At 64.4% G+C, this 48,093-nt stretch carries 37 protein-coding genes and 4 pseudogenes; 27 read left to right on the forward strand and 14 right to left on the reverse strand.

Annotation, left to right across the window (positions count from 1 at the left end; all coding sequences use genetic code 11):
• Positions 1-290 (reverse strand): annotated as a pseudogene (locus ACFVJ3_RS40665) (HNH endonuclease); the annotation flags it as partial.
• Positions 291-827: 537 nt separating this feature from the next.
• On the opposite strand from ACFVJ3_RS40665, the gene ACFVJ3_RS40670 reads away from it, so the two are divergent.
• Complete coding sequence (locus tag ACFVJ3_RS40670; RefSeq protein ID WP_378457449.1) at positions 828-977, forward strand: hypothetical protein; 150 nt, start codon at positions 828-830, stop codon at positions 975-977.
• 687 nt (positions 978-1,664) lie between these two features.
• Here ACFVJ3_RS40670 and ACFVJ3_RS40675 read toward each other — a convergent pair.
• The gene (locus tag ACFVJ3_RS40675) at positions 1,665-2,120 is read right to left on the reverse strand and encodes a TIGR03618 family F420-dependent PPOX class oxidoreductase (RefSeq protein WP_378457450.1); all 456 of its coding nucleotides are present in this window, start codon (positions 2,118-2,120) and stop codon (positions 1,665-1,667) included.
• Between the two features lie 446 nt (positions 2,121-2,566).
• Complete coding sequence (locus ACFVJ3_RS40680; protein ID WP_378457451.1) at positions 2,567-2,692, reverse strand: hypothetical protein; 126 nt, start codon at positions 2,690-2,692, stop codon at positions 2,567-2,569.
• A gap of 662 nt (positions 2,693-3,354) precedes the next feature.
• Here ACFVJ3_RS40680 and ACFVJ3_RS40685 point away from each other — a divergent pair.
• Positions 3,355-3,999, forward strand: coding sequence for a ScbR family autoregulator-binding transcription factor (locus ACFVJ3_RS40685; protein WP_378457452.1), 645 nt, complete (start codon positions 3,355-3,357; stop codon positions 3,997-3,999).
• Positions 4,000-4,429: 430 nt separating this feature from the next.
• Here ACFVJ3_RS40685 and ACFVJ3_RS40690 read toward each other — a convergent pair.
• Positions 4,430-5,500, reverse strand: a pseudogene (locus ACFVJ3_RS40690) (YhcG family protein).
• A gap of 1,468 nt (positions 5,501-6,968) precedes the next feature.
• On the opposite strand from ACFVJ3_RS40690, the gene mihF reads away from it, so the two are divergent.
• Entirely contained in the window at positions 6,969-7,286 is a 318-nt protein-coding gene (mihF, locus tag ACFVJ3_RS40695; protein WP_378457453.1) for an integration host factor, actinobacterial type, read from the forward strand.
• 80 nt (positions 7,287-7,366) lie between these two features.
• Here the strand turns inward: mihF and ACFVJ3_RS40700 are convergent, their stop codons facing one another.
• Entirely contained in the window at positions 7,367-7,708 is a 342-nt protein-coding gene (locus ACFVJ3_RS40700) for an Lsr2 family protein (protein WP_378457454.1), read from the reverse strand.
• Positions 7,709-8,393: 685 nt separating this feature from the next.
• On the opposite strand from ACFVJ3_RS40700, the gene ACFVJ3_RS40705 reads away from it, so the two are divergent.
• Positions 8,394-8,900: a helicase associated domain-containing protein gene (locus ACFVJ3_RS40705; RefSeq protein ID WP_378457455.1), complete on the forward strand. Its 507-nt coding sequence runs from the start codon at positions 8,394-8,396 to the stop codon at positions 8,898-8,900.
• Between the two features lie 282 nt (positions 8,901-9,182).
• On the opposite strand, the gene ACFVJ3_RS40710 is transcribed toward ACFVJ3_RS40705, so the two are convergent.
• Positions 9,183-10,292: a hypothetical protein gene (locus ACFVJ3_RS40710; RefSeq protein ID WP_378457456.1), complete on the reverse strand. Its 1,110-nt coding sequence runs from the start codon at positions 10,290-10,292 to the stop codon at positions 9,183-9,185.
• A gap of 226 nt (positions 10,293-10,518) precedes the next feature.
• Positions 10,519-11,577 carry an integrase gene (locus ACFVJ3_RS40715; protein WP_378457457.1) on the reverse strand — a complete coding sequence of 353 codons (1,059 nt, stop codon included), beginning with the start codon at positions 11,575-11,577 and terminating at the stop codon, positions 10,519-10,521.
• Positions 11,578-13,330: 1,753 nt separating this feature from the next.
• On the opposite strand from ACFVJ3_RS40715, the gene ACFVJ3_RS40720 reads away from it, so the two are divergent.
• On the forward strand, positions 13,331-14,251 hold the full coding sequence (locus ACFVJ3_RS40720) for a ParA family protein (RefSeq protein WP_378457458.1): 921 nt from the start codon (positions 13,331-13,333) through the stop codon (positions 14,249-14,251).
• A 411-nt stretch (positions 14,252-14,662) separates the two neighbouring features.
• On the forward strand, positions 14,663-14,992 hold the full coding sequence (locus tag ACFVJ3_RS40725; RefSeq protein ID WP_378457459.1) for a hypothetical protein: 330 nt from the start codon (positions 14,663-14,665) through the stop codon (positions 14,990-14,992).
• Between the two features lie 848 nt (positions 14,993-15,840).
• Here ACFVJ3_RS40725 and ACFVJ3_RS40730 read toward each other — a convergent pair.
• Both ACFVJ3_RS40730 and ACFVJ3_RS40735 read right to left on the reverse strand, forming a co-directional pair.
• On the reverse strand, positions 15,841-16,698 hold the full coding sequence (locus tag ACFVJ3_RS40730; protein WP_268793044.1) for a ParA family protein: 858 nt from the start codon (positions 16,696-16,698) through the stop codon (positions 15,841-15,843).
• A 118-nt stretch (positions 16,699-16,816) separates the two neighbouring features.
• Positions 16,817-18,436, reverse strand: a complete 1,620-nt coding sequence (locus ACFVJ3_RS40735; RefSeq protein WP_378457460.1) for a ParB/RepB/Spo0J family partition protein — start codon at positions 18,434-18,436, stop codon at positions 16,817-16,819.
• 3,076 nt (positions 18,437-21,512) lie between these two features.
• On the opposite strand from ACFVJ3_RS40735, the gene ACFVJ3_RS40740 reads away from it, so the two are divergent.
• A complete protein-coding gene (locus tag ACFVJ3_RS40740; RefSeq protein WP_378457461.1) occupies positions 21,513-21,740 on the forward strand; it encodes a hypothetical protein in 228 nt (75 codons plus the stop codon).
• Between the two features lie 1,536 nt (positions 21,741-23,276).
• Here ACFVJ3_RS40740 and ACFVJ3_RS40745 read toward each other — a convergent pair.
• Positions 23,277-23,504, reverse strand: coding sequence for a hypothetical protein (locus tag ACFVJ3_RS40745; RefSeq protein ID WP_072951631.1), 228 nt, complete (start codon positions 23,502-23,504; stop codon positions 23,277-23,279).
• 4,168 nt (positions 23,505-27,672) lie between these two features.
• Here ACFVJ3_RS40745 and ACFVJ3_RS40750 point away from each other — a divergent pair.
• Positions 27,673-28,080: a DUF6283 family protein gene (locus ACFVJ3_RS40750; protein ID WP_378457462.1), complete on the forward strand. Its 408-nt coding sequence runs from the start codon at positions 27,673-27,675 to the stop codon at positions 28,078-28,080.
• A 285-nt stretch (positions 28,081-28,365) separates the two neighbouring features.
• On the opposite strand, the gene ACFVJ3_RS40755 is transcribed toward ACFVJ3_RS40750, so the two are convergent.
• The gene (locus ACFVJ3_RS40755; RefSeq protein WP_378457463.1) at positions 28,366-28,782 is read right to left on the reverse strand and encodes a hypothetical protein; all 417 of its coding nucleotides are present in this window, start codon (positions 28,780-28,782) and stop codon (positions 28,366-28,368) included.
• A gap of 225 nt (positions 28,783-29,007) precedes the next feature.
• Here ACFVJ3_RS40755 and ACFVJ3_RS40760 point away from each other — a divergent pair, with 225 nt between their 5' ends.
• The 4 genes from ACFVJ3_RS40760 (at position 29,008) to ACFVJ3_RS40775 (ending at position 31,982) form a co-directional block, all read left to right on the forward strand.
• Positions 29,008-30,069, forward strand: a complete 1,062-nt coding sequence (locus ACFVJ3_RS40760) for a tyrosine-type recombinase/integrase (protein WP_378457464.1) — start codon at positions 29,008-29,010, stop codon at positions 30,067-30,069.
• Complete coding sequence (locus ACFVJ3_RS40765) at positions 30,059-30,373, forward strand: helix-turn-helix domain-containing protein (RefSeq protein ID WP_378457465.1); 315 nt, start codon at positions 30,059-30,061, stop codon at positions 30,371-30,373. The genes ACFVJ3_RS40760 and ACFVJ3_RS40765 overlap by 11 nt, the downstream gene beginning before the upstream one ends.
• A gap of 385 nt (positions 30,374-30,758) precedes the next feature.
• Positions 30,759-31,250 (forward strand): hypothetical protein, encoded by a 492-nt coding sequence (locus ACFVJ3_RS40770; RefSeq protein WP_378457466.1) that lies wholly within the window; start codon positions 30,759-30,761, stop codon positions 31,248-31,250.
• Positions 31,251-31,982, forward strand: coding sequence for a hypothetical protein (locus tag ACFVJ3_RS40775; protein WP_378457467.1), 732 nt, complete (start codon positions 31,251-31,253; stop codon positions 31,980-31,982).
• Positions 31,983-32,035: 53 nt separating this feature from the next.
• Here the strand turns inward: ACFVJ3_RS40775 and ACFVJ3_RS40780 are convergent.
• Positions 32,036-32,467: pseudogene (locus tag ACFVJ3_RS40780) on the reverse strand (phospholipase D family protein); the annotation flags it as partial.
• 400 nt (positions 32,468-32,867) lie between these two features.
• Here ACFVJ3_RS40780 and ACFVJ3_RS40785 point away from each other — a divergent pair.
• The 4 genes from ACFVJ3_RS40785 (at position 32,868) to ACFVJ3_RS40800 (ending at position 35,485) form a co-directional block, all read left to right on the forward strand.
• Entirely contained in the window at positions 32,868-33,575 is a 708-nt protein-coding gene (locus ACFVJ3_RS40785) for a hypothetical protein (protein ID WP_378457468.1), read from the forward strand.
• A gap of 311 nt (positions 33,576-33,886) precedes the next feature.
• The gene (locus ACFVJ3_RS40790; RefSeq protein WP_378457469.1) at positions 33,887-34,072 is read left to right on the forward strand and encodes a hypothetical protein; all 186 of its coding nucleotides are present in this window, start codon (positions 33,887-33,889) and stop codon (positions 34,070-34,072) included.
• Between the two features lie 190 nt (positions 34,073-34,262).
• Positions 34,263-34,856 carry a helix-turn-helix domain-containing protein gene (locus tag ACFVJ3_RS40795; RefSeq protein WP_378457470.1) on the forward strand — a complete coding sequence of 198 codons (594 nt, stop codon included), beginning with the start codon at positions 34,263-34,265 and terminating at the stop codon, positions 34,854-34,856.
• Positions 34,853-35,485, forward strand: a complete 633-nt coding sequence (locus tag ACFVJ3_RS40800; RefSeq protein ID WP_378457471.1) for an RES family NAD+ phosphorylase — start codon at positions 34,853-34,855, stop codon at positions 35,483-35,485. Before ACFVJ3_RS40795 ends, ACFVJ3_RS40800 begins: the two co-directional genes overlap by 4 nt.
• 206 nt (positions 35,486-35,691) lie before the next feature.
• Here ACFVJ3_RS40800 and ACFVJ3_RS40805 read toward each other — a convergent pair whose 3' ends face one another.
• Positions 35,692-35,862: a hypothetical protein gene (locus ACFVJ3_RS40805; protein ID WP_378457472.1), complete on the reverse strand. Its 171-nt coding sequence runs from the start codon at positions 35,860-35,862 to the stop codon at positions 35,692-35,694.
• A gap of 107 nt (positions 35,863-35,969) precedes the next feature.
• Between ACFVJ3_RS40805 and ACFVJ3_RS40810 the strand changes: the two genes are divergently transcribed.
• The 9 genes and pseudogenes from ACFVJ3_RS40810 to ACFVJ3_RS40850 all read left to right on the forward strand — a co-directional run bounded on the left by ACFVJ3_RS40810 (position 35,970) and on the right by ACFVJ3_RS40850 (position 45,839).
• A complete protein-coding gene (locus ACFVJ3_RS40810; RefSeq protein ID WP_378457473.1) occupies positions 35,970-36,314 on the forward strand; it encodes a hypothetical protein in 345 nt (114 codons plus the stop codon).
• The gene (locus ACFVJ3_RS40815; RefSeq protein ID WP_378457474.1) at positions 36,311-38,203 is read left to right on the forward strand and encodes a hypothetical protein; all 1,893 of its coding nucleotides are present in this window, start codon (positions 36,311-36,313) and stop codon (positions 38,201-38,203) included. Before ACFVJ3_RS40810 ends, ACFVJ3_RS40815 begins: the two co-directional genes overlap by 4 nt.
• Positions 38,203-39,000 (forward strand): hypothetical protein, encoded by a 798-nt coding sequence (locus ACFVJ3_RS40820; RefSeq protein WP_378457475.1) that lies wholly within the window; start codon positions 38,203-38,205, stop codon positions 38,998-39,000. Before ACFVJ3_RS40815 ends, ACFVJ3_RS40820 begins: the two co-directional genes overlap by 1 nt.
• 361 nt (positions 39,001-39,361) lie before the next feature.
• Positions 39,362-41,362: a cutinase family protein gene (locus tag ACFVJ3_RS40825; protein WP_378457476.1), complete on the forward strand. Its 2,001-nt coding sequence runs from the start codon at positions 39,362-39,364 to the stop codon at positions 41,360-41,362.
• On the forward strand, positions 41,359-41,619 hold the full coding sequence (locus ACFVJ3_RS40830) for a hypothetical protein (RefSeq protein WP_378457477.1): 261 nt from the start codon (positions 41,359-41,361) through the stop codon (positions 41,617-41,619). Before ACFVJ3_RS40825 ends, ACFVJ3_RS40830 begins: the two co-directional genes overlap by 4 nt.
• 46 nt (positions 41,620-41,665) lie before the next feature.
• Positions 41,666-42,475: an N-formylglutamate amidohydrolase gene (locus ACFVJ3_RS40835; protein WP_378457478.1), complete on the forward strand. Its 810-nt coding sequence runs from the start codon at positions 41,666-41,668 to the stop codon at positions 42,473-42,475.
• A gap of 457 nt (positions 42,476-42,932) precedes the next feature.
• Positions 42,933-43,262, forward strand: coding sequence for a hypothetical protein (locus tag ACFVJ3_RS40840; RefSeq protein WP_378457479.1), 330 nt, complete (start codon positions 42,933-42,935; stop codon positions 43,260-43,262).
• Positions 43,263-43,779: 517 nt separating this feature from the next.
• Positions 43,780-44,694: a hypothetical protein gene (locus ACFVJ3_RS40845; RefSeq protein ID WP_378457480.1), complete on the forward strand. Its 915-nt coding sequence runs from the start codon at positions 43,780-43,782 to the stop codon at positions 44,692-44,694.
• A 288-nt stretch (positions 44,695-44,982) separates the two neighbouring features.
• Positions 44,983-45,839, forward strand: a pseudogene (locus ACFVJ3_RS40850) (IS5 family transposase).
• An 80-nt stretch (positions 45,840-45,919) separates the two neighbouring features.
• Here ACFVJ3_RS40850 and ACFVJ3_RS40855 read toward each other — a convergent pair.
• A complete protein-coding gene (locus tag ACFVJ3_RS40855) occupies positions 45,920-46,489 on the reverse strand; it encodes a TetR/AcrR family transcriptional regulator (RefSeq protein ID WP_378457481.1) in 570 nt (189 codons plus the stop codon).
• Between the two features lie 539 nt (positions 46,490-47,028).
• Here ACFVJ3_RS40855 and ACFVJ3_RS40860 point away from each other — a divergent pair.
• Complete coding sequence (locus ACFVJ3_RS40860; RefSeq protein WP_378457482.1) at positions 47,029-47,742, forward strand: alpha/beta fold hydrolase; 714 nt, start codon at positions 47,029-47,031, stop codon at positions 47,740-47,742.
• 25 nt (positions 47,743-47,767) lie between these two features.
• Positions 47,768-47,914 (forward strand): hypothetical protein, encoded by a 147-nt coding sequence (locus ACFVJ3_RS40865; RefSeq protein WP_378457483.1) that lies wholly within the window; start codon positions 47,768-47,770, stop codon positions 47,912-47,914.
• The last annotated feature ends 179 nt before the right edge of the window (positions 47,915-48,093 follow it).

Below are 48,093 nucleotides of genomic sequence, written 5' to 3' on the forward strand. Positions count from 1 at the left end.
TCGTTGCGGGTGTCGCACCCGTTGTGGCCGCCCTCGACGCCGTTGTCGTCGGACCACGACGGGCCGAACTGTTCTCGTGTGTAGCCGGTCTTCGGTGCACGTCCCTTCACCGCGAGGGTGTCGAGCTTCGCCAACGCCGGCGCCGCATCGAATACCGGGGCCGGGGCGGCCGGCGCTCCCCCGAGCGACCCGGTGCCCGGATCGGCATCGGCGATCGCCGAGCACCCCGTCAGACCGAGCACGGTGACCGCACCCAATGCGAAGAGAGCGGACCTGGGGCGATGGCGCATATGCCTGTTCTCCTGTTACCTGTGTGACTGAGTGGACACAAGTATTGCGTGCGCCTCCGACAATCCTGATGGCGCGTCCGACGGAGTGTGTCTCGGGCGACGATTTTCGGCGAAGCCACGGTGAGGCCGCTACCACCATTCCCGGTTCCCGCTGGCAGTTTCCTAGGCGAGCACACCGCCGGATCTCACGCCTAAACGACTTGAGCGCGCGATCAGCCCCATCGCTAACCTCACCCCATTTGGTGTTCGAGTCATTCCAGGTCCCGTATCTACCTCGACTCGGCCACATCGGGATGGCCCGAGTGGTCGATCGCGGTGCCCGACAGGCGGCAACGATCGATGGAGCGGGACCGCGTTATCGCATCCTCTGCCGCAGCCGAGGCCACCGGGCCCACTGGGTATCTGGCTGCAGCCGGGACAACCAGGCCGAGTGGCACCTAGCGGACCTGTGGTGTACAACATAGTCGGTCGCAATGTGAACCAGATCACAGACGTGACCGCGAGGCACACATATCAACAACGACGAAAGCAGGACACATGGCGACAACCTCGACCACCTCGACCTCCCTCACCGGACGGCAGACGCCCCGGCGCAGCGGCACCATGAGCACCGCGGAGATCAAGTCGAGGATCGAGGCCATGTTCGCCGACGATCGCAGGCCCACCCGCCGCGCGGTCACGCGCTGACACGTTCGGCCGCCGACAACGCGGGTCGGGTGAGCGTCAACGTGCCACTACTCGTGCCGCCATCGACCGCGGCGATCGGCGGTACCGCCGCTCTGCAGGCGGCTCCGCGACCACCATCACAACGGTAGGCTCGGCACTGCGAGTTGAGGAACCAGCCGCGGTTATCACGGCCCACCCGATCAATCACCGCCCACTTAGGCCCTTGGCACTCATGCCATTTCGAGCCTGCCGCATTAGGTCGGCGATTGGTTCGAGAGTGACGAACACTGCGTAATCGGTCGGTTCCGATCTCCACTGCGCTCCATTGCTCCCCCTCCCACTGCTGATATGCGAGAGTCCTCGAAAACGTTGCAGGATAGGTGCATAGCACTGCACGCCGCCCTAGTCACTCGTCTACGACCAGGTCCTGCCTGGGCGGGCAGCGTCACGTTCAGGGTTGACGCGGCTGTCCTCGCCCGTTTCGCGAAATTCCTTGCCCCGGCAACCACACCATCACGTGTCGACCAGGTGGTCCTGACGACACAAGATCGTGCGCGGGCACCATCACGGACGGGATCCTGGCCTCGTCATGAGCACAGAAAGGGTTGCGGAAGGAGCCGTTTCACTCGGTCAATGGTTTGTGATCGCATCATCTGGTGCGACAGAACGGGTTCAGCCGCTCACGTTGCGTACTCCCGGCACTGCTGGTCATGCACTCGCTGGGGACGGATTGCTGTAAATCCGGTCGGGCCGGACGAGCACAGCGGCGCGGCGGTCGGCGGCCATCACACGGTCGAATTCCGTCCAGTTGTCATGGCTTCCGCCCGCCGCGACGAAGATCTTACGCAACAGCAACCGCAACCGCTCGGAGTCCAGCCATGGCTGAGGATCGTCCGGGCCAGCGAGCTCGGCACGACCCTCGACGGTGACCCACTGCCATCCGCTGCGAAATGTCGTCGTCACCTGGGGTCGGGCCCGCAGATTGGCCAGCTTGACCTTGCCGTGCGCGACGAACGCCAACACGCTCTCGCTCGTGACAGGATGTGCGAGCACGCCGGTGTTGACAACGCTTGACTGGATGGTCGCGTCGGTACGCAGCGTCGCAACGACAGCCAAGCCCTGCTCCGCGCGGGCAAGCTCGAAAGCGTTCTGAAGCGTAATCACCGGTTGGCCTCCGATTCCATACTGTCGGCGACTTGACCCCGGCCCCGGTGTGCGGGACGAGTTTCGAGTCGCTCTTCTGCCCAGTATGAGCCATCCGCTGCGACCAAGACGTGAAAGTTCGGAGAAGCCCCGAGCACGGACCCGACGAGCTTGCTGTCCACCACCGGTTGGCGAACAGCGAAACGAAAGAGCCACGGGCGCCGAGAATCCAAGTCACTGGCAGCTTCGCCAAGGTTCTGCTCGAAGACGCCTAAGGCCAGCCCAGCCCTTCGGTAACCGGTGCCACAAGGACCCGTACCGGTGGTCAATTCCTTATCCGATGACAGGGAATCTCATAGGGAATCCATGGACTCGGCCAGACACCGCACACAGGCGGCTCCTGCAGCCATTTCCGACCTGATCGCCGGTCGGCTTGCCGACGGAGCCTGGGTCTATCCGACCTGCATTCAGTCGAAGTAGGCGGTAGGACTGTCGAACTTCTGTACGCCGTCGCAGGGCCACGGCGTCGTCGGGTCATGGTCGGCAAGGCACAAGGCTCCCCACCGTCCGCCCTCGGGCTGGTGATCTGCCATGAGCGTCCTCTGCACCCTTACGTACGCTGCAACCTCGGGCAGGTGACGCCTCGTGCTCTCGTACTTGGTCAGCCGCGACTCAATCGAGCGGTTCAGCTGGGCAACCCGGTGGTCGGACTTCGGCATATCAATTCCTCTAGTCGCGTCGAGACTGAAAGCCCTCTGGATCGCCCGCCACCCCTTTCGGGCGACGGGCATCGCCCGTGCGGACTGTTCCGCTACGTCGAGGATGTTCAGTACGAACGTCGGTGCAGTGATGCAAGTTCGCCCATCCGCCGGCGCGGACAGTGGCTTCCCAGTGATGGCGTCGATTCAGAGCAGTCGGAACACCAAGAATTGGAGAACCCCGCCAGCCACTGGGGGTTTGGCTGGCGGGGTCAAATACACCCGCCCACGTCGCGTGGACAGTGGGCTTGTGCCGGGTAATCGTATGACAGCGGTCACCAATAGTCAGAAAGTGTGACGCAGTCGATGGACGTCAATTTGGTCGCCAATCTGCGGCCCAGACATCCTCCCGAGGAACTTCCCGCGGCGGCCACAGAACTCCGGCTTTTCCAGGGACTCCATGCGCAGCAAAATAGGACATTCGTCCAAGTTCTCATAACTAATACCGACCTGTAGGTTTTGATACGACATCAGTATCGGCTGCAGAAGGGGGCGCCTTGCAGAAGCGCGCGATCGCTACGCGGCAGATTGTGTTGGTCGCCGCGGCTGAGGTGTTCAACCGTATGGGTTACGTGAACGCGGGCCTACAAGAGATCATCTCCGAATCCGGGGTGACGAAGGGTTCGCTGTACTTCCACTTCAGCTCGAAAGAGCAGTTGGCGCGGGCGGTCATTGACGAAGGCTGCGCACGCCTCGATGCGGCATGCTCTCAACAATTCGACTCCCGCACACCAGCACTGGAAGCGTTGATCGGAATCTCGTATGTGATGATCGATCCGTCCAACAATGACAACCTGATGTTGGCCGCATTCCGCCTTCTCAATGAGATGGGCGACTTCCGGGGCACCGGGCACGTGGTCTTCGATCAATGGACCTCGACCTACCAGGCACTGGCGGCAAGGGCAGTCGAAGAAGGCGACTTCCGCGCTGACACAAATCCGGACGAGGCGGGTCGCCTGCTGCTGGAGATAACCTTCGGCACGCGCCTACTGGCGGTCGCAACCGACACACTGAGGGAACTGCCTGAGCGTATGACCACCGCATGGAAGGTTTTCCTGCCCGGACTAGTCGACGACGCGAAAGTCGACTACTTCTCCCAGTTCGCCGCTCGCCGACTGTCCTCGTACCTCGTATCCTCCTAGCGCGTCGCCTCTCCCGGCGCGGACCCGGAACCTTACCTCCGACTCCGTTGAACGAGTCGACGGTGCCGGACATACCCACGGGTGCCACATTGAATCGTCGCTGCGAGCGTCTACTTGTCGAGAGGCGACGGAGCGGCAACCACTGAGGGCCGCCGGTGCTCGCGGCAAATAGCGTCCACCTTCGATCGGGGCACACGAACGCCCGCCGCGTCGCATCCGGTCACTGGACATATGAGCGTTCGAAGTGTTGCAGCGCATCGAGAGCCGACCTCACGTCCGCCACGCCTGTGCATGCCCGACGCCTTTCCTCTCAACGCGCTGGCACCGACTCAGAGTCAAGGACAGGAAGTATAAAGCGACCCGACCTCAGGTCCCCCTCGGCCGGGCCCCGCGAGGTCACCAACATTCCGTCGCAGTCTGCACCGTGTTTTTAGGTGGCCTCGGCGTCACCTCGTGATGAACGACTTTCCTTCAAGTCGGTCAGGGTCTCGCCCACGGCAGACGCGAGTTCATCGTCGGTCGGAACAAGCTCGCGGACCGGCGCGGGCAGAGTGTCATACATGTAGTCGGCCACCGCCAAGGGCGCGGTGGTCCCGGCCAAGGAGTAACGCACGACGTTGTCATTGCAGCCCGCACACAGCAAAAGCCCGATGGTCGGAGCATGCTGGTCGTGGTCGCGCAGGTTGTCGTCAACCCAGGACACGTAGAAGCCAAGCTTCCCCACGTACTCGGGTTCGAACCGGCCAATCTTGAGCTCGACAACAACGAAGCGGGACTGCACCCAATTGAAGAACAGCAAGTCTATGTAGAAATCGTCGCCGTACGTCGAAGTGGTACTGCCTGCCGACGAACGCGAAGCCGTGCCCGAGCTCAAGCAGAAACCGCTCCAGCCGAACCATCAGCGCCGCCTCGAGCTCTCGCTCGGCAACCCGATCAGTGAGGTCCAGGAAATCGAACACGTACGGGTCGCGCACCAGTTGCTGCGCGAGGTCAGAGTCGCCGGCGGAAGGTGCTCGGTGAAGTTCGAAGGCGCCGCGCCGATTCGCTGGTCGAGTCGGTTGCGGATCTGATGCATCAGGACGTTGCGGGACCAGCCGTGCTCGAACGCCGCGGTCGCATACCAGTCCCGGTTGGCCTGGTCATCGAGTCGGTCGATCAGCAGCAGCACGTGGCCCCACGGAAGTTGTCCAACAGACTGCTGGACAAATGCGCTCCGCGGCCACTCCGCGGCAACCTTCCGCATGTAGTGCAGGTTGCTCCGCGAGAATCCTCTCATCTCCGGAAACTCGGATCGCAGATCCACCGCGAGCCGGTCGATGACCTTGCTGCCCCACCCCTCGGCGGCCTGGCGGTCGAGGATGGCCCGGCCGATGTCCCAGTACAACAGGAGCAGTTCAGTGTCGACCAGCCGCGACGCCCGGATTCGGGCCTGGCGGACCTGAGACTTGAGATGCTCGAGGAAGTCACGGTAATCGTCGGGTAGCAGTCCAGAATCGCTCACCGAGCCATCTTCCCGCAGATGGTGGCGAAGTCAGCACGGCGCCCGCACCCGCGGCGCGTCACCCCGGGGCGATCGAGATCCGGGGTGATCGAGATCCGGGGCGATAAGCAGCGATGTCTCGCCGCCTGCACATTCACATTCCCACCGGCAACAATCTCGGCGCTCTGGAGGTAAGCCAGTGGTGCCCAGCCACCGCCGTATCGCCACGCGACGCCGGAACGACGAACCGATGATTCCGATCCCTTCATTCAGGTCCGACAACCATCCGTCTCCGCCGAATCAAACCCCGCCGGGCGGCAGAACTAATCGATGTCTTCCGGCTAGCCCCTCTGCATCCCCAAACATCGCTTTTAGCACCCCCTGACCCCACCCTGCTCACCAGCGACAATCCCCACCGCGCCACATTCGGTCATCGCCGGCAGAGACTGACGGTCGGTCTACCGCACCGGGAGAAGTCGGCAGGACCATGATCGACCCGCAAGCCGCCTTCGTAGGGCGCCATACCTGTACCGAGGCATCCCGAACTTTGTGGCCAGTTCCGCCCGCTTCACTAAGGTAGGAGGTCCGCGCTAAGCCAGTCGGAAGATCAAGCAGCATTGTTGGCCTGTCGCGGCGAGAAGTCGAGGGTCCTCTGCACCAGCGGGATTCGACACTTCTGCTGTTCGTCCCGACAATCTCCGCGGGGGAGTCGATGGCGCACCTTCACTCGTCGCGGGAGTCCCCCTGCTCGCCGTCATCACGGTCCGAATCCGATCGGTGATCTGGAAGTTCTTCCGTATCAGGCCATTTTGCGAGTTTTACGCGATGAAGGCAGGGGATCTTCCGCACGTACCCATCCTTGGTGACGCACCGCTCACCAATCCCTACACGACAGTGCGGACAGGGAATATGAGCGACGAACTCGAACGGATCCATCACTCACCTCCACCGACTGTGATTTCGTCATACGACTATGACTGACCATGGCGAATCATGCCGCACCGACGCGTAGGCCACCACCGAACACCATTTGCGCAATCGATCCGGCGTGCACCTCGAAACTGAGCGATTTTTTTCCGACACCTACTTCGCTGGCACGCACAGGGTGCATCACGCCACCCCGGCTCACGCTCCTCGAATTATCGAGTCAGCGGCTTCATTACCATGATCCCCATCTTGGAAGCGCCACCGAAATCCGCAGCGTTCATCTCCACCGCAACAGCTTCCACCTGAAGCAAGGATACGATCGGCGATCATTGATCACCCAGATGCAAGGACGTCTTTGCTCTGAATCGACAACGCTCATCGCTAGCGAGACACCCAGACGACATATTGATCAGGCACACTGTCGGACACATCCGTAGTCGTAAGAACAGCCATCCGGAGGTCGTTCCTCAGCGATCAGGTCGCGGACATGTCCGTTCCACCTGGCACGATGGCGAGGGACAGCCAGACGATCTGGCCGAACAACGCAACAAGGAGCACCATCATGGCACTGCCTGTCTTAACACCGGAACAACGCGCCGAGGCACTGGCGAAGGCCGCCGAAGCCCGCAAAGCGCGTAGCGAACTCCTCTCAGCAGTGAAAGCTGGAGACCTCAGCGTCGAAGCGGTGCTCACCAAGGCCGAAACGGACGAAATAGTGAAGAAGACGAAGGTCTCGGCACTACTCAAGGCGCTCCCCGGCGTCGGATCAGTGAAGGCCGCGAAACTCCTCGAGGAACTGTCGATCGCCGAGACCCGTAGAATCGGCGGACTCGGAGCCAACCAGCGCCAGGCACTGATCGACGCCTCGTCCACCTCCTGACATTGGAACTGCTACAGCCTCCGGCCAACTCGAAAGGAGCTGGCCGGAGGCCGTTTTTCACCTCGCGTGACGGCGTGGACTCAGTGAGCCGCGCTGTACGCTTCCTCGACCTGAGCGGGGATACGTCCACGCGTGGACAGCTCATAGCCCTCGGTGGTCGCCCATTCCCGAATTTCCTTTGCCCGCGCACGCCCCTGCGACGGATCCACCGCAGGAGTCGACCGACGCTTCCGACCGCCGACGCGAGTTGCATGCTCGATGTAGTAGGTAAGAGTGCTGTGGAATTCCCTGGCGTTCTTGCCCTTCAGGTCGATCTCGTAGTCGACACCGTCCACAGAGAACGCGATGGTCTCCCCTTCGCCGTCCTTGATCGGAGTTCCGTCGATGTCGTCGATGCGTTCGACAACAATTTTGCGCGCCACAGTTCCACTCCTTCACGTCGATAACCCGGGGAACACTACTGCGAAGTAATGTTCGCCTGCCAATCCGCGACAGGTTTCGAACAGGACATCGCTGATTCCAGTTGGTTGAGCACGATCGGTGCCCACTCCTCGGAGGCCGGGCGCGACCATCCGGTCGTAGATCCCGGCTCACGACGAGCGCTCGTCTCACTGGAAACACTAGAAATCCAAGCCGCATCCCGTCGACTGCACGACCTCTCATGGGTGGAGGTTCGCGGGCAATCCGTTGCACCTTCAACCACGACCGCCCACCGCCAGCTGGTACCCCTGAACCCCCGCGGCCTGAACACTCAGCGCGACAATAAATCCCCGTAAGCCAGAAATCATTTTGTCGGCGGGCTCGGAGCTTTGGAAACTGCGAGGAGCACCAACGCGCGGCTATCGAGCAGGTCCCTCGGATCCCCACACAGCTCAACAGGAGCCCGAATTGGGGAGAGAGTTCCAGTTCCCGCCGATGCGAATGCAGGGAATGTCGACGGCCCTCTCGCCGAAGACGATTGCGAAAATGACACGATCGAGCAGTCCGAGGTGGACAGATACTCGGTGCCAGTCCGGCGGTCGCTTCACCGCGATCCGGGTGATTTTCATGACACGCGGTCAATGTGGTTGACATCGTTGAAGAAGAAGCTATGTACTTTACAAATATATGGATTCCACAGAAGGACTGATCTCGATGCGTACTCGCCGGTCCGCAGCCTCGGCGCTGGAGCTGTACTCAGCATTCCGGCAACAACATCCTCACACAGCGATACCCGAGAACTACGTAACTGAATGTGGCTTCCAACTCGGTCGCTGGCAGTACCGGCAGCGCGTCGCGCGAATGCTCGGCACCCTTCCGGCAGAGCGCATTCACCAACTCGATTCAATCGGCTTCGTATGGAGCGAAGACAATTCCCCACTACCCGCGGTCACCCGCACCGACAGCAAGCGACGTCAGATGCTGGCCGAGATCGCTGCTTACCGTGAGCAGCACGGCAATGCACTCGTTCCCGCGAACTATGTCAACTCTGAAGGCGAGCAGGTAGGTCAGTGGCTCTACCGGGCAGTGAAGAAGTGGAGAGCAGACGCGCTACCCGACGAAGAGCGTGGCCCACTCGCAGCACTTGGAGTTTCTCCTGGTCCCCGCCCACGCGGACCAAGAACCGCAGCGTGAAAACCGATCCCGACCAACAGACCCTCCGCCTGAGCGATGGAGAGTGGTCTCCGCGTCTTTGATGAATTGCCCATGGCGGAGGTCTTCGGAAGTCCGGGGTCGGAATCGTCGTAGCCATCCGTCGGCACAGTCGGTGGGACGTACCCACGCTCACAATACGTACGACCGTATTACATGGTGGAAGTCCTCACCCACACTCAGCCCTCTCGGCGGAGGGCACTGTTCCTCGTTCTCTCCCTGGGACAGGGTCTTGTTCATTCCCGGTGGTCGCACCGCCTGTGACTACGCCATGCCCATCTGAGCGAGCAGTTCCTCGGTGCGACTTAGGATCGCGTCGGCCTTCCGATCGATATCCTCGAACGCCTCGGCGAGGTCTCCCAATGCCCGGACATCCGCATACTTCCGAGCGATAGCCGCCTCATACTGCTCGGCAAGTGTGTCCGGGCCGAGCGATGTGCAGTCCATCCCGTTCTCGGAGCCGTCGACACAAGACGAGGACCCCTCCTCTTCCACCTCGACGTCGGCAGGTCTGTCCGTCGGATCGGAGCGGGTATGACTCGCCGAGGCAGCTCCCGTCAGATGCGCAGTAACGATCGCCGTGACCGACTTGCCGGAAATCCCTCGGCGATCGCGTCGGAGTGCGGCGAAATGTCCCCACTGATCGAAGCTCGGCAGCAGGGGCCCGTCGTGACCCTCTCGCAGACCCGGCAGCTTCCCGTAGGACTCCACCATGTCAGCGGCAATCTCGTGAGCACTGGCAAGACTTCGAGCGAGCACTCGGTTCGAGGGGTAGCGATCGAAGAACGCCTGAAGGCGTGCCCATCTCAGGTAGATCGCGACGGGGCAACACTGAGGGTTGTCCGCTAATGGGTGCAGCTCCAAAGCGTGTCCGCCACCGACGGTCACAATCTTCCCGTCATACGTGACGTCGCTCCGTTGAAGGTTCCCCACCTCAGTCGCGGATATCCCGACAATGCAGTTGAGAACCAGGATGAGCGCATCCCTTCGACCAAACAGTCCTTGTGGCCAACCGACAGTTGGCAGCGTCAACAGCACCCCGCGTGCGGAGCGAGAGAGATCGTCGCGTTTACCTGCACGTGCGGACAGAGCTTGACGGATCACTCGAGCAGACCCAGGCGCGGGGTACCCACTGGCGTTGTGCACCCAATTGATCGCTGCAACACGCCGCCGCTGGGTGGACTGAGCCGCCGGATGCTCGCCAAGGAACCTCGCGAGGGCAAATGGACCAGCGGGAAGTGCCGACGCCTCAAGCGCTGTACACCAATCAGCGAACAGAGCCCAGTCGTGTCGGTACTGTGCGCCCTGACCGTGCCGGGGAAACAGCGCGGAAACATCCTGCACGCCTTTGATTTCCGTCTGGGCGATGATCACAGTATGAGGTTATGCAATACGATGCCGCCGATCACGTACCCGCGCCATGTGTCGCCCCGGGAGTTCTCGCGCCGAGCCGGCGAACTGCCCGCTCCGCACATTCGTTCGGCATCGTCCCTTGACGGTCGCGGGACGAACGAAGAACTGCAACCGCACGCTCACCAAAGGCCCGCCCTCTGTCACCTTTGCTCCCAATAGCGTGATCGGGCCCGGCGCCCAACTGTTCTTACGCTCTCGCGACACTAGCCGTACGGCACAAAGATCGGTCACGCTGCGCGTCGTTGTCCAGGCGGTCTGCAGCGGCGCCGGCGCGCAACGACTCTCCCCCGACCCGTTCGACAAACTCGTGGGGATGGCCTGCAAGGGCTGCGCGCCGCCGAATCGCGGCGTGGATTGCGGCGCCCGAGAGCGCGACCGAGTTGATGTTGCCGTTCGCGCGGATGGCACGGAATACCGGTAATGCCGGGTCATCGACGACCGGCGCTTCAGAAAGGCAGACGTGGCCTTCGAATTCCTCGTGTTGGTGGAGCAGCCGAATCACACCGGGACGACCCAAGCCGTCGACGGCCGAAACTACCTCGAGCCAGCGCCGGTAGGCGCAGGGAGCGCACATCGTGTGATCCCGCGATGACTGGACATGCGTGATCGAGCCCTCGACCGGACCCTCATGCGGCCCTGGACGCTGGACGTGTAGATCGCCGTCGCGGCACTGGGCAACATCGGCAATGGTAAGTACTGACAGCTCGCAGCGCCGAAGTGCCCCGGCGAACCCCACTAACAATAGTGCGCTGTCGCGGCGCTCCCGCGCACGCTTGGCCCATGTCGTTGCGTCGCGACGACTCGCGCCGACAATTCCTTCGAGCTCGCCGATACGAAGTGGGTGCGCCCGTTTGGTTGGGCGGTCACCGTTCTGCTTGTATGCCCGTCGCGCGTTCGCGAGCGCATCTTTGACACACGGCGACCGACCGGGCAGGGGCAATCCAGATGCGCGGTGCCAATAGTTGATGGACGCCACCCACCGACTCAATGTCGCAATGGAGTACATCCGATCGCCCACGACGGACCGCGTCTCCGCGCTCTCACGCACATAGTCGGCGACAGCATGAGGGTCGGTGGGCATCAATGAAATTTCACGGGGCGCACCCCAACTCGCGAACCTAACCCAGTCCTGCCGGTAGTTTCGCGCGGTGCTGGCAGATTGCAGTCGGTCGAGGTCGGCGACGAGTAGATCGTCAACACCCGGCAACGAACCTGTCGCGTCGCCGCCGGACGGAGCGGTAGGCATTGCCCCCACGGACCTCGGGCTTGTAGGGCACGACGCTTCGTGATTGCTCACGTGCACATCATTCCAGGCGTATGTGTCGATTTCGTGGATCCGCTACGCTGCGTCGCGATGGCACTGCCGCGGTCACGGAGGTCGCCGTTGCCAGATGCGCGGTGATGCACGGTGCATCACCGCGGTCGTGACTGAGGGGGACACCGCTCCCCCACCGACACCCGACCGCCCCCGATTCTTACGCCGACAATGGAGACAATCGTGGGCCACTCCTCGCAAGGAGTCGATCGCAACTTTCATTGCTGCGGTGGTGCCTATACTCTGATGATGGTCCCTGACCTGCGGACTCTTTCTCACATCGAGTTCAGAGCGTCTTTTAGCGTGGGTCGAGTAACAAATTGCGGAAGTGACTCGCTGTGGTTCCTTTCCTCCGCCGTTCTCGCAGGGTGCTTGTCGCTCACCGAGGGCCAGACGGACGTAGAACCCGCTGCAGCACATCACACCGAAACGTTTTGACCAGGTGGTTTGTGCCATCAGACGCTGTGGCTGCGGTCAGCACGACCTGTGCGAAGGTTCCCGATTTGCCGGCATCGCGTGGTCACCGGCTGGGTGCGCTATTGCACCGATGCCTTGCCCTCGTCGATTATGGCGTGGCGAGTGCCCTGAGACGATCTTTTGGTTCGGTGCATCGAGGCCTGCTAGAAGTCGCTGTTCGGCTCGACTACGAAAGGTCTGTGTTCTCGAATGCTGCAGATCAACCCCTTCCCGCAGTACGTCACGTGACGTAACACGGGAAGGAGTGTGGATGTAGGCGGACATGATGCTGGTTGGTTCTGAGCGCCACCCCAAACATGAGCGGATTCCACCCCTTTTTCTAGGCGGCATGCATCGCCCGTGGTCGCACTAACAGCAGCTTACAAAAGGTCATAAATACGACCTGTCGTATGGCCTTACATATGGCCTTATGAGAGGTGATCGTGGAAGCCATTCCAGGAGTCGAACATAGATGCCAATCGCGCGCCGCTCGCGCGCGCGATTGCGCACCGAGGGACGTCGTCCCAGCCGGCACACAACCCCTCCCCCAGACCCGAGTCTGCAGCAGACGAACGCAACTTCACCCATCTGAACAGGGAGTTTGACACCTCAGCACAGTACCGAACGCGTCAGGCCACCATTGCCTGCCGTCCGGAAGACCAGATACCCCCTACGCCACCACTTGACACCGAGCGACTCACCGTGGACCCGAACACTCTCTGCAGAGCGAGCAGAGTCCACTCCCCCACCGCGCAGAGTCACCCAATAGAGGACGCGGAACGGGAACACCCTGTGACGTTCACTGCGCCTAGTTGGATATCTAATTAGGGGTCTGACCTGCCTGTATGTCTACGGCACTACATATGGCCTTAGCTACGTCCTTATCCAACACCGTAAACATCACCGGTACCCGGATCGTCTCAGTGCCCTAGGTGATGACCTGTGTAATCACCATCTCAACCACCTCGGCCATGCCCTGATAAATTACCCTCGAATAGGCCTTGTGCACGATCATCATTCCGATCTATTACAAGACGGTGTCTAAGGCCCGTTCAAACAACAGTGCATACGGCCTAGAACAAGACCTATTGCACAACCTTTCCCACGACTCCTAATCAGACCTGGTTAAAGGCCCTATCAACGGCGACACTCATGACTTGTGGCACGCCCATAGGCAAGGGCGTGTCGTTGGCCATCTAGCTGACCAGCCAGCCGTACCCTGCTAGGCATGTCACCAACGCAGCCCTCGCGCAGTGTGCTCATCGCCAATCAAAAGGGAGGTGTCGGCAAGAGCTCGATCGTCGCAGCTGTGGCAGGCATGGTCTCAGCGGCCGGACGCCGGGTACTCGTCGTAGACGCGGACCAGCAGGCAAATGTCACATCCTCGGATCTCGGAGTCGAGGGAGACCGCGGGAAGGGCCTCAGCATGGCCCTTCAGTACGCGCATCCGCTCGAACCCACCCGAGAGGTCCGACCGAACCTCGATCTCATCCCCGGGGGACCAGCACTCGCGGTCATCGGCGCGATCGCGGCCACCGCAGCCCAATCAGGTATGGATCTGCGCGGCAATCTGGTATCCACCCTCACCGAATTGCAGTCAGTCGAACACTACGACCTGATTCTGATCGACTCGGGCCCCGGAGACGCTCCGCTGCTCGATGCGCTGCTGGGTACAGCGCGGTACCTCTTGGTACCGACAAAGGACGACGACGCAAGCCTGTCGGGAGTGGAGCTCCTCGCAGCCCGCTACCTTCGAGCACGTGAGAACGGTTCCCTCATCCAACTTCTCGGCGTCGTTCTCTTTGATGCGAACCCACGCGCGACAGCGCGGAACCGTGAGGTCTTCGAGCAGGTTGAGGACCTGCTCGAAGGTAGCGGCGCTGCGCCGTTCGAGACCTTTATTCGGTCCGATCGTGCAGCCGCCGTTGATCTCCGGATCCGTCACCTGACCCCCGCAGAACTGGTCACCGCCGCGGAGGATCAGCTGAAAAATCGGATCCAGCGGCTGCGCGACAAGAAGCGCCTCGGTGAGCGATTGTGGTCCCGAGACCCATCCGGTCTTGCGAGTGACTACCAATCCCTTACCCGAGAAGTTCTCAGCCGGTTGGCGTCGGCGGAGAAGGACGAAGTTTCCGGGGGAGTGGCGTGAGTGCACGACGCCGGAAGGCCGCATTCGATCCCGGAGCTCTTGGCGATCTCGACGACTTGCTCCCCACGCTGAGCATTGTCGCCGAAACGGTCGACGAGACGCCTGCCCCGCAATCCCCGCCCTCACCGGACGACCCAGAAGGTGAGGCAGTTCAGACGGTACCGGAACCGTCACCCGTAGTGTCGCCCGATCCTCCCGACTCGGACGACTCGTCACCGGAAGTGGGGAACGCTGAACCTGAAGCCCCCCAACCGCAGTCTGAGGCTTCGAAGGCGGTTGTCGCGCCCCGCCGGAAGCCCAAACCACGCAGCGACAGCAGCCTTGCGCCGGTCCGGACCGCCCCTCCTGAGGTCTATCTTCCCCCCGCGGTGTACACAGCACTACGCCAACTCACGCTCGAGGAAAGACAACGTGACCGCGCAACGGCTCGTCCATACGGGCAAGTGGTTCTCGATGCCGTTGAAACGCATGCCGGCGAACTTCAACACCACTGGAGCACCTCAGAACCTCACGCAAGCGCTGGACTATTCAAGCGGCGTGAAGCCGGTGCGCAACCGCGCCGCCGACGACACAGCGAGATTCAGGCTCGCGTTCCTCTTGCCGGGATCATCGCCTCCGATACCGCAACACTCGATGCTCTCGTTGAAGAGTGGTCCGCGGGTAGCCGAAGCGCGCTGGTCGAACACGCGCTCCGCCTGTATCTGGATGTCAGACCAGACTGAGACCGACAACAGCGCCTGAACACGCGCGAGTCGACGACCGGAGCGGGGCGAGGGGAACCGGGGGAGGGGAGGGGAGGGGGAGTCCAGTCGTGAAGACCATGGAGAGCGGACCCTGTGCGCGGCGCCCCCTGACCCTCGCCACCTCAACGTAGTGGCGGTGGTGTCCCAAGCCCGTCGGACCAAATCGCCGGCAGGACTCCCCGGGAGAAGGGTCGGCACTGCGGACCCCTGCCCCGATATGGTGACGCGGTGGCCGAAACAAGGTTCTCCCGAGACACGATCGTGGGTCTCGTCGTGCTACTCATGTTCGGACTCGCAGCACTGGTGCCCGGTCTCTCGATGGGCTGGAATTGGGTCAGTGGCCACGGCACCACGACGGCTACGGGGATCTCTTTTCTGATCATTCTGATGTTCGGCGGCAGTGCTGCAACCGCCTACGCATGCCGTGGACTGTGGCGCCGCTTCCGTCGTCCATCACACAATTGACCGACGACTCGATCAACTCGAAACGGACAGCCCACCTGCATCGCCGCGCGATGGCGCCGACCCCTGTGACACCCTTCAGCCTGCCCTTGAGGTCTCCATTCCGCCGCCCTGCGTCACACCGCCTTACCGGGCTCCAGCGGCTCAGCGTCTGGCTCGATCGCGCGACCGTCGTTGTAGGTCTCCGCAATCACTCTCAGCTGCGCTGCGAACGCCTCCTGTGTGAACTGCATAAGCGAGTACGGCCGCCCGGTCTTGCGACGCACCAGGCGTACGGCGGCCCGGGCGAGCGCGTGCAGATCATGGGGCACATTGACTGTGCTCGTCCCACGCGAAGGCCGCATGTGCCGCCCAACATCGTTCACCACAGGTGGCCTCCAGCCCCTACGCGACCACTGCCCGTTGTCCGAACAGCCCCAGCTTCTGCATATGAGTCAGCGCAGCTCGGTAGTCGCTGGTGACCGTCTTTGCCCTGTAACCGTAAATCGGCACCGGAACATAGTTCGTGTAAGCCTCATCCACGATGCTCGCACGACGGATCGGCGGCGTAACCCTGTCCGCATACTCGCTCAGCAGATCATCCATCTGCTCACGGTAGACGTCACCGATCGGCGGCACCGCGCAGGGGACGATAGACAGCAGCGGAACGTCGACGCGGTAAGTCCGCTTGATCTTCCGCAATTCCTGCTCCAACGCCGGGATGCCTTCGTTCTCCTTGCCGGAGGGCTTCGTGCACGTGATCAAACCCCACGAACCGTAAGGCCCCTCCTCATCGACGGTTGTCGCGAGAATGCCGGCGATAACTAGAACATTCAGGGAGCCGGGGGAGTCAATCAAGGTAACGTCGACAGGATCCGCCTCCTCCAGGGCGTCACGCAGGTGAAGTACACCACCCGTCACCGCAGGCAACTCCACGATCAACTTGTCGAGTGTGTCGCGTGCGGCGGGCACGATTGTCAGGTTGGGGATCTCTTCATATACGGGCTGGTCGCCTTCGTCGTATCCCCGCAACACCCGTGCTGGGCGCTCGACTTCTTTGATAGAAGCGTTGCGCCGCAGCACGTCGGCGGCGGTCTTACCGGATGCTTCCGGATACCCGAGCCACGTGCTCGCGTTTGCCTGACTGTCCATGTCGAGAACCCGGACGCGGTATCCGTCCTGAGCGAGCAATGTGGCAGTCGAGGTGACCGTTGTGGTTTTGCCGGCACTGCCGGACAGGGTTGCTACTGCGTAGGTAGCCACGGGAACTCCTTGCGGTTGAATGTCTTGAATTGGATTGATGTCGCCTCTTTGGTTGATGCACCGTGCATCACCCGGCGGAACGAGTTACGAACCTCGGTGATGCACCGTGCATCACCGATCAACCGGCGTCACGCAACTCGCGGCGCGCAGCATCGATGCGAGCTTCCTCCCACGCGGTCGGCCGGTACCCAGCGCGCTCGGACAACAACTCCAAGTACGTGAGGTCCGAAGCCCCCCACTCCCGAGAGTCATTCGCTGCCGCAAGTTCGTAACCAGCGACCGCGCAGGCCCAGGCAATCTCACTGCGGCGCTTCTCGTCGCCGTTCTGGGCGCTCATCCTGAACTCGCCCGCGTCCAGACCTTCCAGCCGCATAAACGCCTGCGCCAGGCGCCACCCCTCCGCGCTCGTCGCCAACGCGGAAACACCGTAGGCGTATTGGTCGATGAAGTAGGTCACCAACTTTTCCCGCGGAGGAACAGAGGCCACAAGCTTCTTGCCCGCCTCGCGACGAGCCTTCTGTGCCGCCGTCCGTGCTTCCGCTTCTAATCTCGCGGCCGATTCGCTGGCATCCTCGGTCTCGTCTGTGGGCATGTCGATCGCATAGAAGACGAGCGTTCCCTGACCGGAATCGATCGCACCGACAAGGTTTGCACTCGCAAGATCGACATCGGAGACCTCGAACAGTCGATGCTCATGGAAACCATCACCGAACCGCTCGCGGGGATCCACAATCTCAAGACCCGCAGCCAACGCCTGCTCCCGCGACTTCCGCTCGGTCAACACACGTTCAGCGGCACGCGTCGGGCTCATTCCACGATCAGAAATCAGCGCGAACGCCGCGAGCTGCTCAGCACGACGGGCATCCGTGCCCTGAGTCGGGTCCGCCTTCTTCTGCCAGCTTCGAGCAGGACCGTAGGGGAGCGCCCCCGCCAACGCCGCACCCTCGGCGCCACGAATCGCATCCTCCGCAATCGCGGTCTGAATCTCGGGGGCAAGAAGTAACAACGACAGCCGCCTGGACACCGTTGCCTGGTCGACACCGAGCTTCTCTGCGATCGCACGCTGAGACAACCCCAACTCGGAATACCGAGCGAACATCTGAGCCTCAGCGAGCTCCGAAAGGTCCTGACGCCCAAGATTCTCCAGCGTCATGGCATCGAGGTCACCGTGATCATCCATCACGGCGTCATCAATTACCGCCGGAATCGTTGCCAAGCCGGCTGCGATAGCGGCCGCACGACGACGGTGCCCATAAATGACCACATACTCGGCATCGTCGCCAATAGCGTGAGCGAGGTCAGGCCGCTCCGTGAGGAATCCCTCGCGCGTTACCAACAGCGCGGGAACCTTGATGCCGTTTGCCCTGGCCCCATTAACCAGCTCATCCCACTTCGGGTCGCCAGTCTGGGGCTTAGACCTGTCCGGGTCATTGAACGGGTGAGGGGCAGTCTGGAGAACTGGAACCTGCACAACGGTCTGACCGTCGGCTGCAGCCAGTCCGACTAGCGCGGCGGTGATGCCGCCCGAGTTTGCATCACCGTTCGCCTGCGTAGTAGTTACATCACCGGAGGCAGCGGCCGCGAGTTCCTCACTCTCTTCGCCGCCGGCGAACTTTCGGAACCGACTCGCGGTCTTCCTGCCTGCCGGCTTGCGCGCGGCTGGCTTTCGCTTGGTCGCGGCCGGACCGGTCGATGGACTGGCAGCCACCATTTCGGATGTCACTCCGGCGTTCATCATCCTCCATTCTCAGTGCATGCTTTGCATGTATTTAGATGGAGCGTACTGGGAACGATCTGCCTCCTTTGATATCTCCGGCGGCGTGTCGCCAATGCGGTGATGCACCGTGCATCATCGCCGGCATAACCCACCCAAACCGGGCCAAATCCACACCCAGGAGCAAGGCAGGTGCCACACCGCGCCGGTGATGCACCGTGCATCATCGCCGGCATAACGCATCCCAAACCGCGCCGCGAGACCCTCGCGCAGCGATCGGGCCAAGCCAACACCGCTCGGGCGAAGCCAACACCGCTCGGGCGAAGCGGCGGTGCCACACCGCGGCGGTGCCACACCGCGCCGGTGATGCACCGTGCATCACCGCATTGGCGGCACAATCAGGTTGCAAGCCGCGGGGTACCTGTGACGGCAAAGTGCCTCGGCATCCGGGCGAGCGGGGTACCGCACTTTGCCGGCGATGGGGCCTCGACGGCCTCACCCGCCCCCACGGCGACAACACGGCCCCTACGGAACCCGAACAGGAGAGCCCACGCAACGCTGACCACATAACCACCCCACGGGGAGTCACGCGACAATTCGTATACCACCTCACAGGGGCTTCACCGTGAGGCACCTTGCATCATCGAAGGCGCAGCGCACACGCCGAACCGGCCAAGTCGACATCGCGAGACGGAGGTGGCGGTCGACCGCAGCGCCGCCCAGGCAAGGCGGGGTTTCACTCCTCCATCGGTGATGCACCATGCATCACCACCATCTGACCTCCGGGTGATGCACGGTGCATCACTGCGGAGGACTCGCGATCTGGCCGGCTCGTCGTCTACGCGACTGATAAGCGCGGCCGAGTCCATTCGCTGTCGATGCCTTCGGTGATGCACCGTGCATCACCGGCGTGATCGACCCATCCCAAACCGGGCCAAGTCAACACCGCCGGGGCAATACGGGGTGCCACACCCCTCGGTGATGCACGGTGCATCACCGCATTGGCGGCACATCAGGGTGCAGCCGCGGGTGGCTAGGACGGCGCAGAGTCGGCGCTCGGGCGAGGCGTTTCACTGCCGACCTCTCATGGCGGCCCGTGTGTGTTCGCCACAGCAAGGCACTCTGCACGCTCGTGCGGGGCCGGTGTCAGCGTCGAGGAGGATTGCGCTTGGGTACGCCTCGTGGGACACCTCCGCTGAGGACCGGGACCGGTTGGGGCTAGCGTCCTTCCGATGGCTAGCTAACTGGGTCCTCGCTGAGATGCGGTGAATGGCCCCGCGCGTAGGTCGGCACTCCTGCGATCGGCGTGTCATTCCCCGCCCCGCCGCATCGGTGTTGCTCCAACATTTTGACGCTTCCCCGACTCCACTGAATTGATTCTCCTTGGTGAGGCCGTTCTCGCCAGCAGCGCAACCGAACCTGGACGGCACCGGAGACAGTGGGCGTGTGGCGACTTACTCACGAAAACGAGAGATACCGTCGTAGGTCACCTCATGGGACTTCACGTTGACTAGCGAGTGCTCACGGGAGCGTCGCTCGATCGAAGCTTGGGTGATGCACGGTGCATCACCCAAGGGAGCTCGCTCTAATGGCTCAGCAGGCTAACGGACACTGTCCATCTGGCCAGGGCGGCCTTTGTAACCTTCAGTGCACCTTCTCGCCTGGCCTCGGTCAAGAATATCGGCAATCAGGTTGCGGATCCGGTGTGCCCGTCGGATTCGTTTCTGCGCCGAATGCCCGACTTGAGCCCAACCACTATGAGGCGGCGCTCCACCTTCCTATCGTCACTCAAGAGGCGGGGCAACCTCACTACCGCGCGCATACGCCTCGCGGCTCATCGAGTGGCGGAGCGCTCCTGCCCGCGGGCCAGCCTTCCTGCCCGATCAACCCGACGGGGGATTAAGCGATCGCTTCAGCCAGCATTCGGTCTACCTCTGCCTGAATGGCTCCGCCTCGTCTGGTCAAACCATAGGGGTGATGCACGGTGCATCACCCCTATGCGGGTCAGCTCAACAACTTCAGAACATGGATCCGAGGACTGACGTGAGGTCCCGCGGCTTCGCCCAGCCGCAGCGCACCCAAGCGCCGTCAACCCTAGTCCAGAAGCGCCGGGTGGCCATCGAACGTGATTGAGGCTGCTGACTTCCCTCACGATTCCGCAGGGTCCTGGTGGGCTTATGCATTCACTCACCGGTTGAAAGTTATGGAGCGGGAGTGCCAGCCATTGCGTCTCGATGCCGCGCGAAACGTCCGGGGGGGGCGTGAGTTCGGCTACGGTTCCCCATCTTTGCGGAGAGGGCGTCGTATCTCACAAATGCGCGAACGATCGCCTGAGATCCGATTGCCGGATCCCATCGCCCCACAGATCCCGCACCGATCGCGTGCGGCGCCCAGGTGTGCCAGTCCGAAATTGATGGCTCACAAACCAACCCACCAAGGCCGCACCAGTGAAATGCCTGACAAGACAGTGGGGAGCCGCGTTTGAATCTGACTCATTCTGTGTTGCTTCATCTCATTTCAGTTCGTCCTCGACGCCAATCCTCCGCTTCGCTTAAGTCCGGAACGAATCCGAGGGCACTGTGGCCAAGTCGCTCTCACCAGATTGCAAGACCGCTAGTCCGCACAAAGACTCTCGGGCACGACCGGATCCCTACTGCCGCACAAGAGATCCTTGACCACGACGTATCCCATCCAACCCAAGGGAGTCCGTAGTCAGCATGTGGCTTCCCGCGATCGCTCACTTTCATCCAAGAGCGATGCCCGCGACCTGGTGCGGGCCTTTGGGTCAGCGACGGAGGAACACGAACGCGGCGTCAACAGCGCAGGAACACGCTCAACCTGTTCCCCCGTCCGCGGAGTGGGCACCACGTGGAGCGGTGAGATGGGCGATGGGCGATGGACGCAACTAGACCGGGCAAAGAACGGACACCGACCCGGCGACTGGATACGCCGTCCCGCCAGACCCGCATCGCAGGAGTAGGCCCGGCACCTGGAATGCAGATCAGGCTCGGCCGCAGCGATCGCTATTCGCTGCGGGGCATGACTCCCTGCGCCATCGCTTAACACCACGCTTGTACCCGCGCCCTCGATCGCCACGCGAATGGCTGCTCTGCAGAAGCTATGGTTCTCTGCCTCAGTCGATCGTCAGTGTTCAGAGATGTGCATCAGCCTTTTGGCGCTCAAGCAGCTTCGACGCAAGGGCTTGCTTGCACCGCTCACGGTGCCCAGGAGTCGCCATGACACGATCGCGGCGACTGAGACGCGCGTCGCGGTCGACAATGCGCTGACGGGCTTCCTGGGCCGCTTTTTGGGCCATTTCAGATGGTGAGGGGCGGGTCCAATCGATCTGAGTCAACCGCCACCGGAGGTATCCAAGAGGCCTGTCGATGTGTTGCGGCCAAATCCAGCCCCGCTGTTGGGTGTTGCGCGTGAGCTCAGCGGCGATGTCACGCCCGCGCCAGCGATTCCCGTCAATGCCAGCACTCGCAAGGACCTCGCAGATTGCCCCTATGTGCCCAGCCGATTCGAATGCTGGTGCATGAACGAGCAGCTCAGCGGCGGTGCGCTGCAGGTCGATGGGCCGAGGTTGTCGTGTCGAGGTCTGTGAATTCTCCGATTGCTCGCCCGCGCGCGCTCGCGCGCGTTTTGGTGATAGTTCTCTAACAAGAGATAACAACTTAAATCCCCTAGAAGGGGATAGGGGGCCACGAGCGCGCAGCTGGGGATAACTTGAGTGAGTCGCCTTCTCGGAACGTCGGACTTTCTTGGAGAGCTTTTTCACCGCGCGCCCAGCGGCGATGACCAGGGATTTCGGCGACGTCAGCGCCCAAACTGACGCCGCACGACGTTGAATCCGCCCGTGATGAGATTCAGCAGCAAACGATTCGTCAGCTCTCAGGTACCTCCCTCGTACCATTTCGCGGGCGACAGAAAGCGTCTGAAGTGCCCTTCTCGCGCGTTTCACAACTGACACGCTGACTCCGCTGCGGTGGGCGATCGTATCCCGTGCGGCGCATACGCGCCGGCCCGTTGACCGCTCTGCGAACGAGGCCATAGTCACGGCCACAGCGAAGACGAACTCTGTGCTGACCTTGCATCGCCGGCAAACGTCACGCCCAGTAGGAGAGTTCAACACATTGCGGACCTGGAGCTGCCAGGCAGAACGCCCGGTCCATGCTGGTGTTGAGGCTTGTCGGCCGGGATCGACGGGTAACGACCAGGACCGGCCCCGCTGCTCACTCTCCGCGTTGAGTTGCTCGACTTGATTGACCCGTTCGACAGCGGCCGAGACGAGGGCGTCCCATTCGGTGTCGTTGGTCGTAGAAGCCTCGCCAACGGGGGTGATCTGGACAGAGTCGACGGAAAATGCGGCCGCATGAGCCGCAGAATTGGGGTGCATGACGCGCCTTTCACGCGCCCTTAACCAGGTTGTTGCCGTGAGTCGCTGGCATCACCAGCAGGACATGGCTTACCCTGACAAGAGCGCACGGTATCGACACGACTGCTCGCGGGACTGCCAATCACAGGAGCGGTCGTGTTGGAACGGCCAAATATGGGCGGTGGGTCTCATCCGGAAACGGTGGGACCCACCGACGTTTTCGCTAGTGGAATCGACACCCCCTCACGGCATGCGTATACGCCGGAAGGGGGTGTCGACATAAGGTCTGCGCTCACGGAATTGTCACGTTGGCGCTGAGATGAGACGTTGCGGACACCAATATCACGTCGTGTCGCGTGCGCACGACGAATCGCGCGTCCTATACTCATAGAAGGCAGACCTCCTCCCTTGCGTGGCGGTTTGTACGACGAGCGGAACCCCCGGAGCTGGCGAGCGAAGGGGGGTTTCGCCTTTTCTGGGCTTTGTTCAGCCCGTCATCGGCAACTCTTCCTGTCTGGCTTGCGCCGGAATCGCTGGCTCGTTCTCGAGTGCCAGCTGAATCAGCGCGATCATCCGATCGGTGATTGTCTTGACACGACCATCGTCAACCGGTGCGAGAATCCGGTCGGCGATCTCCGCGGGGAACTCAACCCCGATATGGCGAACGGCGACGTCGCGGGCTGGGCGCCCGCCCCGACTTTTCCGAGTTGTCATGCCTTAAATCCTGCTCTTTGGGTTTAACTAAACCGCGCAGCGACACGCCGAGTTAAATAAAACTCGAAAATGACGCGTCGGGCCCTCCTCCAGGCGTGAATCTGGCTCCGAATCGTATGCGATCGCTACCCTGCCTACTGAAGAAATATCTGATCAAATCTTGCGGTGCGGCCGTAGGCAATCACACCACCCAAGAAACGTCACGTGATGAATCAAAATCTGTGTGGTACAGCGATTTACGTACAACTACACCGCTTCGCGACAACAAGAGATCGGGAGCCGCGCACAACACTTTCCCGCCACGGACGTCACCGACCCTCCCCATAGACGAATCTCTGACCTCGCCATATCCGCAGATCCGACCTCTTTGCAGGACTTCTGGCCCATCCGTTATCGGCGTGCCAGCGAAGCAGGGAGAGAGCAATTTGAGCGAGACGTGGAATCGCCGGCACGAATCACAGCCCGACTGCCAAGGGTTCTTCGCAGGAGTTGAATTCTGTGACGCCATCGAAAAGAGTCACCTCTCCTCGACGACCTTCAATCAGTTGGGTGACACCGACACCCCAATTGGCCTACTGCCGACGCGCTACACAGACCCGATTGGGACGAAGTAGTGGAAATGCGCACGATGAACCCCGCAACTCACCGAGATTCTTTGCCAGCCTTTCCAACCATGTCAGCCGCGGCCATCTCATGGTCATGATGATCGGCGCGGGTTCGTTTCTCGACCATCTTGACTTTCAGGTCTATGCGATCGTGGCTTGTACCGGGACGGCCAATATTTGGACGAGCGAACAATGCGCGATCTCGTGCCCGATACTGTTGAGCCCCCCAACGCCAGAGATGCGGATTGCACTTCACGCAGAGCAAGCAATGCCGTCAGGATGGTTGGGCTCGTCGGGTCCTCGTTGGCCTGGGCCGGGCCAACGAGGATTTGCGAAATGATCACTGGCGACCCAGTCATATTCGCAAGACACGAGTTCGATACCTCACGATTCAGTCGTCCGCCGAATTGTCCAGTCAAGAGACGGGGAGCTCACGCGGACAAGAATGCGTTCACCCCCGACCGACGGCAAATTACGACACATGCAGTCTGGCGGCACAGGAAGTTGTCGTGATTGTCGGTGACCGGCCGACTATCGCTGCGGGCAGGAGCGCCGCTATCTGACGGAATGATACGCAACAGTGGCTGAGGCGGTGCGGTTAGGGGCGATACGAAGACATGATCGCGTCGTCAAAGCCGGTTGGGCAGTCCTGGATTCGTTCCCCGCGCCACTACTCGCGAAACTTCGTCAACATCCAGATCTCGAAGAGTTGCATCTTTTGGTCAGTTCAGCATTTCGGTCTGCTGGAGGCCGAAGATAGTGACGCTGACCCCTTCTCGGCGACGAATTGCGCGCCACAGCGAATGTTGTTGCACCGGTCTTGGTCCCAGTGGGGAATCGATGATGATGCACGGTGCATCACCCGGAGGTCAGGTGATGCACGGTGCATCACCGAAGCACCGACAACGAACTGGCGCGCGTCGGTCGGGCAGGCGACGAGCCAGCGTGACCGCGACTCCACTGCGGTGATGCACCGTGCATCATCGGTGGGGTGCCCTGCCCTGTCCACCTCGCCCGGTGCCGCGACCTATCGCCGACACTGCCACTTGCGGCTTGGAACCGGTTGTGTCACTTCTCGGTGATGCACCGTGCCTCACCGAGGGCATCGACAACAAACTGACGCGCGTATCGGTCAAGCAGGCGATGAGCTGGCCTGATCGCGACTCCACTGCGGTGATGCACCGTGCATCACGGGTGGGTGTGGACCTCGCGTCGATCGGGCGAGATTGACCTGGCCCGGGCCGGGGTGGTGTACGCCTTAGGTGATGCACGGTGCATCACCGAAGTTGGGTCCATCCTCAGGGCGTCGTGGTGTTGCGACTCCGATGCGAAGGATTGGTGAGTTGCCGTTGATTTCGCGAAGGGCGGTGACGACCGTTTCGACGGAGCAGGGACCATGAGGTCACTGAACACGCGTCGTCGGTTGGATACGCCTCAGCATGCGGTCTCGCCTTCCTTGTGCTGCTCGCCGAGGTCGTCGGGGTGCGCAGCCCGGGATTTCTCCGTTCCACGCGAACACCCGCACGGCCTCGTCAAGCCTGGACATCCCATTGATCGACGGTTGACTTTCGGCTCGATCAGCGCTGCGAGGGGCCGGATGCTCTTTAGCTGGATTAGTTTCAGTCAACGTCGCTCGTGCCTCGCCGCAATGGGCGGCGAAGAATGCTCACCGTCTTCCCTAGAACCGGAGGCGGCCCGTGTCATCGTTATGGTGCTCCGAGCGAGCCGGCCGGGTACGGACGTTGGCTGCATGGTTTGGAATTCGTGGGAAATGCCCGAGTCCTGTTGGAGCGGCCGTCAGTGATCCACTACCTGTGCGGACCGCCGCCGTCGGAAATGAGGCCGATGGAGCGGGGGCGGTGCCCGACCGGCCTGCGCCATCCGCGGCACTCGATGCTGGGTGCAGAACTGCTTCGGGGTGAGGTGAACCGGATCCGGGCAAGCAGCCGAGGTTTTGGAGAATGGTGTCGGGCAGGAAAGGCGGCCCGCCTTCCTCGCCAGATCGCAGGATTGACAGGGTGTCGAGCGAACGTCCAACGATCTTACGGAGGCAAGTAGCGTCGGCATGCATTCCACAAACGTATCGAGTTTCTCGGCGGTGTACGGGAACGGCTCGATGCAGAGGTCCACGCCTACTGCACGGGGACCTTCGCGACTACCTCAGAACTGTCTTCGGGTGATGCACGGTGCATCACCCGAACGTCAGGTGATGCACCGTGCATCACCCAAAGGTGCGGGGTGGATGCGCAACGTCGTGAGTAAGCCAATCTGGTGTGGTTGAGGGAGGTTCAATACGGATCCGACACTTCCCGCTTCGTTATGAACGTGCAAATGGGTGGACCACGTGTGCGACCAAAGCAAGAGACTGTCGGGGACTGAGGCAATTTCCGGGCCTTCGTGAGCAAACTGCAGTCGGGGCGACGACCCTAGCCCTTGCAGACGGAGGTCGGGCAGGTTAGGGGTCGCGCGAATGAAGATTTACGTGTCCGTCTGGTCGCCGGTTATATATGATCGACCAAGTGTGCGCTGAGGTAGTCGCGGTGAGAACGATTTAAAACACTTCTACTGCAATGAAATTCGATGACGAAGAACCCATGGTCCGCACCCGCCGATCACCGTGAGGCTGTAGCTTCGCAAGTCAGTGGAGGTTGCCAGAGTTCACGCGTCGGATGCGGATGGGCTCGTTGGCGTCACCGCGTCGCATCGTGGCCGAAGCGAGCAGCTTCGAGGTCGAACCACGCGGAACCCCGCCGGAGCTGGCGGACGGCGGGGCCGCGACACCGGCAGTCGAGGATCGGTCAAGCAGCGCGAACCGTACTGACTGAACAGGATTCAATTCACGGTGTTGCGACACCAGCGGCCTGCACATCGGGTCAGCCGGTGCAATCCAGATCGTATGATGCCGAAACCGCCGATCCCAAGAGTGTGTCGTACGCCACACACGATTTCTTGGGCGCTCACAAACGGTTCATCGCGTATCGGGAACCCAGGCGAGAATGGTGAACCAGCCGACAGCTGACCGTGTCTGTAGGCCGAGTGGCTTCTGCAGTTCAAGGCCACGTCCACGAACGTTTCTGCAGACCAATCACTTTCGTGCTCTCGCAACTCGATCGCTGTCAGCTACACGCAGAAGGAACGCGCGGTGGTCGCAGCAACGGCATCCTCACGCTCTTCGGCCCAGGCTGACCCTCGGTCGCGCCACGAAGATCAGCATGACCCACCGGGTGAATGCAAAGAACGACGATCTGCAGACCGCTCCCGGCGCTACGGCCACACACAGCCGACGCCCTTCGCAGGAGGCATACAAGAAGAGAATGGCCTGATCCGCTGACCGAGACCCGGATCTGTCTGCGAGAGAGCAGGAGATCCAGGCCCCGCTACCGACACGGTCGCCGGTGGAGCATCGCCGATCAACCCCACGATGTGGTCGACGACTGAGAGGCCGCGACAGCCGAGGCGTTAATCGACCGAGGTCCACGAGAGCGGCCGGGCCGCTGCATTTTCGGCGCCAGATCGGAGCTCGGCCCACACCGCGGCGGTTTCGGTCCGCGAGAATGGTCTCCATGATCCCCACCGAGAAGGCATCACCGGCGCCAGCCGTTGCTTCTTGCGAGCGGCCTTTGGGGTTGCCGCACCGGCGGTACCCCTGCGCGGACTGCCCGTGGCGCCGCGATGTCGCCCCAGGGATATTCGGTCGTGAGCGGTTTGACGAACTTGCCTCCGCATCGGGACGCCCCGGTCATGAGGCGGCAGTCGATGCTGCGATGTTCGCGTGCCACAAATCGGCGGAGGGCGAGGAAGAAGCGTGTGCAGGGTGGCTCGCGGTTGCCGGTATCGAGCACCTCGGAGTGCGGCTCTCTGTGATTCGTGGCCGGCTGGACCCCGCGGCGTTGGCACGGGAGACGGGTGGCCGGACCTGTTTGACTCGTACGAAGAATACGACGAAGTGGCCACGACGCAAGGCCGGATAGACCCGCACGGTTGAGCGTCCCGGGCCAAGTGCTGACGGACGGGCGTTGGGTTCGGTTACCCGGCACCGGTTCTGGATTCTCGCCCGACGGTAGATCCATCGTCGGCCGCGGCTCTGACAGCCCGTCAAGCCGAGCTCGCCTCCGGTCAGAAGTCAACAGACATGTGCCGCGGTCAGACAGACGACCGCGACACGAGCGACCTACGCGCGCGGCGCCAGGTCGATGGCGTTACAGGGTGGAGATCCCGGTGATCGAGACTTTCTACGAGCGCTGGAGGCGTTCACATCACAGGTTCCACAGCGCCAGTAGTGCGGCGCGGAGGGCGGGGGAGCGGACGTAGTGGTCGGTCTGCAGTCGCGGGCTGGGATGCCCGAGGTCGGCGAGTGCCGCCGCGGCATCGGAGAGGGGAAGCGGGGGCAGGTCGGCGCGGATGCGGAGGAAGTACAGCACTGCGCCGCCCGACCGCGGGATCCGAACGGCATCGGACACCACGACAGCTGGCGCGTAGATCCATTCGTCGTCGGCGGAGACAAAGACCATCACGTCGCCGCGCCGGACAGCGCTGGGTCTATCGAGGCGGAGCGATTCGAGTTGGTACTTCACCGCAGGCCCGGCGGTGGTCCGCTGTCGTGCACGCGGCTGTTCCATCACGTGTTGTTCGGTGGGGCTGGGTGTGTAGTCGACGGCATGTTTGACGAACATCCGGGTGACCGGGACGGGCAGAAAATCGGATTCGGCCGGTGACTCCAGGGATTGGCACCGCCCGGCCGATTTCCCATTCGATTGGAAGTGGCATAGGTTCGTTCTCTCGGAAATTGCCTGCGAGCTGGTCATTCAGCCCGGTTTGGGGAGTCCACTGTTTTTGAGGTGGGATTCCGTTCGTGTCGGTACCACCTTGACGAGCAAGGTGGCCTTAACCTGTGTGGTATGAGTCACACATTTCGTGTGGTGCAGGGCAGGACGGTCGAGGTCGCCCACGCGTCGACCGATCCGCTGACCTTTCAACTCGAATGTGTCGAGGCGTTCGTGACCTCGCGGGTGGTCCGAGGCTTCAGTGCGGTGACCATCGAGAACGAGACAGGTGAGCTCGAGCGGATGCTGGCGGCGCTGGGCAAACCGGTGTGGGAGGCCACCGCCGACGATGTCGATCGAGTGGTCGGAGCGATGGCCGCGGACGGCTTGCTGGCGTCGACTCGACGCAGATATGTGCAGGCGCTGAGCAGTTTTCACCGGTTCCTGATCACCCGCCGCGCCGGGGAGATCGAGGCGTTGTTCGGGGTGCGGTTGACGAACCCGATCGGCGAGTTCAATGCGAGCCGTCATGTCGGTGACGATTCACCGAGGCTGCTTCCACCTCCGAGCGTGAGTCGGGTGGCCGTCTTCTTCGACTTCCTCAAGGAACGGGTCGGCTCGGCTCGCAAGTACGCGCCAGCGGCCCGGGATTATGCGCTGTTCCGGACCTTGTATCACGCCGGGTTGCGCTCCGATGAGGCGTCCAAACGCGAGATCGCGGACGTCTATTTCGGGCAGGGCCCGTTCGGGAAGTTGCATGTGCGGTTCGGCAAGGGTGCCCGCACCTCCGGGCCGCGGCCGCGGTGGGTTCCGATGCTCGACCACCTCGATCTGGTGGTGCGGTGGTATCTCGAGGATGTACGACCGAAGTTGCCGGAATCGGCGGTGTTGTTCTGCGATCGGAGTGGTGGTGCGATGGCCCGGGGCACGATCCGCAACCGTCTGCGGTATCTGCAGGATCTCGAGCACTGCTCGCCGGCGGACCGGTTCAGCCCGCACGCGCTGCGCCGGGCATGCGCCACCCACAACTACGAACGAGGAGTCGATCTCGTTGCGATACAACAGATGTTAGGGCACTGGACGGTGGGATCGACGATGCGGTACGTCCGTCCGTCGGAGACGTTCATCGAGGACGCCTACCGGAGCGCGGTGTCCGACACCGTCGCGTTCCTGCAGGGAGATGATGATGCACATTAGATGGAAACTGCGGATGGCCGCGGCGCAACGGGAAGTATGGACCGGCACCCAGCTGCGCCGTCTGCTCGCCGAACGCGGCGGACTCGAGCTGTCGTCGGCGTCGGTGTCGGCGTTGTTCACCAAGGAACCCTCGCAGATCAAGCTCAGCACGCTGCTGGCGTTGTGCACTGCGCTCGACTGCACCCCGAACGACCTGTTCGACCTCGACACCACGCCCGATCGGGTCCCCGCCGAGCCCTCGGCGCCGACAGGGTCGGAGCCCGCGGCGCGGCGCGTCGGCGGCCGGTCGATGCCGCCGGTGTGACGAAGAAGGTCGGGGACTGCACCCGCTGCGGTCGGCCGCGGGGCCGACTGGGCCGCGATTTGTGCTGCCGGTGCTGGCGCAACGCGGTCGCCGCTGCGGCGAAGTCGCCGTGTCCCCGCTGCGGGATCGAGCGGGTCTTGAGTCCGGACACCGGGCGATGCCGGTCGTGTTCGCGCACCTGCCACGACTGCGGTGCCGCCGTGCGCGGCAAGGGCGAGAGCCGGTGCCTGCGGTGCCGCCGCCGTCACGACCTCGCCGCCGCCCGCCGACGCTGTCCGCGTTGCGGCCGCGACGCTACTTACGCGAACACACCGGTTGGTGCGGACCGTGCTCACAACCGGGGCCGGCGCCGAAGCCGGCCGCCGCATGCACCGAATGCGGGCGCGTGATCCGCGGCGGCGGGGCGAGGCTGTGCAACCGCTGCTGGCAACGCTGCCCCCAACGCCCCTACACCCGCGCCGAGCACCTCCTCGCCGAACTCGATGATCCGCCGAATTGGCTGTGGGACTTCACTATCCATGTGTCGAGTCGGTATTGTCCGGCGCTGGCGACACGTCTGGTGAGTCAGCTCGGGGCGCTGCTGCGCACCGAGCGACGGGCGATGCCGCAGACCTTACTCGACCGGGCCCGCATCCCCGGTCGCTCGATCGGGTCGCTCGCGAAGGTGCTCGAGGACTTCTTCACCGCCCGCGGCCTTGCCCTGCCCACCGACCAGTCGCAGCGGCTCGCGGCCGGTCGCCGGGCGCGACGCGTGCAGGCCGTGCCCGAACCGTTGCGGCCCGCCGTCGCCGCGTTCGAACGCGCAATGCTCGACGAACGAGGCCGCGCCCGCCGCGCTGGGACCCGGCCCCGCGCCGACACCACCATCGACAAGTGATTGGCCCAGGTCCGGGACCTGTCATGTCATCTCGTCGGACGCGGGATCGAGGACTGGGCGCAGGTCGACAAGGCCGTGATCGAGGACTACCTCGCCGAGGTGTCGCCGGCCGGCGGCCCCCTGGGCGGACTTCGCCACTTCTTCCGCTTCGCTCGCCGCAGCAAGCTCATCCTGATCGATCCCACCTCCGAGCTGCGCGTGCGCACGCCCCGCGGATTCCATGGACGGACCCTGCCGCGCTCGCGACAGCGCGAACTGTTCACGCGCTGGTGCACATCAACCGAGGTGGCGCCGAACGAGGCCCTCGTCGGCCTGATGTCGTTGATCCACGGTGCCTCACAGCACGAACTGCGTCACCTGCAGCTCGCCGACATCGATCACCAGCACCGCACGGTTCGGCTCGGCCGCCGCCCACAACCGATCCCGCTGGACCCGGCGACCTGGGCCGCACTGACCCGATGCCTCGAGCACCGCACATCCGGCACCCACAATCCCCACGTCATCGTCACCAGCCGAACCCGATCCGGGCGGACACCGGCGTCCCGGCCCTACCTCAGCCACCTCCTCGACCCCGCCGACACCACGATCTCCACGCTGCGCGCCTCCCGACTGCTGGCCTTGGCCAACAGCCACGATCCCAATCTGATTGCCACCACCTACGGCATGTGCGCCGAGGGCGTCCTGGCCTACTTCGCCGACCGTGTCGATCCCACCCTGCTCGCGGACCTGTGAGATTTCAGGCGTCACCGTGCACACGTTCGCACGAACCTGTGCGCTTTGCGGTTGGCGTTGTCGATAAACACCTGATCGACTTCGGTGATCTCGTCGATGCCGTCGATGAATTTCCGCACTGAGGCAACGACCTCGGGGTCATCGGTGATGATGACGGCATCGTCAGCGAAGGTGGAGTTCTCGGAGGCATTCGCCGAACCGACCACCGCTCGCCGGTTGGTGGCGATCACCTTCGCATGCAGGGTTGGTGAAGACAGAACCCGGACGCCTTTGCCGAGGTAGTAGGCGAGGGCGGCGGGCGAGGTGGCATGCGCACGGACCGCGGCCTTGGAGGCGTTGACGACTAAGACGTCCCCGGCGCGCAGCGGGAGCAGGTCGGGTGCGTCCTGTCCGAGGTAGCCGATCGCGGCGTATCGGGCGCCTCGGGTGCGGATGGCGAGGGTGATGTGTGGCCACGGGCTCGGCCCGTGGAAGGTGGTCCCCATACCGACAGACGGTAATCGGCCCGCCCGGCCCGGGTGGCGACGGTCCCTGGGGCCAAGGCTTGCTCACGATCGGAGGCCGATGCTGAGCGGCGGCTACGACTTTCCTCCCGCGGCCGCATCCCGCGGAGATCGAGCAAAGCCTTTCGCGACACTCACTGAACTGCCTCGTCCGGCTCGGCGGTAACGAGGACGGTTCTCGTGCCGCAGGGTGCAACACGCTCCCCGGCGCCGGCGCATCGAAAGGGGTTGTGAGCCGACCGTCCCCGCCGATGACGGAGGGGTGGCGCCGCGAACGACGTGCTGGACGCCGACGATGGGTATCACCGCCCTTTACTTGGCCCAACATGTGCGGATATGTGCAGACGCGGGGGTTCCCGATCGGTGAAGCAGAATGGGGGCCATGGACGATGTGGATTTGGTCGAGCAGGTGCGGCGGCGTTGGGAGCAGGGTGTCCCGCCGAAGGTGATCGCGCGTGCTCTGGGCGTGCGGCCGTCGGTGGTGGCGCCGTTGGTGCGACGAATCGCTGCCGAGGCTGCGGCGTCCCGAGGATTGGGGCGGGTGCTGGGGTGCTGGGTCAATTGTGGCTGGAGTGTCGGGCTGGGCCTCGAGGGTCATCCGGAGTGGGCGGAACTGGACGCTCCCGCCGGTGAGGCCGAAGGCTTCGCGCAGGTGTTGGTGGCACGAGAGGGGCGGCGTGGTCGGGCGACGCTGCGAGGCTACCTGGCCGACGTGCACTGCCTGGGGGTGAAAAACGCCCGTGACCCCGAAACCATGGACGCGGGCAGGATCCCCAGCGCCATCCGCACGTACTACGCAGCGTTCGACCGTCCGGCGGTGGAGATTCCGATTGAACTCGGCCGTGAACTGATCCTGGGGGCGGTGCACTATGCGCGTGGGCTCGGTTTCGAGCCCGCCGGCGCCTTCGATGATGATGCAGCCGCGTTCCTGGGTGAGTGGGACGGGCCGGGTCGGATCGAGTTCGGTAGGGACGGTCAGCCGTTCTACCTCAACGGGCCCTACGACAATCCGACTGCTGTCATTCGGACCCTCGAGCGGTCCGTGGGTGCGGGGAACTTCCACTTCTCGGTGGCCGCGGGACCGATGTGACCGCCACGAACACACCCGACGTCGAGGGGAACACCCGACTCCACGGGCGGTAGGCCGAGCAACAGCACACGCCGGCACGAAAACGGCAAGCACCACGACCAGCCGGACACCACAGAGACGGACCGGCAGAGTTCGGTTGGATCATGGTGGACGAGCGGCGGATGTTCGTTGTCGGCTAGCTGGGGAAGCGAGATGAACTTCAACCATGGCACGACAAACACTATTCGGAGGAGTCCGCCGGCAGGCAGTCGACTTGTACGAGTCGACCCCGGGCGCGACGATCCGCGGATCGTCGCCGATCTCTTGAGATCGTGCGTGGAACCCTGACCGGCGGGGTCGACAACTGCGGAACGGCGTCCGTCATCGACCTGGGCGCCGACCTGGCGGGATGGGCCACGCTGCGCTCGAGCAACGGGCGCGGGTCAGAATTGCTATCGCCGAGGCGACCGGTGTGGATCCGTGCCACGAGATCGATCGCGCACGTCGCCCGGGTCTGAACGCCGTGGGCCACAACCGACGAGGTAGATCGGAGCGGTCGTTGCGGTCGCCGGCGAGGGGGAGTCGCGACCGATGCGCAGCGGCTGGGCCGTCTGCAGTGTGCGATCTGGTCGCCCGGAAACCGGAATCTGGCAGGTGCCCGGCGACCCCAACGTGCACAACAGTGCACACGGGAGCTAGGATGTGCATATGAGGTCGGTGGAGAAGGTGGATTCGCTCGACGCGCTGCTGGCCAAGCATCACGTCGACCTCTCCGCCCGTGAGATGCTTCGCGAACTCGATGCTGCGCTCACCGCGGTACCTGCCGCATCGGACACGTTGTCGGCCGGAGAGATCGAGTTCCTCCGCGCGCACGCCGGCGAGGGCGTCGGCGAAGTCCTCGACCAGTGGTCGCCGGTGGCCGAGATCCGCGCTCGCGCGGTGGAGATCGCGCGGCAAACCGTGACGGCGCTCGCGGATTCGCTGGACGTCAAGGAGGCAGCGGAGCTGCTCGGCATCGACAGGTCGGTGGTGTCCCGGCGGCTCACCGCGCGCACGCTGTGGGCGTTCGATCTGCACGGGCATCGCCGCCTCCCCCGATGGCAGTTCGTCGGTGACGATGTCTTGCCGGGGCTCAGCGCTGTCGTGGCGGCCATCCCCTCGATGGTCAGCCCCGTGTCTGTCGCCGCGCTCATGCACACCCCGCAACCCGACCTCGGCGACCGGACCCCGCTCGAGCATCTGGCCGCCGCGGCGGACCCCGCCCCGGTGGCCGCGCTCCTGGAATCCCTCGACACCTGGTGAGCGGTCGGAACCCGAAGACTCCGCGGGCACCGCGAACGCCGCTCACCCTGAATCCGGATGACATCCTGGCCTACGACGGTGTGCTGTGGCGGATCCACCGCACCACCGGTCCACACGTCGTGTCCTGGCGGACTCTGCGCACCTACGGGCCGATCGCATCCATGCGCTACGACCCACACCCCGGCCCCGCCGCGGCAGCGACCACCATCGGCGTCCTTTACGCCGCCGGCGATGTCGCCACCGCGTTGGCCGAGGTGTACCAGGCGACACGAACGATCGACACCACGATCGGGGCGCCTGCCCTGACCGGGTGGCGCCCGGCCCGTCCCCTGAATCTGCTGAATCTCACCGAAACCTGGCTGGTACGTAACCAAGCCTCGTACGCGCTGCTTCACGGACCGCGTACCGTGTGCCGCACCTGGGCGCGCGCCATTCACCTGACATGGCCGCATCTCGACGGTCTGTATGTATCGTCCACCATGACCGGCCTTCCGAACGTCGTCCTGTGGAACCCCGCCGCCGACTCGTTCCCCGCCGACCCCGACTTCACTCGACGACTCGATCACCCGCGCATGCGGCCGATCCTCCGCACCGCCGCACGCAGCATCGGATACGCATCGACGGTCTAACTCCGTCCCAGCCCGAACCGATCGGATTCGACCGGATCGTCGTCGCCGCGTCTTTGCGGATCGGCACCAACCCGCGCGCCTACCTCACCCCGCCGACCGTCGCCCAGCAGGCCACGGTCGGCGGGGTGCGGCGACGTAGTCACGTTCGGTGTGTGGGCGGCAGCCGGAATCCTAGAGCCCCAAAGCCTCCCGCAGCCGGCCTGCGCTCATCGCCCCGGCAGCTCCTGCTGCGGGATCAGCCGGATCAGCTCGTCGCGGCGGGTGGGGTCGGCGGCGCACTCGCGCGGTGTGTGACCGCCGAGGGCGGGGATCGCCTCGTCGAGCCACCGCTGCTCGTTCCGTCGATCGCACTTGTCCGCACAAAATTCTAAGCGCAAAGATGCAAGCTAACGTGCGCGTGAAAATACGAGCAAACAGGCGCGTAGCAGGTAGTCTGATCTCGGCGAAAATACACGGGCGGCACGCGGAATGCGAGTGGGTGGGGATGGCGAAGGTGGGAAATTCCGAAGGCGGCGCCCGTCGCCGCCCGACCGGAGCCCGAGGTGGCGCCGCGGGGTCGGGGAAGCGCGCTCCCGGCGCGAAAGGCTCCTCCGATGCGGAAACGCCGAGTCCGGAGTTGACGGCGAAGTTGGAACCGCGGAAGGGACCGGCGAAAGTTCCGCTCAATACCCGGGTGCTGGCCTCGACGGAGGCCCGGTTGACCTGGCTGGTGAACAATCGCCAATCCACGGTGACCAACGTCGTGGACGTGGCCCTGCAGGAGTTCTTCGACCGCTACAGCGTCCCGCCGGCAGATCTCGACGGCCGGATCGCCGAGCAGGAGTCATGAGCGGTCCGTGGGAGCAGATTCCTCTGTTCGGACTGCCCGAGGTGACCCTGACGGCGTCTCCCGCTTCCACCGATGACGTTGTCCCCGACGGCGACTCTGCCTCCGTCGATGCTGGTGTCTTCGTCGCAGCCGATCAGGCGGGCTCGGAGCCAGCCGTTGTTGGACATCCTGAATCGTCCGAGCAGTCGGATGTCGCCGAAGCCTACGACGCCCCGACCCCACCGTCTCCCGAGGTGGACAGCGACGAGGTGGCCGACGACGCGGCTGGCAGCGACGCAGCGGATACGCCGGTGTGGGAGACATTGCCCGCCGGCGAAGACGCCGATGGCCATGCGTTGATCGTGACCGCTGCGGGGACGTACACACCGTCCGGGCGGGAGTTGACCGGTCCGGTCGATTCGGTCGAGAAGCTGGACAAGCTGATCCGCTGGGCCTCGCTGACACCGTTGGGAGCCCCCGCACAGATCTGGGTCGTCGGACAGGGCGCATGCGAATCGCTTGGGTGGATTATTGATCCGGGCAGCGAAGACGACGTCGACGATATGGAAGCCCTCCGCAACCGCGCCGCCCAAGAATTGACCGCCGTCCTCCAGGCCACCCTCACCCCACTGCTGAACGCGGGGTGGGAACTTCGCGGCGATCCCGGGCACGTGGTGCACCTGTCCCGCTCGATCGGGAACTTCACCTCGATGGTCGATGTCGTGATCGAACCCTATGTATGGACCTACTGGAACAAGGACTTCGGTTGGCACAACCGGGTCGGAGACATGGGCATCCTCGGCTCACCCACCGCCGGAACGTATCTCCCGGACGACGACCTCCCGGCAGCACGTGAACTCGGTCGCCGGTTGGCCTGGTGCGCCCAGCACCTGGGGGTGCTCCCGGGGCCGACACCGGCGCGAACCGGAGCCGCGATCGTCGACAAAATCAAGCGTGAACGCACCCGCAGCGGCAAAGGCATCGTTGTCACCACACCGGGGTCGGTCCCACCGCTGGACGGCCCGCCGCGGGGAGATCTCGAACCCGCTGTCGGCTGGACACGCGTCCCCGACGCGCAGGATTTGGACGGGACGGGCCGGTTGGTGTCCATCGATCAGCGCGCCGCCTACCTCGCCTCTGCGGGCATGCTCGAGTTCGGCTACGGGCAGCCCCAGCACCTGACTGGTAACGCAGCGGCCGCGGCGGCGGTGGGGGAGAAGGGGGCCCCGTTCGGGCTGTGGCGGATCACCCTGCCCGCGGGGCAAACTTTGTCGCTGCCCGAGAAGCTACCTCTTGCGCACCCGCACATGCTCGCGGACCAACCGGTACAGACCTGGGTCACCTCGGTCAGCCTCGACGGGTTGTGCTCACCGGTGGCGGACGGGGGGATCGGCGCCGAACTCGACGATGTGGACATCGCCGAGGCCTGGGTCTACCCGGAGCAGGGCCGCGCCCTGGACAAGTGGGCCAAAATCCTGCGCGAGGCCCGCAAGGCCGCGGTGGACACCGACGACGCAGCAACGAAGCGGTTCCTCGGCACCTGCTACAAGGGTTACATCGGGCGGATGGTGAACCCGGACATGTGGACCGCGACCCGGATGCAACATCACCACCAACCGCTGTGGCGTGCGTCGATCATCGCGCACTGCCGGTGGCGGGGCCGCCGGGTCGCGATGCGGATTGCCCGCGAGCACGGCCGCTGGCCGGTCCGCACCGTCACCGACTCCTGGGTGTACCTCCTCGCCGACGGCGAGGACATCACCGACCCCAGCGAGGCGCTGGGGAAGATGTCGGTCGAGAAGGACGTGGTCCTCACCGACACACTCCTGTCCGCCTTCACTTCGGCAGAGGACGTGCACGACGTGAACCTTGCGATCAAGGCCGCCTTCGCCGACGAGGAAGACGACTGATGGCCCTGCATCTTCCCAAACCCCGCACCACCAAGCCGGCACAGCAGGCGGTCGGCCTCGACGGCCTCAAGGTCTCCGTCGCCAACGCCGCGACCAGCGGTGTGGAAAAATCAAAGCAGGTCAAAAGCGGCGGACTGGCCGGACTGACCAGCAAGGTCTCCGTCACACAGTTGCGCACCGAGCTCGGCAACGAGGGCCTGCGGCAGGCCGCGATCGATGCCGGCCGCACACCCCCGTCCGACCGCACACTGCGCCGCTGGGCGCAACAAGGCCGCATCCCGCACCCGGATGTCCTCGAGCGAGCCCAACGCCGCGCCGCGATCGAACGCCTCGGTGGCATCGACGCCGTCGCCGCGAAGATCGGCCGGTCCCGCTCCGCAGTCTCCCGATACCGGTCCGGGGACACCAACGAGCTGCGGGCCGACGCCAGCAAGAAACTCAAAAACGTCAAAGCCGAGGACATCATGAAACGCGCCGGCGTACTGCGCCCCGACGGAACCCCGAAGAAGGCGGTCATCCGGGTCAGGGGCGGTGTCATGGTCCGCAACGGCGCCGACGAGGGCTACGACTACCGGGTCCGCACCCTGGATTTCGCGAACTCGGACACCCCGTTCACCAGTGACGAGTCCCGCGAACTCGCCGCCGCGCTGGCCAACGACGATCACGCCCGGGTCGTGGCACTGCTCGAGCGGCACGCCACCCTCGACTACCCCGAGAACAAGGGCTTCGACAAGTACAGCGACCAGTTCGGATTCCACTTCGACCACATCGACTCCGTCCACATCGACTGGATCTGATCCCAGCCGGGAGCGAATCACAGGGGGACGTGACGCTTTCGACAGTCAGATCGCGAAGCACCGCTGCCGCCGAACGCACTGCTATGTCGGTAAGCGCTGCTATCGCAGCAGCACTGATATCGGAGCTAGCGGTTCTCGCACCGCTACGGGAGTGCGCGGCGGCGGCCGGGTAGCAGACGACCCTCCAATGAGGGCCGGGCAGAAGAAGTTATCCCCATACCCCGTTGAGATTGGCAGCCGGATTCGGGCACCGTATGCACCTCACCCCCACCGGCGTGAATTCCTCGGAGGCTGCGCGTGGCATCCCGGAACCCGCACCGCGGGGTGAGCGTCAACGCTCGTCCCTACAGATGAGGTGCCCATGCCCGCAAGATATTGGAGAGCCCGCAACCTGGTGACTTTCGTTGCGTGCGCGACCGTCGCCGGCGGCAGTGTCGCGGTGACCACCCCCGCGATCGCGCACGCCGACCCCACCGGTTGTGTGGCGACATTCAACCTGCTGATCCCCGGGACCTGGGAGACCTCCGAGCACGCCGACCCCCATCGGCCGGTCGGGATCCTCGCACCGGTCGCCGACGCCATCACCGCCGCCCACGGGGACCGAGCGAAGGTCTACACCCTCCCGTACATGGCCCGCGCGTTCGACAACGGCCACACCTACGCCGACAGCAAACTCGACGCCCTCACCAACGCCACCACGGTACTCACCGACGTGGCGAACACGTGCACGAACACGAAGTTCACGATCACCGGCTACTCCCAGGGCGCCGACGCCGCAGGCGACCTCGCCTCTCAGATCGGCAACGACCACGGGCCCGTCCCGGCAGACCGGGTCCTGGCCGTCGGCCTGCTCGCCGACCCCGGCGCCGGCACCCAGGGGGCGGCGATCGTCGGCCCTCGCACCTCCGGTCACGGCATCGCCGACCCACGCCCGCAGGGCATGGGCACACTCTCCGGCCGGGTCGCCTCGATCTGCGACCCCGGGGACCTGTACTGCTCGATCCGCAAGGGCGACAACCCACTACTCGGCTCGCTCGGGTCGATCCTGAGCAAGACTCCCAGCACGCACGGCGATACCAGCACGAATGGCGACACCAGCAACGGCGGCGGCAACACCCGGCTGGCCACCGCGCTGACCTCCGACTTCTCCGGCGCCGACCTGCCCGCACTGGGCCGGGGTGTCGCCACCCTCGGCCAGCAACTCGCCGAGCCGAACGTCGACGTTCGCGGCGTGGCGGCGACGGCAAAGTCCATCGCCACCACACTCGCCCCGATCGCCGATCTGATCGACTCCGGGGCCGCAAGTGCCGCCACCGGGCAGCTCGCCGCCGCCCTGGTCGGCAGCCCCGAACACTCTGCCGCCGAGGTGATCTCGCAGGCCGGGGCCTCCGACCTGTCCGCCGCACTGAACACGGTGACGACGATCGCCGACACCGCACTGAAACTGGCCGATTCGGGGACTACGACCGTTACCGCCACATCGGGGGACGCGGCGCAGCTGTCGACCGCGGCCACCCCCCTCGGCGGCCACCTCGCCCCGCTGACATCGGTTCCCGCCGATGCACTGTCGTCGGCCTCGACCGTGCTGTCGGTGCTCAAACCGGCCACCGTGGTGGGCCAGGTTCTCAATGTCGCGACCGGGGTGACCGCTCTCGACGTCCCGGGCATTCTCCGCAACCTCACGGTGTTGCCGCAGAAGGTCGCCGCCCTCGACGCCCACGGTGCGCATCAGGTGGCGGGGGAGCTGAACAACCAGTTCGCGCCGTTGGTGAAGATGGCCGCCGCCGTGGATCTGCGCTGGGTCTCCCAGGTGCTGTCGCTCATCCCGGACCCCACCGGCTACACCCAGATCGCCGCACTGGTGGCGTCGATCCTGGGAGGCGTCGACGTCATCCGGCTGGCCACCCTGGTCGGCCGGATCCAGGACATCGCCTGGACCGCGGTGGAGAAACTGCTCCCGCCACCCGGACAGGCACCCGACCCCCTCGCAGCCGGGGCCGCGATGGCCGGCCTCGTCCCCGTCGGCCTCGACCTGGCCTCGGTAGCGGTGAACATGCTCTCCGGCAAAGCATCCAAGACCCCACCGGAACTCCTCGGCAAAACCTCGTACGCGGCCACCAACCCCAGCACCCAGACACCGAACCTTGATCTGCCGGCGCTGACCGGCTCACTGACGACCATGGCCCAGTCCCAGGGCGCCGAGGACCTGACCGCCCTGGTCGGCGAAGGCCTCGAGGCCGCGAGCTTCTTCACCTCCGGTGCCCACACCAACTACCGCGCCCTCGTCGTCGACAACGCGGGGCGCGACGCGATTACCTGGCTGTCCGATTGGCTGAATATTCAGATCGGACGGTCCGCATGACCTTCCGCGCCCACAACCCGGCCGCCCGCTGGACCTTCTGCAGCCAGTGTCATCACCGCGGCTATCACAGCCGCGCGGACGCCAGAGCCGTCCGCAAAAGGCACCCCGGGGAGAAGGGACTCGCGGTGTTCGTCTGCCCGCACACCACGGGACTGTTCCACCTCGGGCATCGCCCAGAAGCGCTGAGCACCGGGCAGATCGACCGACACCTGTTACGCAACCAGGCGGTCCGCACCGCGGAAGGTCACCAGCGATGACCGCCCCGACATCCCCCCGCCCGACCACATCAGAACAGGACCTGTCATGACGATCTGCCGCATTCAGTCGGGTGATCCCGCCTCCCCGGTCATCCTGCACGTCCCGCACGCATCCCGGGCGATCCCCGACACCGTGCGCAAGGGGCTGCTCCCCTCCGATGCCGAACTGGAAACGGAACTCGACGAATCCACCGACACCGCAACCGACCTCATCGCCCAGGGTGCCGCGAACTACACCGGATCAGACCGGGGCAGGCCCTGGCTGGCGATCAACCAGGTCTCCCGTCTGGTCATCGACCCCGAACGATTCCCCAGCGACGACGAGCCGATGAACACGGTCGGCAGGGGAGCGGTCTACACCCGCACCTGCACCGGCACCCTGCTGCGACCCGAACCCGCACCCGACACCCAGTACCTGATGGACACCTACTTCCATCCCTACGCCACCACCATGTCCGACCTGGTCGACGACCGGCTCGCCGCCACCGGAGCCGCGGTGATCATCGACGTGCACTCCTACCCGCGGTACCCGTCCGGATTCGAAGACCCCACCCGGCCCAGACCTCCGCTCTGCATCGGGACCGACGACTTTCACACCCCCGAACCGCTGACCGCACAGGTACGGGCCGCGTTCGCCGGACTCGACGAGTCAGCCCTCAACGCCCCGTACGCCGGCTGCTATGTGCCCCTGAGCCGGTATCGCTCCGACTCCCGGGTCAGCGCGGTGATGATCGAACTCCGCCGCGACCAGTACCTGACCGCCGATCACACCCCGGACCCGACCAAACTCGACGCCCTGTCCCGTATGCTCGCCGCCCTGGTGGACCGGTGCTCCGTGGCGGGAGCCGCACACTGATGTGCCAGCCGAAACCGGGACCCCGCTGCTCCCCACACGTGCGGACCCGCCTGCAGCGGACCCGCCTGCAGCGCGCCCGCCGCACACTCACCGCCGCCCGCTCCGCGCTCGCACGCAACCCGGACGACACCACGCTCGGTGAACGCGTCCGCCGCGCCGAAACCGCCGTCGCCGAGAACCGGGCACTCTACGACTCCACCCCCGGCGGACAGGCCGAGCTGCGTGAACAGATCGACCGCGAATCCGACACCTCCACCCGCACGGGTCTGCACCACCGCCTCACGGCGGGCCAACAGCTGCGTGCCAGGCAGGTCGCCGCGCTGCGCCATAATCAGCATGGCCCCACAGATGAGGACACCAATCATGAGCAACGAACCGACACTGACCCAGGCGCAGCGCGAGGCGTTCTGGGCCCGTCAGGAGGGTTGGACACCGGAAATGCCGGAGCCGGAGCGGCGTGCGATCGAGCAGAAATGGAACGACGAGGCGAACAGCGGTCGCCCAAGGCGGCCGGCGCCTCGACTGCTTCGACACCGTGCTCCCCGACCTGTACAGCAAGGCCGGCTTCGTCGCGGTCGCCCGATTGCGCTGGAACGACGACTACGCACCCGACGGCTGGGACTACACCACCTTCCGACAGTTCAACGGCGGACGGCCCGACGTAGTGTTCATGGCCCACAACCCCCGGGCGGCCGACTCGACCTATCGCCGCGGCACCGGCGTATACGTCGACGACTACGACCACGGGGTACACGCAGCGCGCACGCACTCGGACCTCGGCCGGTGACCCCGGTGCCGAACGAACGCCGGGCCCGTCCGACGAACGCCGGACCCGTCCGGGTCCTGAGCGATCGAGCGAACGGTGCGAATGGTGGGTTCGCCGTTGCACAGCGCGGTTGGAGTTCCGAAGTGAGTTGGAGCAGGTGCCTTCGTTGTGAGCTCGGACCCTTGGAATTGGCGAGTTCCGTTTCTGTCTCCTCGACGGTTCGCACTCGCCGATCAGGGGAGTGAGACCGTCTTGGCTTCGTCGATGACGTCGAAGTCTCGGCGGCCGACTGTCGGCGGACATGAAAAACGGATCTGGCGCAATTTTCGTGAAGCCGCTCGGCGTGTCACTGACCTGCATCGACGAGGTCGGGTGAGGATTCTCCGGGTGCGCTGAAGACGGTGTGCGGGTCCTGCTCCCGCATCTGGCAGGTATCGATGTTGTCGGTGTTTGGCGAGTCGGATCGACGATCCGAATCCGGGCCCGTTCCCGAGGTGACCGAGCGTGGTGCCCGCGGTGCGGTGGTGAGGCCACTCGTGTGCATTCGCGGTATCGCCGACAGTTGACCGACACCGCGATCGGCGGGCATCCGGTCTTGATCGATGTCCGTGCCCGCCGGTTCTTCTGCGACACCACTGACTGCGGGGCAAGAACTTTCGCCGAGCAGATCGCGGGGTTGACCGAGCGGTGGAGTCGGCGAACACCGGCGGGGACAGCGATGATCGAAGCGATCGGCCTGGCCGCGGCAGGACGGGCCGGCGCCCGACTCTCCGGCCGACTCGGTGTCGCCGTCAGCCGGGACACCCTGCTGCGGGCAGTGCGGTCGATACCCGACCGACCCATCGGTGAGGTGCCCGTCCTCGGTATCGACGACTTCGCACTCCGCCGAGGCCACGTCTACTTCCGCCGTCGTGGTGGACATGAAGACACGAACACCGATCGACCTGCTGCCCGACCGCACCGCCGGCACCGTCGCCACCTGGCTGCGCGGTCATCGAAGAGATCGAGGTGGTCTGCCGAGATCGTGCCGGGGCGTACGCCGAAGGCGTCCGCACCGGTGCCCCGGACGCGATCCAGGTCGCCGACCGCTGGCACCTGTGGCACAACCTCGCCGGCGGTGGAGAAGACGGTGATCCGCCACCGCGCCGACCTGCACCCACCCACCGAGACCACGAGCTCCAACGACGGGATCGACAACCCCTGCTCAGCGCCTCCCGACCCGACCGAAAGTGGCATGGCTGACAGTCGCCTGGCCACCCGAACCCGGGAACGCCACGCCGCCGTCCATGAATTGCTCTCGCAGGGCAGAACGATCTCGTATATCTCCCGGACACTGCCACTCGACCGTAAGACGGTCCGGCGCTTCGCCCGCGCCGCCGATGCAAAAAGACTTGCTGCCAACTACACGGACCGGCCGCAGTCTGCTCGACGAGTACGCACCCTACCTGCGTGAACGCGTCGCCGGCGGATGTGTCGACGCGGCAGTCCTCACGCGCGAGATCACCGAACTCGGCTACCGCGGCAGCGCCAAGACCGTACGCCGATTCCTGCAGCCACTGCGCGCCGCCCACACCGCGCCGCCCTCGAGGCCGGCCGCGCCCAGCGTCCGGCGGGTCACCGGGTGGCTGAGAGGGTGTTTGAGAACTCGCGATCGCGGGCGTGTGCCTCGCTGAGAATCGAAGAAAGAGGCTCCTGGTTGGGTCGGAAAGTACCAAGTCCCCGACCACACCAGGAGCCCACAATGACATCATCGCCGATTCCGCCATGCCTGTCGTGCCCGCCCCACGCGGCGGGCAAGCACGGTTGCGCCGTCTACCCGTCGTCGGTCACCGACGCAGAGTGGGCGACCCTCGAACCGCTGTTGCCCGCGCCGGGCAGCACGGCAGGCCGCGGCGGCAGACCCGAGAAGTATTGCCGCCGTATGATAGTGGACGCCATCTTGTACATCGTCCGCGGTGGTATCGCGTGGCGGCAACTGCCGGTGGAGTTCCCGCCAGCCGGGACGGTGTACGCGGTCTTCGCCCGCTGGTCCCACAGCGGCGCGTGGCAGCGCATTGTCGACGCGCTGCGCGACCGCCTGCGGGTGCGGGACGGGCGGGACCGGTGCCCGACCGCGGCGATCATCGACTCGCAGACGGTGCCGGCCGCGGATACCGTGCCCCGATCGAGCCGCGGCTGGGATGGCGGCAAGAGAACGAACGGCGTCAAGCGACACGTTGCCGTGGATGTGAACGGCTGCTCGCTGTCGTCGTCACCGCTGCCTCGATCCAGGACCGCGACGCCGCGCACCGACTGCTGGCCGCACTGCGCGGCAGATTCTCCACCGTCCGGCTGGTCTGGGCCGACGGCGGTTATCCCGGACGGCTGCCCGTCTGGGCGAAAGACGTTCTCGCCCTGCCTATGCAGATCATCAAACGTATCCCCGGCGCCACGGGTTTCCACGTCCGGCCCCGCGTGTGGGTGGTCGAGAGAAGTTTCGCGTGGATCAACAAGCACCGCCGCTGCGTGCGCGACTACGAAACCAGACCCGACCACCACGAGGCCATGGTTCACATCGCGATGATCGCGACCATGACGAGGCGGCTCGCCCGAACCTGACGGTTTTCAAACACCCTCTTACGGCCATCGGGCTTCCCCCGGGTGCCGGCGGTGAGGGAGCTTTCTGGAAAGGTGATGCGTCAGCGCACGCCTGCCGCGTCGAGCAGGGTGGTCACCGTGGGTGCGACGAGTCCCGTGAGCTTGTCCGCTCCGATGCCCGCGCGGGCGCTGGTGCCGTCGAAGACCAGGCTGAGCTGCCGGGCCAGCAAGTCGGGATCGCCTGCCCCGCCCTGCTCGGCCTCGGCGCGGAAGAAGGCGGTCAGGTTCGCCTTGACCTGATGGGCGACCCGGCTCGCGGGGTGACTCTGATCCTTGAGCTCGATCTGCACGGCCAGGTACCGACAGCCTCGATACTCGGGTGCCCCTGCCTGCGATTCCACCTGCTCGAAGACGTGCAAGATCCGATCGCGGGGTGATCGGCCGTCGTCCGCCGCAGGCAGGAGAGTCGCCACGTACGCGGCGGCGCGCTCCTTCAGGCTTACTGCCAGGAGTTCGTCCTTGCTCTCGAACAGCTGGTACATGGAGCGCTTCGACACCCCCGCCGCCTTACACAGCGCCTCGACGCCGATACCGACACCGTCTCGGTAGGTGAGCGTGGCCGCCGCCTCCAGCAGCCGCTCCCTGGGGCTTGGTTTCACTTCGGTGGTCATACCGCGAGGTTAACCCGAAACGGACGAAATGAAAACCGATCGGTTTACATGGGTTTCCGGAAAAGGCTCAGCGACGGCCTGGGGGCGCCGAGCCTGGTGGCGTGCGCGCCCGTAGTTCCCGGCAGGGCGACACACGCCGGGGCCACTCCGAGTAACAGCCCCATCCTGGGGGACCTGCCGCTATGCCGGGACGGCGGTCCTCTCGGGCGTCGTCTCCATCCGGATGCGGTGCAGCCCCTTGCGGTCGTACCGCGTCGCCCTGGGCGTCGCAGTAGAGGATCGAGCGGAGCCATCTTTGAACTTGCGCCTCGAAACCGATCGGTTTACCGTAGTGGAACCGATCAGTCTCCACGTTCCGTGGAGGCAGTCATGACCACATTGAATGACGATATGCCCGGCCAGGAGTCACGTCCCACGATCCACATTCCGGGGGGACCACCAGCCACACCATCGCCCCGCGCGCAGGACGCCACAGCCGCGAGGGAACGCTGCGCTACCTCAAGGCGGGCACCGGTGCCCCCCTGGTCCTGCTGCACACCGTGCGCACTCAGGCCGAGCACTTCCGCCACCTCATCCCGCTGATCTCAGATCAGTACACCGTGTACGCCCTCGATCTGCCGGGGATGGGCTACTCCGAGATCGTGCCCGGCGCGTCGTACGACGAGCCGGCCATGCGCGCGGGCGTCAAGCGGCTCCTCACCGAACTCGACCTGCATGAGTCCATGGGGGTGGTGCTCGCCCTGACCACCGCGGCCGATCTGCCGGAGCGGGTACGGCGCGTCGTCGCGGTCAACACCTACGACTTCCGCGGCGGGATCGCCCGCTCCAGTCTCCTGGCCCGTGTGGTGGTCAGCGGTGTCCTGGCGCCGGGAGTGGGGCCGGTGATCGCGGGGGTGGAGCCCAAGGCCGCCCTCCGCAAGATCCTTCAGGGCGGCCTCGGCGACAAGAGCGCGCTGCGGGAGGACTATGTGGACGAGCTCCTCCAGGTGGGCGGCCGCCCCGGCTACCCGACCGTCGCCCGCGCCGTGTACCAGAGCCTGCCCAGCCTCATCGCGGCCCGCTCGCGCTACCCCGAGGTCAAGGCGCCCGTCCACCTCGTCTACGGGGAGAACGACTGGTCCCGGCCCTCGGACCGGCAAGCCAACAAGCAGCTGCTGCCGGCCGCCGACTTCACACAGGTGCCGAAGGCCGGTCACTTCATCGCCCTGGAACGGCCCGACGTGCTGGCCGACCTGTTGAACGCGGTGGCGTGACCGCCCCGAGAGCGCCGTACCGGCCTTGACCACCGTCGGGATGGACCTCACCGCAGCGGCCGGCAATCTCACCACCGGCATCCTCTCGACGGCCGGCGCTCCGGCCACGGCAGCGCCGAGCCGACCCGGCGCGGGCGCCATCCTCGCCCTCATCCAGCGCGAGACGACGTAGCCGCCGTTGTTGACGTTCCTGCCATGAGACGTAACCGGTCGAAGTAAGCAGAACACGAGCGTCGTCGCGGCGGGATTCACCAGGCTAAGGGCTTGTGATGAATTAATCTAGCTCGGTTCGGGCGTGTCGTCGGGTGCGGGGTGGAGTGTGTAGTTCCACTCGCCGTGGAACTCGTGGCG

Source organism: Rhodococcus sp. NPDC127593 (assembly GCF_042671975.1).
Lineage (GTDB): Bacteria > Actinomycetota > Actinomycetes > Mycobacteriales > Mycobacteriaceae > Rhodococcus_F.

What these genes read in the sequence shown, in the direction of transcription:
- ACFVJ3_RS40670 (WP_378457449.1), top strand. Translation starts at nt 828, where the DNA reads ATGGCGACAACCTCGACCACCTCGACCTCCCTCACCGGACGGCAGACG.
- ACFVJ3_RS40680 (WP_378457451.1), bottom strand. Translation starts at nt 2,692, where the DNA reads ATGGCAGATCACCAGCCCGAGGGCGGACGGTGGGGAGCCTTGTGCCTT.
- mihF (WP_378457453.1), top strand. Translation starts at nt 6,969, where the DNA reads ATGGCACTGCCTGTCTTAACACCGGAACAACGCGCCGAGGCACTGGCG.
- ACFVJ3_RS40705 (WP_378457455.1), top strand. Translation starts at nt 8,394, where the DNA reads ATGGATTCCACAGAAGGACTGATCTCGATGCGTACTCGCCGGTCCGCA.
- ACFVJ3_RS40715 (WP_378457457.1), bottom strand. Translation starts at nt 11,577, where the DNA reads ATGCCTACCGCTCCGTCCGGCGGCGACGCGACAGGTTCGTTGCCGGGT.
- ACFVJ3_RS40720 (WP_378457458.1), top strand. Translation starts at nt 13,331, where the DNA reads ATGTCACCAACGCAGCCCTCGCGCAGTGTGCTCATCGCCAATCAAAAG.
- ACFVJ3_RS40735 (WP_378457460.1), bottom strand. Translation starts at nt 18,436, where the DNA reads ATGATGAACGCCGGAGTGACATCCGAAATGGTGGCTGCCAGTCCATCG.
- ACFVJ3_RS40740 (WP_378457461.1), top strand. Translation starts at nt 21,513, where the DNA reads ATGGCTGCTCTGCAGAAGCTATGGTTCTCTGCCTCAGTCGATCGTCAG.
- ACFVJ3_RS40745 (WP_072951631.1), bottom strand. Translation starts at nt 23,504, where the DNA reads ATGACAACTCGGAAAAGTCGGGGCGGGCGCCCAGCCCGCGACGTCGCC.
- ACFVJ3_RS40750 (WP_378457462.1), top strand. Translation starts at nt 27,673, where the DNA reads ATGATCCCCACCGAGAAGGCATCACCGGCGCCAGCCGTTGCTTCTTGC.
- ACFVJ3_RS40755 (WP_378457463.1), bottom strand. Translation starts at nt 28,782, where the DNA reads ATGTTCGTCAAACATGCCGTCGACTACACACCCAGCCCCACCGAACAA.
- ACFVJ3_RS40760 (WP_378457464.1), top strand. Translation starts at nt 29,008, where the DNA reads ATGAGTCACACATTTCGTGTGGTGCAGGGCAGGACGGTCGAGGTCGCC.
- ACFVJ3_RS40765 (WP_378457465.1), top strand. Translation starts at nt 30,059, where the DNA reads ATGCACATTAGATGGAAACTGCGGATGGCCGCGGCGCAACGGGAAGTA.
- ACFVJ3_RS40785 (WP_378457468.1), top strand. Translation starts at nt 32,868, where the DNA reads ATGGACGATGTGGATTTGGTCGAGCAGGTGCGGCGGCGTTGGGAGCAG.
- ACFVJ3_RS40795 (WP_378457470.1), top strand. Translation starts at nt 34,263, where the DNA reads ATGAGGTCGGTGGAGAAGGTGGATTCGCTCGACGCGCTGCTGGCCAAG.
- ACFVJ3_RS40810 (WP_378457473.1), top strand. Translation starts at nt 35,970, where the DNA reads ATGGCGAAGGTGGGAAATTCCGAAGGCGGCGCCCGTCGCCGCCCGACC.
- ACFVJ3_RS40815 (WP_378457474.1), top strand. Translation starts at nt 36,311, where the DNA reads ATGAGCGGTCCGTGGGAGCAGATTCCTCTGTTCGGACTGCCCGAGGTG.
- ACFVJ3_RS40820 (WP_378457475.1), top strand. Translation starts at nt 38,203, where the DNA reads ATGGCCCTGCATCTTCCCAAACCCCGCACCACCAAGCCGGCACAGCAG.
- ACFVJ3_RS40825 (WP_378457476.1), top strand. Translation starts at nt 39,362, where the DNA reads ATGCCCGCAAGATATTGGAGAGCCCGCAACCTGGTGACTTTCGTTGCG.
- ACFVJ3_RS40830 (WP_378457477.1), top strand. Translation starts at nt 41,359, where the DNA reads ATGACCTTCCGCGCCCACAACCCGGCCGCCCGCTGGACCTTCTGCAGC.
- ACFVJ3_RS40835 (WP_378457478.1), top strand. Translation starts at nt 41,666, where the DNA reads ATGACGATCTGCCGCATTCAGTCGGGTGATCCCGCCTCCCCGGTCATC.
- ACFVJ3_RS40855 (WP_378457481.1), bottom strand. Translation starts at nt 46,489, where the DNA reads ATGACCACCGAAGTGAAACCAAGCCCCAGGGAGCGGCTGCTGGAGGCG.